Source organism: Pseudomonas kermanshahensis, assembly GCF_014269205.2.
Taxonomy (GTDB): domain Bacteria; phylum Pseudomonadota; class Gammaproteobacteria; order Pseudomonadales; family Pseudomonadaceae; genus Aquipseudomonas; species Aquipseudomonas kermanshahensis.
In genome coordinates this window covers 4,903,950-4,961,620 of record NZ_JABWRY020000001.1, presented here as the reverse complement: position 1 = coordinate 4,961,620, position 57,671 = coordinate 4,903,950, and the positions used below count along the sequence as shown (strand labels likewise).

General features: G+C 61.4%; 43 protein-coding genes, 2 tRNA genes and 3 rRNA genes (2 of these 48 cut by a window edge). 30 read left to right on the top strand and 18 right to left on the bottom strand.

The genetic code is table 11. From position 1 onward, the window contains the following. The 6 genes from infB to HU764_RS22220 form a co-directional block, all read left to right on the top strand. Positions 1–521: the end of a translation initiation factor IF-2 gene (gene infB, locus HU764_RS22245; RefSeq protein ID WP_085274238.1), read on the top strand. 2,008 nt of this gene lie to the left of the window's left edge; only the last 521 of its 2,529 coding nucleotides appear in the window; its start codon lies beyond the left edge, outside the window; the stop codon is at positions 519–521. A gap of 116 nt (positions 522–637) precedes the next feature. After that, a complete protein-coding gene (rbfA, locus tag HU764_RS22240) occupies positions 638–1,036 on the top strand; it encodes a 30S ribosome-binding factor RbfA (RefSeq protein WP_027595022.1) in 399 nt (132 codons plus the stop codon). A gap of 3 nt (positions 1,037–1,039) precedes the next feature. Further along, complete coding sequence (gene truB, locus HU764_RS22235) at positions 1,040–1,957, top strand: tRNA pseudouridine(55) synthase TruB (protein ID WP_027595021.1); 918 nt, start codon at positions 1,040–1,042, stop codon at positions 1,955–1,957. 147 nt (positions 1,958–2,104) lie between these two features. After that, the gene (gene rpsO, locus HU764_RS22230; RefSeq protein WP_012274241.1) at positions 2,105–2,374 is read left to right on the top strand and encodes a 30S ribosomal protein S15; all 270 of its coding nucleotides are present in this window, start codon (positions 2,105–2,107) and stop codon (positions 2,372–2,374) included. A gap of 247 nt (positions 2,375–2,621) precedes the next feature. Further along, on the top strand, positions 2,622–4,727 hold the full coding sequence (gene pnp / locus HU764_RS22225; RefSeq protein ID WP_027595020.1) for a polyribonucleotide nucleotidyltransferase: 2,106 nt from the start codon (positions 2,622–2,624) through the stop codon (positions 4,725–4,727). A 262-nt stretch (positions 4,728–4,989) separates the two neighbouring features. Further along, on the top strand, positions 4,990–5,340 hold the full coding sequence (locus HU764_RS22220; protein WP_012274238.1) for a BON domain-containing protein: 351 nt from the start codon (positions 4,990–4,992) through the stop codon (positions 5,338–5,340). Between the two features lie 79 nt (positions 5,341–5,419). On the opposite strand, the gene HU764_RS22215 is transcribed toward HU764_RS22220, so the two are convergent. Next, positions 5,420–5,722 (bottom strand): heme-binding protein, encoded by a 303-nt coding sequence (locus HU764_RS22215; RefSeq protein ID WP_027595019.1) that lies wholly within the window; start codon positions 5,720–5,722, stop codon positions 5,420–5,422. Between the two features lie 60 nt (positions 5,723–5,782). On the opposite strand from HU764_RS22215, the gene HU764_RS22210 reads away from it, so the two are divergent. Next, a complete protein-coding gene (locus HU764_RS22210) occupies positions 5,783–6,196 on the top strand; it encodes a VOC family protein (RefSeq protein ID WP_186683020.1) in 414 nt (137 codons plus the stop codon). A 129-nt stretch (positions 6,197–6,325) separates the two neighbouring features. On the opposite strand, the gene HU764_RS22205 is transcribed toward HU764_RS22210, so the two are convergent. The 14 genes from HU764_RS22205 to dksA form a co-directional block, all read right to left on the bottom strand. Then, positions 6,326–9,256, bottom strand: a complete 2,931-nt coding sequence (locus HU764_RS22205; protein ID WP_186702313.1) for a DUF748 domain-containing protein — start codon at positions 9,254–9,256, stop codon at positions 6,326–6,328. A 78-nt stretch (positions 9,257–9,334) separates the two neighbouring features. Further along, positions 9,335–10,204: an oxygenase MpaB family protein gene (locus HU764_RS22200; protein ID WP_099455344.1), complete on the bottom strand. Its 870-nt coding sequence runs from the start codon at positions 10,202–10,204 to the stop codon at positions 9,335–9,337. Positions 10,205–10,245: 41 nt separating this feature from the next. After that, positions 10,246–12,180, bottom strand: a complete 1,935-nt coding sequence (gene acs / locus HU764_RS22195) for an acetate--CoA ligase (RefSeq protein WP_186702311.1) — start codon at positions 12,178–12,180, stop codon at positions 10,246–10,248. Positions 12,181–12,311: 131 nt separating this feature from the next. Next, positions 12,312–12,641, bottom strand: a complete 330-nt coding sequence (locus HU764_RS22190) for a hypothetical protein (RefSeq protein ID WP_225935674.1) — start codon at positions 12,639–12,641, stop codon at positions 12,312–12,314. A gap of 164 nt (positions 12,642–12,805) precedes the next feature. Further along, a complete protein-coding gene (gene pgi, locus HU764_RS22185) occupies positions 12,806–14,470 on the bottom strand; it encodes a glucose-6-phosphate isomerase (RefSeq protein WP_217835014.1) in 1,665 nt (554 codons plus the stop codon). Between the two features lie 143 nt (positions 14,471–14,613). Next, positions 14,614–15,477: a pantoate--beta-alanine ligase gene (gene panC / locus HU764_RS22180; protein ID WP_027595013.1), complete on the bottom strand. Its 864-nt coding sequence runs from the start codon at positions 15,475–15,477 to the stop codon at positions 14,614–14,616. Further along, positions 15,474–16,274, bottom strand: a complete 801-nt coding sequence (gene panB / locus HU764_RS22175; RefSeq protein ID WP_027595012.1) for a 3-methyl-2-oxobutanoate hydroxymethyltransferase — start codon at positions 16,272–16,274, stop codon at positions 15,474–15,476. Before panB ends, panC begins: the two co-directional genes overlap by 4 nt. Before the next feature lie 250 nt (positions 16,275–16,524). Continuing rightward, positions 16,525–17,004 (bottom strand): 2-amino-4-hydroxy-6-hydroxymethyldihydropteridine diphosphokinase, encoded by a 480-nt coding sequence (folK, locus tag HU764_RS22170; RefSeq protein ID WP_027595011.1) that lies wholly within the window; start codon positions 17,002–17,004, stop codon positions 16,525–16,527. After that, positions 17,001–18,389, bottom strand: a complete 1,389-nt coding sequence (locus tag HU764_RS22165; RefSeq protein WP_027595010.1) for a polynucleotide adenylyltransferase PcnB — start codon at positions 18,387–18,389, stop codon at positions 17,001–17,003. Before HU764_RS22165 ends, folK begins: the two co-directional genes overlap by 4 nt. A gap of 808 nt (positions 18,390–19,197) precedes the next feature. Continuing rightward, positions 19,198–20,637: a sigma-54-dependent transcriptional regulator gene (locus tag HU764_RS22160; RefSeq protein WP_027595009.1), complete on the bottom strand. Its 1,440-nt coding sequence runs from the start codon at positions 20,635–20,637 to the stop codon at positions 19,198–19,200. A 4-nt stretch (positions 20,638–20,641) separates the two neighbouring features. Then, positions 20,642–23,617 carry a sensor histidine kinase gene (locus HU764_RS22155; RefSeq protein ID WP_027595008.1) on the bottom strand — a complete coding sequence of 992 codons (2,976 nt, stop codon included), beginning with the start codon at positions 23,615–23,617 and terminating at the stop codon, positions 20,642–20,644. Further along, positions 23,601–23,777 (bottom strand): hypothetical protein, encoded by a 177-nt coding sequence (locus tag HU764_RS22150; RefSeq protein ID WP_003250005.1) that lies wholly within the window; start codon positions 23,775–23,777, stop codon positions 23,601–23,603. Before HU764_RS22150 ends, HU764_RS22155 begins: the two co-directional genes overlap by 17 nt. A gap of 226 nt (positions 23,778–24,003) precedes the next feature. Beyond that, positions 24,004–24,891: a tRNA glutamyl-Q(34) synthetase GluQRS gene (gene gluQRS, locus HU764_RS22145; protein ID WP_027595007.1), complete on the bottom strand. Its 888-nt coding sequence runs from the start codon at positions 24,889–24,891 to the stop codon at positions 24,004–24,006. A gap of 63 nt (positions 24,892–24,954) precedes the next feature. Next, entirely contained in the window at positions 24,955–25,401 is a 447-nt protein-coding gene (gene dksA, locus HU764_RS22140) for an RNA polymerase-binding protein DksA (protein WP_027595006.1), read from the bottom strand. A 210-nt stretch (positions 25,402–25,611) separates the two neighbouring features. Between dksA and HU764_RS22135 the strand changes: the two genes are divergently transcribed. Together HU764_RS22135 and sfsA are read left to right on the top strand one after the other, a co-directional pair. Beyond that, positions 25,612–26,784: a pyridoxal phosphate-dependent aminotransferase gene (locus tag HU764_RS22135; protein WP_186683307.1), complete on the top strand. Its 1,173-nt coding sequence runs from the start codon at positions 25,612–25,614 to the stop codon at positions 26,782–26,784. Then, positions 26,784–27,497 (top strand): DNA/RNA nuclease SfsA, encoded by a 714-nt coding sequence (gene sfsA, locus HU764_RS22130; protein WP_186683306.1) that lies wholly within the window; start codon positions 26,784–26,786, stop codon positions 27,495–27,497. The genes HU764_RS22135 and sfsA overlap by 1 nt, the downstream gene beginning before the upstream one ends. Here the strand turns inward: sfsA and HU764_RS22125 are convergent. Then, a complete protein-coding gene (locus HU764_RS22125; RefSeq protein ID WP_186683304.1) occupies positions 27,487–27,804 on the bottom strand; it encodes a Rieske (2Fe-2S) protein in 318 nt (105 codons plus the stop codon). The genes sfsA and HU764_RS22125 overlap by 11 nt on opposite strands. A gap of 149 nt (positions 27,805–27,953) precedes the next feature. On the opposite strand from HU764_RS22125, the gene HU764_RS22120 reads away from it, so the two are divergent. The 4 genes from HU764_RS22120 to HU764_RS22105 are packed head-to-tail and all read left to right on the top strand — an operon-like array spanning position 27,954 to position 31,539. Continuing rightward, positions 27,954–28,838: a heme/hemin ABC transporter substrate-binding protein gene (locus HU764_RS22120; protein WP_186683302.1), complete on the top strand. Its 885-nt coding sequence runs from the start codon at positions 27,954–27,956 to the stop codon at positions 28,836–28,838. Positions 28,839–28,888: 50 nt separating this feature from the next. Then, on the top strand, positions 28,889–29,872 hold the full coding sequence (locus HU764_RS22115; RefSeq protein WP_172960433.1) for a FecCD family ABC transporter permease: 984 nt from the start codon (positions 28,889–28,891) through the stop codon (positions 29,870–29,872). Then, positions 29,872–30,639, top strand: coding sequence for a heme ABC transporter ATP-binding protein (locus tag HU764_RS22110; RefSeq protein WP_186683300.1), 768 nt, complete (start codon positions 29,872–29,874; stop codon positions 30,637–30,639). The genes HU764_RS22115 and HU764_RS22110 overlap by 1 nt, the downstream gene beginning before the upstream one ends. A gap of 12 nt (positions 30,640–30,651) precedes the next feature. Then, entirely contained in the window at positions 30,652–31,539 is an 888-nt protein-coding gene (locus tag HU764_RS22105) for a ChaN family lipoprotein (RefSeq protein WP_186704229.1), read from the top strand. Between the two features lie 213 nt (positions 31,540–31,752). Here the strand turns inward: HU764_RS22105 and HU764_RS22100 are convergent, their stop codons facing one another. Both HU764_RS22100 and HU764_RS22095 read right to left on the bottom strand, forming a co-directional pair. After that, the gene (locus HU764_RS22100; protein WP_027594998.1) at positions 31,753–32,031 is read right to left on the bottom strand and encodes a TfoX/Sxy family protein; all 279 of its coding nucleotides are present in this window, start codon (positions 32,029–32,031) and stop codon (positions 31,753–31,755) included. 336 nt (positions 32,032–32,367) lie between these two features. Then, positions 32,368–33,930 carry an AAA family ATPase gene (locus HU764_RS22095; RefSeq protein ID WP_186704228.1) on the bottom strand — a complete coding sequence of 521 codons (1,563 nt, stop codon included), beginning with the start codon at positions 33,928–33,930 and terminating at the stop codon, positions 32,368–32,370. 116 nt (positions 33,931–34,046) lie between these two features. Here HU764_RS22095 and mrcB point away from each other — a divergent pair, with 116 nt between their 5' ends. The 17 genes from mrcB to recD form a co-directional block, all read left to right on the top strand. Next, complete coding sequence (gene mrcB, locus HU764_RS22090) at positions 34,047–36,368, top strand: penicillin-binding protein 1B (protein ID WP_186704227.1); 2,322 nt, start codon at positions 34,047–34,049, stop codon at positions 36,366–36,368. A 15-nt stretch (positions 36,369–36,383) separates the two neighbouring features. Continuing rightward, complete coding sequence (locus tag HU764_RS22085) at positions 36,384–37,172, top strand: tetratricopeptide repeat protein (RefSeq protein WP_186683295.1); 789 nt, start codon at positions 36,384–36,386, stop codon at positions 37,170–37,172. Beyond that, positions 37,172–37,504 (top strand): YqcC family protein, encoded by a 333-nt coding sequence (locus HU764_RS22080; protein ID WP_186683293.1) that lies wholly within the window; start codon positions 37,172–37,174, stop codon positions 37,502–37,504. The genes HU764_RS22085 and HU764_RS22080 overlap by 1 nt, the downstream gene beginning before the upstream one ends. Positions 37,505–37,912: 408 nt before the next feature. After that, the gene (locus HU764_RS22075; protein ID WP_027594993.1) at positions 37,913–39,637 is read left to right on the top strand and encodes an acetolactate synthase 3 large subunit; all 1,725 of its coding nucleotides are present in this window, start codon (positions 37,913–37,915) and stop codon (positions 39,635–39,637) included. 1 nt (position 39,638) lies between these two features. Then, entirely contained in the window at positions 39,639–40,130 is a 492-nt protein-coding gene (gene ilvN, locus HU764_RS22070) for an acetolactate synthase small subunit (RefSeq protein ID WP_003250040.1), read from the top strand. A gap of 55 nt (positions 40,131–40,185) precedes the next feature. Beyond that, positions 40,186–41,202, top strand: coding sequence for a ketol-acid reductoisomerase (ilvC, locus tag HU764_RS22065; RefSeq protein WP_186704226.1), 1,017 nt, complete (start codon positions 40,186–40,188; stop codon positions 41,200–41,202). Between the two features lie 149 nt (positions 41,203–41,351). After that, positions 41,352–42,203, top strand: coding sequence for a CDP-diacylglycerol--serine O-phosphatidyltransferase (gene pssA, locus HU764_RS22060; protein ID WP_027594991.1), 852 nt, complete (start codon positions 41,352–41,354; stop codon positions 42,201–42,203). 79 nt (positions 42,204–42,282) lie between these two features. Then, on the top strand, positions 42,283–43,296 hold the full coding sequence (gene msrP, locus HU764_RS22055; RefSeq protein WP_186704225.1) for a protein-methionine-sulfoxide reductase catalytic subunit MsrP: 1,014 nt from the start codon (positions 42,283–42,285) through the stop codon (positions 43,294–43,296). Then, complete coding sequence (msrQ, locus tag HU764_RS22050) at positions 43,296–43,907, top strand: protein-methionine-sulfoxide reductase heme-binding subunit MsrQ (protein WP_186704224.1); 612 nt, start codon at positions 43,296–43,298, stop codon at positions 43,905–43,907. The genes msrP and msrQ overlap by 1 nt, the downstream gene beginning before the upstream one ends. Positions 43,908–44,407: 500 nt before the next feature. Further along, positions 44,408–45,944 (top strand): 16S ribosomal RNA (locus tag HU764_RS22045). 77 nt (positions 45,945–46,021) lie between these two features. Next, positions 46,022–46,098, top strand: a tRNA-Ile gene (locus tag HU764_RS22040). Positions 46,099–46,104: 6 nt separating this feature from the next. Further along, positions 46,105–46,180, top strand: a tRNA-Ala gene (locus HU764_RS22035). Between the two features lie 229 nt (positions 46,181–46,409). Beyond that, a 23S ribosomal RNA gene (locus tag HU764_RS22030) occupies positions 46,410–49,302 on the top strand. A gap of 128 nt (positions 49,303–49,430) precedes the next feature. Continuing rightward, positions 49,431–49,546, top strand: a 5S ribosomal RNA gene (gene rrf / locus HU764_RS22025). The 16S, 23S and 5S rRNA genes sit together here with 2 tRNA genes alongside, the layout of an rRNA operon. 147 nt (positions 49,547–49,693) lie before the next feature. After that, complete coding sequence (gene recC / locus HU764_RS22020) at positions 49,694–53,176, top strand: exodeoxyribonuclease V subunit gamma (RefSeq protein WP_186702461.1); 3,483 nt, start codon at positions 49,694–49,696, stop codon at positions 53,174–53,176. Further along, a complete protein-coding gene (gene recB, locus HU764_RS22015) occupies positions 53,173–56,850 on the top strand; it encodes an exodeoxyribonuclease V subunit beta (RefSeq protein WP_186702462.1) in 3,678 nt (1,225 codons plus the stop codon). Before recC ends, recB begins: the two co-directional genes overlap by 4 nt. Next, positions 56,847–57,671, top strand: partial view of an exodeoxyribonuclease V subunit alpha gene (gene recD / locus HU764_RS22010; protein WP_186702463.1) — the start only. Its footprint extends 1,251 nt past the window's final position; the window shows 825 of its 2,076 coding nt (coding positions 1–825); it begins with the start codon at positions 56,847–56,849; its stop codon lies off the right edge, out of view. Before recB ends, recD begins: the two co-directional genes overlap by 4 nt.

The following is a 57,671-nucleotide window of genomic DNA, read 5'->3' as shown; positions in this document are numbered from 1 at the left end:
AGGTTCGCGTGATCGGTGGCGGCGTAGGTGGTATCACCGAGAGCGACGCCAACCTGGCGCTGGCGTCCAACGCGGTGCTGTTCGGCTTCAACGTGCGTGCCGATGCCGGTGCGCGCAAGATCGTCGAGCAGGAAGGTCTGGATATGCGTTACTACAACGTGATCTACGACATCATCGAAGACGTCAAGAAAGCCCTGACCGGCATGCTCGGCAGCGATGTTCGCGAGAACATCCTGGGTGTCGCCGAAGTACGTGACGTGTTCCGTTCGCCGAAGTTCGGCGCCATCGCTGGCTGTATGGTCATCGAAGGTACCGTGTACCGCAACCGTCCGATCCGCGTACTGCGCGAAGACGTTGTGATCTTCGAAGGCGAGCTGGAATCGCTGCGTCGCTTCAAGGACGACGCTGCCGAAGTACGTTCGGGCATGGAGTGCGGTATTGGCGTCAAGAGCTACAACGACGTCAAGGTCGGCGACAAGATCGAAGTCTTCGAGAAAGTCCAGGTGGCTCGTACCCTCTAAGGGCGAGCTTGCCGCAAGCCCCCGCTACAGGGCGGTTGGCGGCGCCTTTATAGGTAGCGCCCGGTCAGGCATCAGCCTGACCGGGCGTTTGCCGCTTTAAGTTACAGGTAGCAAGAATGGCCAAAGAATATAGCCGTACCCAACGTATCGGTGATCAGATGCAGCGCGAGCTGGCTGAACTGATCCGCCGCGAAGTCAAGGACCCACGTGTGGGTCTGGTGACCATCACTGCCGTGGACGTCAGCCGCGACCTGGGCCATGCCAAGGTGTACATCACCGTCATGGGCGAGGAAACGCCAGACGCCGTGAAGCAGTCGCTGAAGGCGCTGAACAGCGCTGCCAGCTTCCTGCGTCTGCACCTGGGGCGTTCGATGCAACTGCGCAGCGTCCCCCAGCTGCATTTCCACTTCGATGAAAGCGTCAGCCGCGGTGTACACCTGTCGGCGCTGATCGAGCGTGCAGTGGCCGAAGACCGCCTGCACAAGGATACCGACGAGCTGGACACCAAGGAGTAAGCGGTGGCCCAGGTCAAACGTATTCGCCGCAACGTCAGCGGCATCATCCTGCTCGACAAGCCGCTCGGCTTTACCTCCAACGCGGCACTGCAGAAGGTCCGCTGGTTGCTCAATGCGGAGAAGGCTGGCCACACTGGCAGCCTCGATCCGTTGGCCACCGGCGTGCTGCCACTGTGCTTCGGTGAAGCGACCAAGTTTTCGCAGTACTTGCTCGATTCCGACAAGGGCTACGAAACCGTCATGCAGATGGGGCAGACTACCAATACTGCCGATGCTGAAGGCGAGGTTTTGCAGACCCGTGAGGTGACCGTTGGTCGTGCCGACATCGAGGCCCTGCTGCCACGTTTTCGCGGCCCGATCAGCCAGATACCGCCAATGTACTCGGCACTCAAGCGCGATGGTCAGCCGCTGTACAAACTGGCACGTGCTGGAGAGGTAGTGGAGCGCGAGGCGCGTTCTGTTACTATTAACCGCTTGGAGTTGCTCGAGTGCGAAGGCACCCGTGCACGGCTCAGTGTAGGATGCAGCAAAGGCACCTATATCCGCACCCTGGTGGAGGATATCGGCGAAGCCCTTGGCTGTGGCGCCTATGTCGCAGAGTTGCGCAGGACCCAGGCCGGGCCCTTCGCACTGGCACAGACGGTGACCCTCGAAGCACTCGAACAGGCCCATGCCGAAGGCGGCAACGAAGCGCTTGATCGCTTCCTGATGCCTTCCGACAGCGGGTTGCAGGACTGGCCAATGGTCAGCCTGTCTGAACACAGTGCGTTCTACTGGCTGCATGGGCAGGCAGTACGCGCGCCGGATGCGCCGCAGTTTGGCATGGTCCGGGTACAAGATCACAACGCGCGCTTCATCGGTATCGGTGAAGTGAGTGAAGACGGGCGCATTGCGCCACGTCGGTTGATTCGGTCGGAATGACCGAAACCGCAGGGCGAGGCTTCGGCTGAACCCTACGGAATCAAGGGTGGCTGTCAGTAGGCACGGTCACACCTTTCTTATTAATACAGGGATTTGTCCCTGGCCTATTGGACCCCGTTCGCGGGATCCGTTATCAGGAGAAGCCAAATGGCCCTCAGCGTTGAAGAAAAAGCTCAAATCGTTACCGACTTCCAGCAAGCAGCTGGCGACACTGGTAGCCCGGAAGTTCAGGTTGCTCTGCTGACCGCGAACATCAACAAGCTGCAAGGCCACTTCAAGGCCAACGGTAAAGACCACCACTCGCGTCGTGGCCTGATCCGTATGGTTAACCAGCGTCGTAAGCTGCTGGACTACCTGAAGGGCAAAGACACCACTCGTTACAGCGCCCTGATCGGTCGCCTGGGCCTGCGTCGCTAATAGCGGCCTGGTCAGTGGTGTGCATGGCGTCTCATGCATTGGCAACGCTGCCTGGCAGCGTTGTCTTTGGGCGCGCCATGCGTATCTCCGAGGCTGGCAGCCTGGTTACGTTGTGCGGTTTTCCGCGCTTCGGCCAGGCTCCCAGCCTCGTGTTGTATCTGGACGGTCAATGGGGCCGATTCCCCGTTCTGCCCAAGAATTCGCAAGAAACCAGTTCCCCCAAGAGCCACTGAAAAGGTAGGAAACCGTGAACCCGGTAATCAAGACATTCCAGTTCGGTCAATCGACCGTTACTCTCGAAACGGGCCGTATTGCCCGTCAGGCCACCGGCGCAGTGCTGGTCACTGTAGACAACGACGTCACCGTGCTGGTGACCGTGGTCGGTGCCAAGCAAGCCGATCCAGGCAAGGGTTTCTTCCCTCTGTCGGTCCACTACCAGGAAAAGACCTACGCCGCCGGCAAGATCCCAGGTGGTTTCTTCAAGCGTGAAGGCCGTCCTTCCGAGAAAGAGACCCTGACCTCGCGCCTGATCGACCGTCCGATCCGTCCGCTGTTCCCTGAAGGCTTCATGAACGAAGTCCAGGTCGTCTGCACCGTGGTTTCCACCAGCAAGAAGACCGATCCGGACATCGCTGCGATGATCGGTACCTCGGCTGCCCTGGCAATCTCCGGCATTCCGTTCGAAGGCCCGATCGGCGCCGCCCGCGTTGCTTTCCACGAAAGCACCGGCTACCTGCTGAACCCGACCTACGAGCAACTGGCTGCCTCGAGCCTGGACATGGTCGTTGCCGGTACCTCCGACGCCGTTCTGATGGTTGAATCGGAAGCCCAAGAGCTGACCGAAGACCAGATGCTGGGCGCTGTTCTGTTCGCCCACGACGAATTCCAGGCTGTTATCCAGGCTGTCAAAGAGCTGGCCGCCGAAGCTGCCAAGCCGACCTGGGACTGGAAACCTGCCGTTGCCAACACCGAGCTGTTCAACGCCATCCGCGCTGAATTCGGCGAGGCTGTTTCGCAGGGCTACACCATCACCGTCAAGGCCGACCGCTACGCGCGCCTGGGCGAGCTGCGCGATCAGGCGATCGCCAAGTTCTCCGGTGAAGAAGGCCAGCCATCGGCTTCCGAAGTCAAAGAAATCTTCGGCGAAATCGAATACCGCACCGTTCGCGAGAACATCGTCAACGGCAAGCCGCGTATCGATGGCCGTGACACCAAGACCGTTCGCCCGCTGAACATCGAAGTCGGCGTCCTGCCGAAGACTCACGGTTCGGCGCTCTTCACCCGTGGCGAAACCCAGGCCCTGGTCGTTGCGACCCTGGGTACTGCCCGTGACGCCCAGCTGTTGGACACCCTCGAAGGCGAGAAGAAAGACCCCTTCATGCTGCACTACAACTTCCCGCCGTTCTCGGTTGGCGAGTGTGGTCGTATGGGCGGTGCTGGCCGTCGCGAAATCGGCCACGGCCGTCTGGCCCGTCGCTCGGTCCAGGCCATGCTGCCTGCCGCTGACGTGTTCCCGTACACCATCCGTGTGGTTTCGGAAATCACCGAGTCCAACGGTTCGAGCTCGATGGCTTCGGTCTGCGGTGCTTCCCTGGCACTGATGGACGCGGGTGTGCCGATGAAGGCGCCGGTTGCCGGTATCGCCATGGGCCTGGTCAAGGAAGGCGAGAAATTCGCGGTCCTGACCGACATCCTGGGTGACGAAGACCACCTGGGCGACATGGACTTCAAGGTTGCCGGTACCGCCAAAGGCGTTACTGCACTGCAGATGGACATCAAGATCAACGGCATCACCGAAGAGATCATGGAAATCGCCCTGGGCCAAGCCCTGGAAGCGCGCCTGAACATCCTCGGTCAGATGAACCAGATCATCGGCCAGTCGCGTACCGAGCTGTCGGCCAACGCTCCGACCATGATCGCGATGAAGATTGACACCGACAAGATCCGTGACGTCATCGGCAAAGGCGGCGCCACCATTCGCGCCATCTGCGAAGAGACCAAGGCTTCGATCGACATCGAAGACGACGGCTCGATCAAGATCTTCGGCGAAACCAAGGAAGCAGCTGAAGCAGCCCGTCAGCGCATCCTGGGCATCACTGCCGAGGCCGAAATCGGCAAGATCTATGTAGGTAAGGTCGAGCGCATCGTTGACTTCGGTGCCTTCGTCAACATCCTGCCTGGCAAAGATGGCCTGGTGCACATCTCCATGCTGAGCGATGCTCGCGTCGAGAAAGTCACCGACATTCTGAAAGAAGGTCAGGAAGTCGAAGTGCTGGTACTGGACGTGGACAACCGCGGCCGTATCAAGCTGTCGATCAAAGACGTTGCCGCGGCCAAGGCCTCCGGCGTCTAAGCGACTGACGCGCAATAGAAAAAGAGCCCTTCGGGGCTCTTTTTTTTCGCCTGACGGGAACCTTTTGTACAGTTGCATCTTGCACGCAGGTTTACCTCGCAGGTTGCAAAATGCACGACTCATGCAACTGGATGAAAATGCTAACTCATTGATTTGTAAGCGTTTAAGCGAAGCGGAAAAGCTGGCACAGCACATGCAACTACCTTCATACCTGCAGCCAGGAACAACGGCGCAGACCTTTCGAAAAACAGGAGTGACTCACATGAAGAAGTTCGCCATTGCTGCCGCTACTGCTACCGCTCTGACCCTGACCATGGCTAATGCGGCATTTGCCCAACAGTCCACCCAGGCCCCTATGACGCTGGCGGCCGGTGAGGTGACCAAAGCCAAGGAAGCTACTTCCGATACTTGGATCACCACCAAGGTGAAGGCTGACCTGATGACCGAGAAAGGTGTACCTGGCAGCGACATCAAGGTTGAAACCAACAAAGGTGTCGTATCGCTGTCCTCTGATGTGGCAGTGACTGACGCGCAGAAAGAGATGGCAGTTGCCATCGCCAAGAAGATCAAAGGTGTTCAGGCCGTTTCGGCTGATGGCCTGAAGTCCGAATAAGGGACGTCCCTCGGCCAAAAGGATTTGGCCACCAACACAAAAAGCCCCGGCAACCTGCCGGGGCTTTTCTTTGGCTGCTTCAAAAGCCCGGGTTGCGGGCGATTACATCGCTTTCGAAGCAGTCCTGCTCGGCGATCAGCGGCTCAACCAGTGGGCGGCTGTCGCGAAAGTGTGCCGTCTGGGTGTGTGCTTCATAGGCGGCGTCGTCCTGGTAGATCTCGTAGAGGTAGATGACCTCGGGGTCTAGGCGGTCCTGGGAGACGTCGAACACCAGGCACCCTGGCTCGTTGGCCACTGATGCAGCGGCATTGACCTTGATGGCCGTCAGAAAAGCCTCGGCGCAACCGGGCTTCACGCGTGTCTTGATAAACAGGCTATACACATGGCACTCCTTTTGTTTTACATTCTTATGTGAATTGTATACAAAATTGGAGTCGCGCCAATGTCTGAATTGCCTGAACGCCCTGGTCGCTTTAACGGCTTGCGCCACATTGCCTTATTGGTACCCAACCTTGAGGAGTGCGAGCGCTTTTACGTCGACGTGCTGGGCATGGAGGTGCTCAACCGCGCCAATGAAGACCTGGTCTACCTGACCTGCGGTAACGACAACCTGTCATTGGGGCGCGGCGCCGGGGCCGCTAATGGCTTGCAGACGCTCGATCACTACGGCTTCATCGTCGACAGTGTGGAGGAGCTGGAGGCTTGGTATCAGTACTTCAAGGCGCACGGGGTGACCCTGCTGGACCGCCCGTTCAACCACGGTGACGGGGCGCGCAGCTTCCATTTGCTGGACCCGGCGGGGAACAAGGTGCAACCGCTGTATCACCCGGCAGTGTCGGGGCAGCGGCTGGTTTGAATGCATGGCCTTGCGGTGACTGTACTGGCCTCGTCGCGGGTGAACCCGCTCCCACCCGAACTGTGTAGCCTCCAAATCTAGCGCTGCACCTGTGGGAGCGGGTTTACCCGCGAAGGGGCGAGCACTGGCTCATTCGGCATCCAGGTGCATCGGTGTAATTACCCGGCCATCACTCTCGGCCTTGCCCAGGGTCGTGTCGATGAAGTACACCCGGTCATCTTCCAGCTTGCCTTTGTCCACCAGGTAGTCCTTGATGCTGCTGGCCCGCTCCTGGCCCAGCGTGCGTAGCAACGCGGCACTTTCGGCCCAGGACTTGATCACCGCCTCGCGCAGCTTGGCAGTGCGCTCGTCGCGGCCAAGTTGTTCCCATTCGGCCGGTGGTTGCTGCTTCAGGCGGGTGCGGTAGATGCCTTCGAGCATCGCCGGCTTGTCGCTGTCGTCGACCACCAGCATCGAAGCATTGGCAGGCACCTTGTCGCCACGACGTTGCAGGATCTTGTACCAGGTGGCCTGGTATTCGCGGTCCAGGCGCTGCTGGGCGATCAGCGGGCCGTCGCTGGTCTGCGCACTGGTGCCTTCGATTTCCAGACGCAGTTCCGGGCGCTCTTTGAGCGCCGAGGCCAGTTTGTCCAGGGAGGACTGAGCATCGCCCGTGAGCTCACTCGAGCCCGGGGCGAACGCGACAGTGCCAAGGTCTTCGGAATCCCCGCCAGCAATCAGCCCGCCGATAAACTTGAAGGGTGCCTGGGCCGCGCGCAGCACCAGGTTGCGCAGGGTTTGCCAGACGATCGGCATGACGCTGAACTGCGGGTTGTTGAGGTCACCGGTCACCGGCAACTCGATGGAAATCTTGCCCTCGGTGTCCTTGAGCAGCGCGACCGCCAGGCGGATCGGCAGGTCCACGGCATCTGGGCTGTCGACCTTCTCGCCCAACTGCAGTTGCTCGACCACCACTTTGTTCTCGGCCTTGAGCTGGCCGTTGGTGATCAAGTAATGCAGGTCGAGGTTGAGCCGCCCCTTGCGGATACGGAAGCCCGCGAACTTGCCGGAGTAGGGCGTCAGCGTGGTCAGTTCGACCCGCTTGAAGCTGGTGGCGATATCCAGGCTGGCCAGCGGGTTGAACGGGTTGAGCGCGCCTTTGATGGTGACCGGCGCATAGCGGTCGACCTTGCCCTTGATGTCCACCTTGGCCGGGTTCGGCTTGCGGTTGTCGATGGTGCCGATCTGGCCGTTGAGCTGCTGCACGGCGGTGGCGAAGTTGGGCGTAAGGGACAGGTCGGCGAAGTTGGCCGAGCCGTCATTGATGTCGATCTGGCCAATATGGATGCCCAACGGCTTGTCGCTGCTGGCCGGTTTCGCGGCCTTGGCTGCCGGCGCATCGGCCGGCTGCGGTATTAGCAGGTCGTTGACGTTGGTGGTGCGGTCTTCGTTGATGATGAAGCGAGCATAGGGCTGCAGCAAGGTCACCTTGTCGATCGACAGGGCATCACCGTGCACATAGGACAGGCCATCGACGTTCACCTGCTGCCATTTCACGAAGTCGCGGCTCTTGATCGTGTCGAGGGTATGCAACTGGTTGACCTGGGCCTTGCCGGTGACGTTGAAGGCCAGTGGCTCGGTGCTTTTCAGGTCGACCTTGAGGTCGCTGGCAAGCATGCCGCTGCGCAGCTCCAGCAGAATGAACGGGCTGATGTAGGCCTGGGCCACACGCAGGTCGATGTCGCGTGTGCTGACATCCAGCTTGGCCCAGACAGGCGCCAGATTCACTTGGCCGGCAGCCTGCAATTTGCCTTGTTTGCCCACGCCGGTGTCGAGTTTGAGCGTGAAAGGCGACTGGTTGAGGCTGTCGAAGCCTTGCAGGTCGACATTGAGCGGGCCGACATCCAGTGCCACCGGTTCTTTCTGGCTACGGTCTGCCAGGTGCACGTTGTAGTTGCGCAGCTGGACGTCCTTGAGCAGCACTTGCCACGGCTTGCTCGGCGCTTGGGCGGCTTTTTCTGCAGGCGTAGGTTCGGCGGCGGCGGGCTCGGCCTTTTCTTTCGGCGTGGCCTTGGCCGGTTGGCTGGCGAACAGCTTCTGCCAGTCGAGCTGGCCGTCTTTTTCCAACGCGGCCCAGGTTTCGAGCTTGTCGCTGCGAATCTTGCCGACGATGACTTTTTGCTTGGCCAGGTCGATAGAGGTGTCGCTGACTTCGAGGTTGGCCAGGCGTACCAGTTGGCGGCCATCCGGAGCCTTGATGGCGAACGGCGCCACTTTTACCGAGGTGTTGTCCAGCAGCAGCTCGGTCTCTTTGGACAGGTTGAAGGTGTAATGAGTGTCGAGGCTGATGACGCCTTCTTCCAGCACCAGTGGTACGGCGTCACGCACATACGGCCAGAACGCCTTCATCTTGCCGTCGGTGACCTTCAGGGTGCCTTCGGAAGCAATGGGCGAAAGGCTGATTGTGCCACTCCAGTCGATCTGCCCGCCGTACGGGCCCTTCGCTACCAGGGTCATGTCGGCATTGTCGTCCGGGAGCGTGCTGAGGTTTTTCAGCTCCAGGTTCATGTTGTCGTACAGAAACTCGATCGGCTCGCTCGGGCGCTCGTCCTGGAAGTGCAGGTAACCTTCTTTGAGCTTGATGCTGCCGATGCGCAGCGGGAATGGGTCGCTGGGCGGCTGCTCGGGCTTGGCTTCGCTGGGGGGCAGCTTGAACAACTGGGTCAGGTTGAGCTGCCCGCCCTTGGCGAACAGCACTTCGCTGCGCGGTTTGTCGAGCTCTACCGCCGTCAGGTGCAAGGCGCCATTCCACACGCTGTCGAGCGCAAGGTTGGCATAAAGCCGCTCGAAGCCGACCTGTTCCTTGCCAGGTTCGCCAATTTGCAGGCCCCACAGGGTCAGTTCGAGGCTGAAGGGGTTGAGCTCGATGCGCTGCAGGTGAGCAGGCACGGTGGCATATTGCGCCAATTGCTGATTGGCAATGCGCAGTGCGACACCGGGGAGAATGAGGAAGCCGAGCAGGCTGTAGAGGGCTACGAGAGCCACCATGGCGCCGAGGGCGCGAATCAATCCTTTGTACATGTGTCGCTTCGTCTGTCTAAGCAGGAGTGCTTGGAGTATGGCAGGTTAAATCAGTTCCGCTGAGGCGACCGATTCGCCTCATTCGATGCCCATTCGCCGTTTCGCTCGGTGCGCCGAACCATCGCGCATGGCCCAGCGCAAAACCGGTGCAGTGCGTTGCAGGCCGAGGCGGATCAGGCGCCGCTGCAATGGCCCGTGCTGCAGCCCGAGCATGGCTTGGGCCCAGTCGGGCAGCAGGTCGATGCCGGCGTTCAGCATGAGCTTGCCGACAGGTTGTGCCAGGCGGCTGGGCGCCGGGGCGGCAAGCAGGATGTCGACCACCTCATGGCTACGGGCATCGCACTGCAGCTGCGGGCGCATGTGCCTGAGGTAGTCCTCGACCTGCTGGCAGGAGCGCGGCACATCGCGCGCGCCCAGGCGTTCGGCGATCAGGGCAATCTCGTTGTAGTAGGCATCCTGCTCGGCGCGGGGCAGGTGCGGGTTGCGGTAACGCAGGTGGGCCGCGAGGAAGCTGCTGACTTCGGCCACATGCACCCAGGTCAGCAAGCCAGGATCACTGGCGGCATACGGGCGGCCATCGGCGGCGGTGCCGGTGACTTGCAGGTGGATGGTGCGGACTTTTTCGATCAGCCACTCGGCGTCGCGGGTCGAGCCAAAGGTGGTGCCGGAGATGAACTGGCTGGTGCGACGCAAGCGGCCGAGCAGGTCTTGGCGAAAGTTCGAATGGTCCCACACGCCGGCCAACGCCAGCGGGTGCAGCAGTTGCAGCATGAGGGCACTGATACCGCCGACCAGCATGCTTGGGAAATCGCCGTGCACTTGCCAGCTGATGCTCTGCGGGCCAAACAGCCCAGGGTCGCCCTTGGGCGATTCCAGGTCGAGCTGGCCGAGGGCCAGCCCGGTAAGGCTCATGACCTGGGTTTCGATGCGGCGGCGAAGGGCTTCCATGGCGACCTGTCGTTCAGGGCGGCCATGAAAGGGGCCGCCAGCTAATGGTTGAGACGTGTGTCGATCAAGCCCTGAACCACACTCGGGTCGGCCAGGGTCGAGGTATCGCCCAGGTTTTCCAGCTCGTTGCAGGCGATTTTGCGCAGTATACGCCGCATGATCTTGCCCGAGCGGGTTTTGGGCAGCGCCGGTGCCCACTGGATCAGTTCCGGTTTGGCGAAGCTGCCGATTTCTTTGCTGACCAAGGCCAGCAGTTCGGCCTTGAGCGCGTCGCTTGGGTCGACGCCGTTCATGGGGGTGACAAAGGCATACACGCCCTGGCCCTTGAGGTCATGGGGGTAGCCGACCACTGCGGCTTCGGCGACGCTGTCGTGCAACACCAGCGCGCTTTCCACTTCAGCGGTGCCGATGCGGTGGCCGGAGACGTTGATCACGTCGTCGATGCGCCCGGTGATCCAGTAGTCGCCGTCGGCATCGCGGCGTGCGCCGTCGCCGGTGAAGTAGTAGCCGGGCATGGGTTTGAAGTAGGTTTCGACCATGCGCTGGTGGTCACCATAAACGCTGCGAATCTGCCCGGGCCAGCTGGCTTTGATGGCCAGCACGCCAGCGCCAGGGCCTTCAATGGGGGTGCCTTTTTCATCCAGCAGCACCGGCTGTACGCCGAACATCGGTTGGGTCGCGCAACCCGGTTTGAGCCGTTGCGTGCTGGGCAGGGGCGTGAGCATGATGCCGCCGGTTTCGGTCTGCCACCAGGTATCGACGATCGGGCAGCGCTTTTGGCCGACTTCCTCGAAGTACCATTCCCACGCTTCCGGGTTGATCGGTTCGCCGACGCTGCCGAGCAGGCGCAGGCTTTTGCGTGAGGTGCTCTGGAGGGGCTCGGAGCCTTCGCGCATCAGGGCGCGCAAGGCCGTTGGCGCGGTGTAGAAGATGTTGACCTGATGCTTGTCGACCACCTGCCAGAAGCGCGAGGTGTCGGGGTAGTTGGGTACGCCTTCGAACATCAGCGAAATCGCGCCATTGGCCAGCGGGCCATAGACGATATAGCTGTGGCCGGTGACCCAGCCTACATCGGCAGTGCACCAGAACACTTCGCCCTCGCGGTAATCGAACACCACCTTGAAGGTCATGGTGGCCTGCAGCAGGTAGCCGGCAGTGGTGTGCAGAACGCCTTTGGGTTTGCCGGTGCTGCCGGAGGTGTAGAGGATGAACAGTGGGTCTTCGGCCGCCATCGGTTCAGGTGGGCAGTCGTCGCCAGCGTGTTCCGTCACTTGGTGATACCAGAGGTCGCGGCCCTCGCTCCAGGCCACATCACCCCCCGTGCGTCGGACGACGAATACGCTGCTGACATTCGGGCAGTTGGCCAGGGCCTTGTCGACGTTCACCTTCAGTGGAATACGCTTGCCACCGCGGATGCCTTCATCGGCGGTGATCACGGTACGGCAGTCGGCATCGAGGATGCGGTCACGCAGGGCATCGGGCGAGAAGCCGCCGAACACCACCGAGTGCACGGCGCCCAGCCGGGTGCAGGCGAGCATGGCGAAGGCGGCCTCGGGAATCATCGGCATGTAGATACACACCCGGTCGCCTTTTTTCACGCCGCGTGCCTTCAGGGCGTTGGCCAAGCGGCAGACCTGGCGGTGCAGTTCGCGGTAGGTGATGGCTTTGGCGTCTTGCGGGTCATCGCCCTCCCAGAGCAGGGCGGTCTGTTCACCACGCTTGGCCAGATGGCGATCGATGCAGTTGTAGCTCACGTTCAACTGGCCACCGTCGAACCAGCGTGCCTGGCCGGTTTTCAGGTCGCACTGTTGCACGCTCGACCAGGGTTTGATCCAGTCCAGGCGTTTGGCCTGTTCGGCCCAGAAGGTGTCGGGGTCTTCCACCGATTGGCGGTAGAGGCGGCGGTAATCGTCGTCAGTGAGGGCGGCGGACTGGCTGACGGCCAGGGCCTGGGGGTAGTCGCGGATATCGAACATGGCGGGTGGTCCTTGCGCTTGTCGGGGGCGATGGACTGCAACGGCTATTCGATGGACAAGTGTAGTCAGGCGGGGTTCGTCTGGATGAGAAAGACAAAGGGCCCACCATGACGGTGAGCCCTTTGTGGGGGTCAGTTGGCGGACGGGCGACCGACCTTCCAATAAATGTAACCGAGCCCGATTGGCGCGATGAAGATGGCCAAGAACCAGCACATGAACATGGTGATGACCTTGACCAGCAGCATAAGCAGCGCGGGCACGACGAACAGGTTGTTGCCCATGATGAAGCCGACGATGCTTTCGTAAACGAAGCGCGCGTAGGGATACAGCAGCGTGCTGATCACCGCCATGCTGATTTCGCCAACGGGCAGATCGGGCGAGGCGTTGACTTTGCCGCTGATGAAAATCGCGCCGATGATGGCGCCGAACACCAGTTGACGGAAGTAATAGCCTGATTTCATGCTGCCAAATATCGTGGCCTTCAGCCTGTCCATAAGATCCCTCTCATACTCGGATTTGTTGAAGTGGCGCACCTTAGCAAGATGTAACCGTATGTGCCAGGCCGTGAATGAGAAGGCGTGATGGGTTTCTGTGGGGTAAGGGCCGCTGAGCGGCCCCTGTGTCATCAACCGCGGTGACGGCCGCGGAAGTAGTTGATCAGGCCCTGGGTAGAGCCATCTTCGGCGCTGTCTTCCTGGCTGCCGACAAGGCGCTGGTAGACACCTTTGCCCAGCTCTTTGCCCAGCTCCACGCCCCATTGGTCGAAGGCGTTGATGCCCCAGATCACGCTCTGCACGAAGACCTTGTGCTCATACATCGCCACCAGTGCGCCCAGGCGGCGTGGGCTGATGCGCTCTACCACCAGGGTGTTGCTCGGGCGGTTGCCCGGGATCACCTTGTGCGGGGCCAGCTTTTCGATGTCGGCTTCGTTCAGGCCTTTGGCGCGCAACTCGGTCTCGGCTTCATCGCGGGTTTTGCCGAGCATCAGCGCCTGGCTCTGCGACAGGCAGTTGGCGTACAGCCACTGATGGTGGTCGGCCACCGGGTTGAAGCTCACCACCGGCACGATGAAGTCAGCAGGAATAAGGTGGGTACCCTGGTGCAGCAACTGGTGGTAGGCGTGCTGGCCGTTACAGCCCACGCCACCCCAGATCACCGGGCCGGTTTCGGTATGCACCGGCGAGCCGTCCTGCAGCACGCTCTTGCCGTTGGACTCCATGTCCAGCTGTTGCAGGTGCTTGGTGATGTTGCGCAGGTAGTGGTCGTACGGCAGGATCGCGTGGCTGCGGGCGCCCCAGAAGTTTCCATACCAGACGCCCAGCAGGGCCAGCAGCACCGGCATGTTCTTGTCGAACGGCGCGGTCTGGAAGTGCTGGTCCATGGTGTAGGCACCCGACAGCAGCTCCTTGAAGTTGGCGGTGCCGATGGCCAAGGCGATCGGCAGGCCGATGGCCGACCACAGCGAATAGCGCCCACCCACCCAGTCCCACATCGGGAAGATGTTCTCTTCACGGATACCGAAGGCGACGGCGGCGGCCTTGTTGCTGGAGACGGCGATGAAGTGGCGATACAGCTCTGCTTCCGAGCCGCCCTGGGCCAGGTACCAGGTGCGCGCGGCCATGGCGTTCTTCAGTGTTTCGAGGGTGTTGAACGATTTCGACGACACAATGAACAGGGTGGTTTCGGCGCGCAGGTTGGCCGACAGTTCGTGGAACTCACTGCCGTCGATGTTCGCCAGGTAATGGCAGCGTACGCCGCGTTGTGCGTAGGGCAGCAGCGCTTCGGAGACCAGTTCCGGGCCGAGGAACGAGCCGCCGATGCCGATGTTGACCACGTCGGTGATCGGCTTTTCGCTGTAACCGCGCCACAGGCCATCGTGGATGCGCCCGACCAGCTCGGTGATCTGGTTGAGCACCTTGTGCACTTCCGGCATCACGTTGACGCCGTTGACACTGAGCTTGTCGCCCACCGGGCGGCGCAGGGCGGTGTGCAGCACCGGACGGCCTTCGGAGGCGTTGATGATCTCGCCGCTGAACATCGACTTGATCGCATCCTGCAGGCCGACTTCGTTGGCCAGGTTCACCAGCAGGTCACGGCTTTGCTCGGTGATCAGGTTTTTCGAGTAGTCGAGGAACAGGCCGCAGCTGCTCAGGGAGAACTGATCAAAACGCTTGGCATCGGCGGCGAAGGCTTCACGCATGCTGAAGTCTTGCATGGCGTCGCGGTGTTGCTGAAGCGCCTGCCAGGCGGGCAGGGCCGTCACATCATGGGGAGTACGGTAATACGCCATTGCTCAGGGTTCCTTGGTGCGTTGTGAGGCCTTGGACATTGGCCACGGCTGTCAGTTGCAGGCAGTCATTATAGGCATTGGCGGCGCGGGGGGAATGGGGGCGTGAGCGGTTATGAAGGGGCCGCGAGGCAGCCCCCGAAGGTTTACGCGGTCTTGTCTTCCACGTGCAGGTACAGGTTGTCGATCAACCGGGTGTTACCCAGGTAAGCGGCGGCAATCACCACCAGGTCGCGATCATCGATCATGGCCGGGCGCAGGCTCACGGCATGGCGCACTTCCAGGTAGTCCGGGCGGAACCCGGCGGCGGTCAGTTGCGCCTGGCCGTCGGCGACCAGCGCGGCAAAATCACGCTGGCCACGGCCAATGGCCGCCCCGATGTGCTGCAGGGTGCGGTACAGCGCAGGTGCGGTAACACGCTGCTCGGGGGTGAGGTAACCATTGCGTGACGACAGCGCCAGGCCATCGTCGGCGCGCACGGTCGGCTCACCGATGATCTGGATGGGCATGTTCAGGTCGCGCACCATGGCGCGGATTACCGCCAGCTGCTGGAAGTCTTTTTCGCCGAACACGGCCAAGTCTGGCTGGACCATGTTGAACAGCTTGCTGACCACTGTCGCCACACCCTCGAAATGCCCTGGCCGGCTGGCGCCGCACAGGCCTTCGGAAAGGTGGGGGACGCTGACCCGGGTTTGCACGCTCATGCCGTCGGGGTACATCTCTTCGACGGTTGGCGCGAACAGCAGGTTGCAGCCGGCCTGGAGCAAGCGCTCCTGGTCGGCTGCAAGGGTACGTGGGTAGGTGGCGAGGTCTTCGTTAGCGCCGAACTGCAGCGGGTTGACGAAGATACTGGCAACGACAAAGTCGGCCCGCTGGGCGGCCTTGGTCACCAGCGCGGCATGGCCGCTGTGCAGGTTGCCCATGGTCGGCACGAACGCGATGCGCTTGCCTTCGCCACGCGCGCGGCCAACGGCGGCGCGCAGTTCACGGACAGTCTTGACTGTGTTCATGCGCTGAACCCGTGTTCGCTGGCAGGGAAGCTTACGTCCTTGACCGCCGTCACGTAGGCGGCGAGGGCGCTTTCGATGTCCGGCTGGCCGGCCATGAAGTTTTTCACGAACTTCGGCACCCGGCCGCTCAGCGACAGGCCAAGCATGTCGTGCAGGACCAGCACCTGGCCGTCGGTCGCGCTACCGGCGCCAATGCCGATGACCGGAATGCTCACGGCCTGGGTGATTTCTGCCGCCAGTTCGCTCGGTACGCACTCCAGCAGCAGCATGGCCGCGCCGGCCTGTTCCAGGGCAATGGCGTCGGCACGCATCTGCCGCGCCTGGGCTTCCTGACGGCCCTGCACCTTGTAACCGCCCAGTACATTGACGGTTTGTGGGGTCAGGCCCATGTGCGCGCACACCGGCACGCCACGTTCAGCCAGCAGACGAATGGTCTCGGCCAGCCAGGCAGCGCCTTCGAGCTTGATCATGTGGGCGCCGGCCTGCATCAGCGTGGCGCAGTTGGCAAAGGCCTGTTCGGGGGTGGCGTGGGCCATGAACGGCAGGTCGGCCAGAATCAGCGCGCCATCGTTGCCACGCTTGACGCAGGCAGTGTGGTAGGCCATTTCCTGGGTGGTGACAGGCAGCGTGCTGTCATGGCCCTGCAGGACCATCCCCAGCGAGTCGCCCACCAGCAACACTTCGACACCGGCCTGGCTGGCAACCTTGGCGAAGGTCGCGTCGTAGCAGGTCAGCATGGTGATTTTTTCACCCTTGGCCTTCAGGCCATGCAGGGTGGTCAGGGTTACTTCAGGCATGTAGGAAAATCCTCGTTCAGGCGCTGTTAAAACGACTGCATACAACGCGTGTAGTCATCTTCCGGAGCGGCACATCATCGCGCGTGATGTTCGGGCACAGGTCCGTCCGGGCCTAAATACGGGTATGCGGCACTTGGGTGCCACACGGGACGCCTATAGTCGTGAGCGAGGTGGGGGAAGTCAATCACCCTGTTACCGCATTGTTACGATCAGGGTGTTACTGGCGTTACCGCCGCCTGCAGCGCCCGAATTACAGGCGCTCGAGGCCGACGAACGGGCAGGCGCTGATGAGTTGGGCGAGGTCGCGGCCATCGGGCAGGCAGAAGCCTGCGGGCACCAGTTCGGCCAATGGGTAGAGCACGAAGGCGCGGGCGTGCATATGGTAGTGCGGCACCTGCAGGCGCGGCACGTCGATCAGGTGGTCGCCGAACAGCAGGATATCCAGGTCGAGCGTGCGCGGGCCCCAACGCTCTTTGCGCACACGGCCCTGGTCGTTTTCGATGGCCTGCAAGGCATCGAGCAGCGCCAGCGGCTCGAGCGAGGTGTCGAGCGCAGCCACAGCATTGGTGTAGCGCGGCTGGCCAGGCAGCAGCGAGTCACTGGTGAACAGGCTCGAGGTGGCCACTAGGCGGGTGCCGGTGGCCTGGTCGAGCGCCTGGAAAGCGTTCTGCAGTTGTTCTGCAGGCTCGTCCAGGTTGCTGCCCAGGCCGATGTAGGCGCGCGTGGTCACTCGAACGCCTCTTCGCCACCACGCTTACGCTTGCTGGCGCTACGTTTGCGCTTGCGCGGGCCAGCGCCAGTGCCTTCGTCACGGCTGCCCAGCTCGCGAATCATCTCGCGGCGCTCGCTGTCATTGGCATCCTGGTAGTCAGTCCACCATTGGCCGAGGTCGTCGGTTTCTTCACCCGCGCTTTCACGCAGCAGCAGGAAGTCGTAACCGGCACGGAAGCGCGGGTTGTCGAGCAACTGGTCGGCACGTTTGCCGCTGCGGCGTGGCAGGCGTTCCTGCATGTCCCAGATTTCGCGGATCGGCAGGGTGAAACGCTTCGGGATGGCAATGCGTGCGCATTGTTCGGCGATCAGGTCGTGAGCCGCGCCGTTCATGGCCGGGATCGGTGGCACACCTTGGTTTTGCAGGTGCAGCACACGGGCCGGCAGGGCGGGCCAGAGCAGCGCAGCGAAGAGGAAGGCCGGGGTCACCGGCTTGCCCTGCTTCACACGCAGATCGGTGTTGTTCAGCGCCTGGCTGATCAGGGTGTGGGTGTAGGTGGGGCGCTCGTCCAGGGCATGCGCGCTGGCCGGGAACAACGGCTCGAACAGCTGCAGGTCGACCAGCATTTCGAAGGCCATCGCACCTTGGCCGGAGAGGAACAGCTTGAGGCTTTCCTCGAACAGGCGTGCAGGGGGGATTTCGCGCAGCATCGGGGCCAGTTCGCGGATCGGCTGGACCGTGTGCTTTTCGATGCCGAAGTCGAGCTTGGCAGCGAACCGCACGGCCCGCAGCATGCGCACCGGGTCTTCCTGGTAGCGATGGGTCGGGTCACCGATCAGGCGCAGCAGGCGGTTACGCACATCGTGCACCCCGTTGGCGTAATCGAGGATGCGTTCGCTGACCGGATCGTAGTAGAGGGCATTGATGGTGAAGTCGCGGCGTTGCGCGTCTTCTTCCAAGGTGCCGTACACGTTGTCACGCAGGATGCGACCACTGGCGTTGTGCGACGAACGGTGGGTATCACCTTGATCGTCTTCCGAGTGGTGGGCGCGGAAGGTGGCGACTTCGATGATCTCACGGCCGAAATGCACGTGGACCAACTTGAAGCGGCGACCAATGATACGCGCGTTACGGAACTCGGCACGGACCTGTTCAGGGGTGGCGCTGGTGGCGACGTCGAAGTCTTTTGGGGTGATGCCAAGCATCAGGTCGCGGACACAGCCACCGACCAGGTAAGCCTGGTAGCCCGCACTCTGCAGGCGCTCTACGATGTTCACCGCGTGGCGGCTGAACTGGTGGCGTTGCAGCGAGTGTTGGCTCTTGTTGATCACCTCAGGCGTGGTGCGCCTGTGGTGCTGGCCCGGTACGGGAGGGCGGAACGACTGGAACAGCTTCTTCAGCATGGGATGCACTGTTTGAAGGAATGTTCGGCCAAGAATAGGAGAATGGCCGCATGATGGGCGGGGATTCTAGCATTTACTCAAGGAATGGTGTAGGCGGGTAGCAGGATGCCTGCCAGAAGGGAGAAACGACAAGGGGAGCCTAAGCTCCCCAAGAAGTCGTTGCGTGCTCTTATTATTTTTTTGCTGGGCTTCTTGTTTTTGTTGAGTGCCCTGTCCACAAATCGCAAAGCTTGTGGACGACCCCTAATCCAGGGGTAAAGAGCAAACGGATTGCTTTGGCCGCTGATGTCACGTTGATCTGTCGATCCAACCAGTTCAGGCGCTGCTTTTTAGTGCAGTTTTTGTTGTTCTCTGCCTGGTCGTGGGGCAAGCCCCAAACACGCATCCTCTCCAAAAGAATCAGTTAGCTGCGCCTCCGCCGTCTTGTTTTTATTGTGCGTGAGCCGTTTCGTCTTGTTCTTATTCTGAGTTGCAGTGCTTGTTATTGTTTTTGTACTAAGCATATAGCAGGTGCCGTGCCAACTTTTCGAAACCCAATGAAATCAAGGGCTTGGAGGTTTTCGCGGGTTTTTGGCAGGCCGAAAATGGCGGGGTTTCGTTACCGTACACCTCGGGAACTGTTACGCCTGAAAGCTTGGGTAACAGATTTTCGCGGGTACTGATGTGTTACCTGGGGTGTGCGTAGTGGTTTTTGCCGGCCCTTTCGCGGGCAAGCCCGCTCCCACAGGTTCTTTACCGTTCTCAAAGGCGGTGAAGAATCTGTGGGAGCGGGCTTGCCCGCGAAAGGGCCGGTCAGGCCCAAAGCGTGTTACTCGCTGGTGGCGTTGCTCTTGCGCCGCGGGATACCCAGGCGCTGGCGGCGTTCCCACAGGCATTTGCGGCTGACGCCAAGCTTGCGGGCAAGCTCGGTCTCGGTCATGTGGTCCTGGTGCTCGAGCACGAAGTGCTGGAAGTAATCCTCCAGCGACAAGTCCTCGGTAGGCTCATGGCTGGCATTGCCCGCACTGGCCACGGCCAGGGCGTTGTCGAGGATGTCGTCGTCTTCCAGGTCGCTCAGCTCGATGTCGATACCCAGCAGGTCGGCGGAAATTTCTGCGCTCTCGCTCAGAATCACCGCACGCTCCACGGCGTTTTCCAGCTCGCGCACGTTACCCGGCCAGCTGTAATGACGAATCGCTTGCTCGGCATCGGCGGAAAAATGCAGGTCATCCCGGCCAATCCGTGCGCTCTGGCGGGCCAGGAAGGCACTGGCGATTTCGTTGACGTCGCTGCCACGCTCGCGCAGGGCAGGTAACTTCAGGGCGATCACGTGCAGGCGGTAATAAAGGTCTTCACGGAACTGGCCGGCCTTGGCCAGGTTTTTCAGGTCGCGGTGGGTGGCCGCGATCAGGCGCACATCAACCTTCTGCGATTGCACCGAGCCCACCCGGCGGATTTCGCCTTCCTGCAACACGCGCAACAGGCGCGCCTGGGCTTCGAGGGGCAATTCGCCGATTTCGTCGAGGAACAAGGTGCCGCCGTCCGCCGCTTCGACCAGCCCGGCGCGCCCTGCGCTGGCGCCGGTGAAGGCGCCTTTTTCGTGGCCGAACAGCTCGGACTCGATCAGGGTCTCGGGGATGGCCGCGCAGTTCACTGAGATCATCGGTGCCTTGGCCCGGCGTGACAGGTTGTGCAGGGCACGGGCGACCAGCTCTTTACCGGTACCCGATTCGCCCTGGATCAGGACATTGGAATCGGTCGGTGCGACCTTGCGGATCTTGCTGTACATGTCCTGCATGGGCGGGCACGAGCCGATGATGCCGATCTCGCCGTTGGCAGACGCGCTATTACCTTTGTCGGCCGCGGCCGCCTTGCCGTTGCCCCGCGGTTCTGCAGCCGGTGCGGCAGCAGGCGCGTTTTGCCGGTCGCGCAGGATGCGCGCCACGGCCTGGAGCATCTCGTCGTGGTCGAAGGGCTTGGCGATGTAGTCCACCGCGCCCATTTTCATCGAGTCCACCGCCGAGCGCAGGCTGGCGTAGCTGGTCATGATCAGCACTGGGGTGCCTTGGCCAAGCTTGATCAGCTCGGTGCCAGGCGCGCCTGGCAGGCGCAGGTCGCTGACGATCAGGTCGAAGGTGGCAATGCTGAAGCGTTCCTGGGCTTCCTGCACCGAGCCGGCTTCGCTGACCTGGTACTGGTTCCGCTCGAGCAGGCGACGCAGGGCCGAGCGGATGATGGTTTCGTCTTCGACGATCAGAATATGCGGCATTGATTCAATTCTCTCGACGGTCTCGAATTTCAGGGGACGTCGCTACGACATGCCGGGGCAGGGTCACGCGGATCCGGGTGCCACGTTGCCGTTCGATGTCGGCAGGGCTGTCGATGGTGATTTGCCCATAATGCTCTTCCACGATGGAATAGACCAGAGCGAGCCCCAGTCCGGTTCCTTCGCCCGGGTCTTTGGTGGTGAAGAAGGGCTCGAACAGGCGGTCCATGATGCTCTTCGGGATCCCGCTGCCTTCGTCTTCGACAATCAAGTCGACGGTGTGCTCGAAGACGGAGCTGCGCACACGCACGGCACTGCCGGGCGGTGAGGCGTCGCGGGCGTTGGAGAGCAGGTTGATCAGCACCTGGGCCAGGCGCTGCGGGTCACCTTCGGCCCAGTGTTCCGGGTCGCAGAGGTTGAAGAACTGGACTTCGAAATTGCGCCGGTTCAGCGCCAGCAGCCCAATGGCATCCTGCGCCACTTCGGCCAGGCACACCGGCTCTTCGCTGTTCTGATGGCTGCCACCGGCATGGGCGAAGCTCATCAACGACTGGACGATGCGCGACACCCGTTTGGTCTGTTCAAGAATCTGGCTCGACAGCTCGGTGATCTCGCCATCGCCCTCGCGTTCCTCGCGCAGGTTCTGCGCCAGGCAGGCGATGCCGGTGATCGGGTTGCCGATTTCGTGGGCCACGCCGGCCGCCAGGCGGCCAATGCTGGCCAGGCGCTCGGAGTGCACCAGCTTGTCTTCCAGGGCCTGGGTTTCGGTCAGGTCCTCGACCAGCAGCACCAGGCCACTGTTACCCGGCGCCAAGGGCTCGTCGATGGCGGCCTTGTGCAGGTTCAGCCAGCGAGGCTGCCCGTCGAGGGCCAGGCGTTGCTTGTGCAGGTGTTCGTCGGGCACGTCGATGAAGCCCTGCAGCAGGCCGCGCCAAGGTTCGCCGATGGTCACCAGGCGCGAGCCGACCACGTGCTTGGCGGCGATGCCGGTCAGCTCTTCCATGGCCTTGTTCCACATCAAGATCTCTTGGTCCTTGGCCAGGGAGCAGACGCCCATGGGCAGTTCCTGCAGGGTCTGGCGGTGGTAGCGGCGCAGGGCGTCGAGTTCGGCGGCAAGGCCGGTCAGGCGCGAGTGATAGTCTTCCAGGCGGCTTTCGATGAAGTGGATGTCTTCAGTGACATAGTTTTCGTTGCCGGATTTGTAGGGCAGGAAGGTCTCGACCATGTCCTGGGCCACGCTCGGCCCCATCAGGCCCGACAGGTTGGCCTCGATGCGGTCGCGCAGGCGGCGCAACGCATAGGGGCGGCGCTCGTCGAAGGGCAGGTAGAGGTCGCGCAGGGCCTGTTCGACTTCTTTCTGCGCAGCCTTGGCGCCCAGTGGCTTGGCCAGCTGGGTGGCAAATTCCTGTGGCGAAGCCGCGTGCAGCTCGCGGCGCTGCGGGCGGCGCACGTTGTCCACCGCGCACGCTTCGGCGGCGCTGGCTTCTTCACTGCTGGCATTGGTGAACAGCGAAATCAGGGTGAACAGCAAGACGTTTGCCGCCAGCGAGGCGATGGCCGCCATGTGCCAGCTGGTGTCGTCGAGGACGTAGATCATGTCCAGCAGCGGAATGTAGAAGCCCTGCAGGTTGCCCAGTAGCGGCAGCAGCATGGTCACCAGCCACACCAGGGTGCCGGCCAGCAGGCCTGCGATGAAACCGCGGCGATTGGCGGTAGGCCAGTACAGCACCGACAACACGCCCGGCAGGAACTGCAAGGTGGCGACGAAAGCGACGATGCCCAGGTTGGCCAGGCTCTGGTGGTTGTTCTGGGTCAGGTAGAACATGAAGCCGGCGGTGATGATGGCGACGATCAGCGCGCGGCGGGTCCATTTCAGCCAGCGGTAGATGTTGCCTTCGGCCGGCGGCTGGTAAAGCGGCAGCACCAGGTGGTTGAGGGCCATGCCCGACAGCGCCAGGGTAGTGACGATGATCAGCCCGCTGGCCGCTGACAGCCCGCCGATATAGGCCAGCAGCGCCAGTGCTTTATTGTTGGCAGCAATGCCCAACCCCAGCGTGAAGTATTCCGGGTTGGTGCTGGCGCCCAGGCGCAGACCGGCCCACAGCACCAGCGGCACGGCCAGGCTCATCAGCAGCAGGAACAGCGGCAGGCCCCAGCTGGCGCTGACCAACGAGCGCGGGTTGAGGTTTTCGGTGAAGGCCATGTGATACATGTGCGGCATGACGATGGCCGAGGCGAAGAACACCAGCAGCAGGGTGCGCCATGGCCCTTCCTGCAGCGGTGTGTGCAGCGCGGCCAGGGCGGTCTGGTTCTGCAGCAGCCACACTTCCAGCCCATGCGGGCCGCCAAACACACCGTACAAGGCGTACAGGCCGATGCCGCCCAGCGCCAGCAGCTTGATCACCGATTCGAAGGCAATGGCGAATACCAACCCTTCATGCTTCTCGCGCGTGGCGATGTGCCGCGAGCCGAAGAAGATGGTGAACAGAATGATCAGCGCACAGAAGGCGAATGCCACCCTGGCCTTGACCGGCTCGCCGGTCAGGATGCTGATCGAGTCGGCCACCGCCTGGATTTGCAGGGCCAGCAATGGCAGTACCCCGATCAGCATGATCAGGGTGGTCAGCGCGCCGGCCCAGGTGCTGCGGAAACGAAACGCCAGCAGGTCGGCCAGCGACGACAGCTGATAGGTGCGGGTGATCTTGAGGATCGGGTAAAGCAGCACCGGCGCCAGCAGGAAGGCCCCGGAGACCCCCAGGTAGCAGGCCAGGAAGCCATACCCGTACTGGTAGGCCAGGCCGACCGAGCCATAGAAGGCCCAGGCACTGGCATACACGCCCAGCGACAGGGTGTAGGTCAGCGGGTGGCGAATAATTGAGCGGGGTATCAGCCCACGCTCGCTGATCCAGGCCACGCCGAACAGCACCATGAGGTACGCGGCACTGATCAGGATCATCTGGGTCAGGCTAAAGCTCATCGGCATCTCGTTGGCTCTGCAGGATGAAGGTGACGACGATCAGGATCAGCCAGAGCAGGTAGGGGCGGTACCAGGCTCCGGTCGGTTCGATCCACCAGTCCATGATGGCCGGGGAGAACAGGTAGATCCCCACGACCAGAAGCAGGACCAAACGATAGATGTACATGCTGGCCTCGATGGTTGGGCGCTGCGGGCTTGGACTTATTATTGGCGCAAAAGAGTGGGCGGATGCTAGCGGGAATCGGTAGGGTTAGCCAAGGGTTTGAAATTATTGGGCTTTTGATTTTGAGGGGAAGTTGCCTGTTCCGGCCTCTTCGCGGGCAAGCCCGCTCCCACAGAAACGGTGCGGAACCTGTGGGAGCGGGCTTGCCCGCGAAGAGGCCGGACCTGCGTCAGTGCAAATCAGCCTCTGGAACAGAGGCCTGCCGGGCAATCGCCTCTGGCCGCCACTGCTTGCGGGCTACTGCCAGTACTTCAGCCGGCGTTGCCAGCAGCAACTCCGGCTCCGTTTCCTGCCCCAATGCCCGCAATGCGCGCAGCAGCAAAGGCGTCGCATGTTCCGGCTGCAGCGGCGGCGAGCGGTACGACTTGCCCAGCTTGTGCCCATCTGGCTGCACGATCAGCGGAATATGCAGGTAACGCGGCTGTGAGAACCCCAGCAGCTCTTGCAGGTAGAGCTGGCGCGGTGTGTTGTCGAGCAGGTCGGCCCCACGCACGATATCGGTAACACCTTGCCAGGCATCATCCAGCACCACTGCCAGCTGATATGCATACAGCCCGTCACGGCGCTGGATGACGAAATCACCCACCTCGCGCCCCAGGTGTTGCTGGAACTCACCCTGGACCCGGTCGGTGAACCGGTAGATCAACTCTGGCACCCGCAGACGGATCGCCGCGCCCTCGCGTGCATGCCCGGCGTTGCGGCACAAGCCTGGGTAAATGCCGTTGTGCCCTTCCAGCTGTTTGCGCGAGCAGGTGCAGGCGTAGGCCAGGCCCATGTTGAACAGGCGGTCGACCACTGCTGCATAAGCCTCATGGCGCTGGCTCTGGAACACCACCTCGCCATCCCACTCCAGGCCGTAACGCTCCAGGGTCTGCAAGATAGCGTCGCGGGCCCCGGGCATTTCCCGCGGCGGGTCGGTGTCTTCCATGCGCAGCAGCCAGCGGCCGTTGACGGCGCGGGCGTCGAGCCAGGAGGCGAGGGCGGCGACCAGCGAGCCGAAATGCAGAAAGCCGCTGGGGGTAGGGGCGAAGCGCCCGATGTAGCTGGAGTCGTTCATGGCGGTCGTGCGTCTGAAAATGAAACGGGGCGCAAGATGCGCCCCGTTTGGGTGGGAAAAGGATCAGCCTTTGCCGACTGTTTTTTCCTTTTTCTCCGCGATTTCCTTGCAGTCGAAGCACAGGTCGGCGGTTGGGCGGGCTTCGAGGCGACGCAGGCCGATCTCGATGCCGCAGGACTCACACCAGCCGTACTCTTCGTCCTGGATCTTCTGCAGGGTCTTGTCGATCTTCTTGATCAGCTTGCGCTCGCGATCGCGGTTACGCAGCTCCAGGGCGAACTCTTCTTCCTGGCTGGCACGGTCGGCCGGGTCTGGGAAGTTGGCCGCTTCGTCCTTCATGTGGGTCACGGTCTGATCCACGCTCGTCATCAACTCAAGCTTCCAGGCACCCAGAAGTTTGGTGAAATGCTTGCGCATGGGCTCCCCCATGTACTCCTCGCCCTTGCTTTCTTTATAGGGCTCTACACCGTACATGGACTGACTGGTTTTTTGCTTTTCTACGGTGGACATGAATAGACCGCCTCTCACTCATCTGATCCAATGCGCAGGATGCTCCATCTCCGGCACCCGCCGGCCCTGCGACTGCGAGCCGCCGAACTTACCAGATAGATCGGGGGTGCGCTACCCCGCCCGATCCTGCTAATGGACAGCGGCGCGAGCCACACGTTCGGTAGCGTGCAGAGGTAGAATCTCCAGTTTAGACGCAATTGAGAGAAGGTCATGGCCCACCCTTACAGTGCGCGCAGCCGCGCCATCGAACCCTTTCACGTCATGGCGTTGCTGGCGCGGGCCAACGAGCTGCAGGCGGCCGGCCATGATGTGATCCACCTGGAAATCGGCGAACCGGACTTCACCACGGCCGCGCCGATCGTCGAGGCCGGCCAGGCCGCATTGGCCGCGGGCCACACCCGCTATACCGCCGCCCGTGGCCTGCCGGCGCTGCGCGATGCGATCGCCGGCTTCTATGGGCAGCGGTACGGCGTAAATGTCGATCCTGAGCGCATTCTGATTACGCCGGGCGGTTCTGGCGCACTGTTGTTGGCCAGCAGCCTGTTGGTAGACCCAGGCAAGCACTGGTTGCTGGCTGACCCGGGCTACCCCTGCAATCGCCACTTCCTGCGCCTGGTCGAAGGCGGCGCGCAGCTGGTGCCGGTGGGGCCTGAGGTCAACTACCAACTCACCGCCGACCTGGTTGACCGCTATTGGGACAAAGACACGGTCGGGGCCCTGGTCGCCTCGCCAGCCAACCCGACCGGGACGGTACTGAACCGTGACGAGTTGGCCAGCCTGTCGCGCGCTACCCGTGAACGCCATGGCCACCTGGTGGTGGACGAGATTTACCACGGGCTGACCTACGGCATGGACGCGCCCAGCGTGCTGGAAGTGGACGATGGGGCGTTTGTCCTGAATAGTTTTTCGAAGTATTTCGGCATGACCGGCTGGCGCCTGGGATGGCTGGTCGCGCCGCCCGGCGCGGTGGCAGACCTGGAGAAGCTTGCACAGAACCTGTACATCAGCGCCCCCAGCATGGCCCAGCATGCTGCGCTGGCGTGCTTCCAGCCGCAAACCCTGGCGATTCTGGAAGAGCGACGCGCCGAGTTCGCCCGTCGCCGCGACTACCTGTTGCCAGCCCTGCGCGAGCTGGGCTTTGGCATCGCCGTCGAGCCCGAGGGGGCTTTCTACTTGTACGCCGACATCAGCGCCTTCGGCGGCGATGCCTTTGCGTTCTGCCGGCACTTCCTCGAAACCGAGCACGTGGCCTTTACCCCCGGCCTGGATTTTGGTCGCCACCTGGCGGGGCATCATGTGCGTTTTGCCTACACCCAGAGCCTGCCGCGCCTGGAACAGGCCGTGCAGCGTATCGCCCGCGGCCTACGGAGCTGGCAAGGCTGATGGCGTTTTTTCCTCCACTCGAGCAGGGGCGCCTACTGCGGCGCTACAAACGGTTTTTGGCGGACATCGAGCTGGCCAATGGCGAGCAAATGACCATCCATTGCCCGAACACTGGGTCCATGCTCAATTGCATGCGCGAAGGCGGGCAGGTGTGGTTCAGCCGCTCCAACGACCCCAAGCGCAAGCTGCCAGGCACCTGGGAGATCAGTGAAACGCCCCAGGGCCGCCTGGCCTGCGTGAACACCGGGCGCGCCAACGCATTGGTTGAAGAGGCGCTGCGTGCCGGGGTTATCAGCGAGCTGGCCGGTTTCACCGCACTCAGGCGTGAAGTGGCGTATGGCGAAGAGGGCAGCCGCATCGATTTTCGCCTGGAGTTCGACACCGGCCCGGCCTATGTCGAAGTCAAGAGCGTGACCCTGGGCTACCCCGAAACCGCCGTCGCGGCCTTCCCCGACGCTGTTACCCAGCGCGGTGCCAAGCACCTGCGTGAGCTGGCGACGTTGGCTCGCCAAGGTGTGCGTGCGGTGCAGTTGTACTGCGTGAACCTGACCGGCGTCGACGCCGTGCGCCCGGCCGAGGAAATCGACGCGGGCTACGCCCAGGCCTTGCGCGCCGCCGTGGCTGAAGGCGTGGAGGTGCTGGCGTACGGCACTTACCTGGATGCCGAACGTATCGTCATCGACCGCCCCTTACCTGTACTGCTCAACCCTTGAGCCAGATGCCCTGACTGTCTTCATGGCAGCCCAGGGCCTGCAGGCTGTCGCCCTCGCACGGCCCGGCCACGCATTCGCCGCTTTCTATCAGGAACAAAGCGCCATGATGGGCGCAGTGAATCAGGCTGGCGCTGTCATCGAGAAAGGCATCTGCAGCCCAGTTCAGTGGGATGCTGCGGTGTGGGCAGCGGTTGCGATAGAGGTACACCTGGCCCTGGCGGCGCACGCCGAACAGGTCGACGCCGTCTACGCTGAAGGCGCGGCTGTGGCCCTCGGCCAATGAGCTGGAGGTACAAAGGAAGTGCATGGCAAGGACGACTCGTGAAACACGTGATGGCTTGACGCTTCAATGCGAATAATTATCAAATTGCCCGCATTCTATGCGCCCGGCTGTCTATGGTGCGCAGTTCCGCCGCCCGCCACAAGGCGCGCGGCCCGCCTTCAGAAGGAAATCCGATGATGCGCCGTCCCGCTGCCCTGATCGTCCTGTGCGCAGGCCTTGTGCTGTCCACCCAGGCCTTGGCTGCCGAACTGCCGCAGCGATGGGTCAGCGCCGGTGGTGCGCTGAGCGAGTGGGTCACTGCGCTGGGCGGCGAATCACGCCTGGTCGGTGTCGATACCACCAGCCAGCACCCCGCATCGCTGAAGGCGCTGCCGAGCGTCGGCTATCAGCGCCAGTTGTCCGCCGAAGGCATTCTCAGCCTGCGCCCAGATGTGTTGGTGGGCACCGAAGAAATGGGCCCGCCGCCGGTGTTGGCGCAGATTCGCAAGGCGGGTGTGCGGGTAGAGTTGTTCTCCAGCAAGGCCGAACTGGATGCGGTCGATCAGAACCTCAAGCACCTGGGCCAGTTGCTGGGTGCCGAGCCACAAGCCACCGCGTTGGCGGCGGGCTATCGTCAGCAGTTGGATGCGTTGCAGGCTCAGGTCAAACACGCCCAGGCAGGCCAGAAGGCGCCCGGGGTGTTGCTGCTTGTGGGCCATGCCGGTGCCAAGCCGCTGATCGCAGGGCAAGGCACTGCCGGTGATTGGCTGCTACGCCAGGCCGGGGCGCACAACCTGGCCGAGCATCAGGGCTACAAGAACTTCTCCAATGAGGCACTGGCGGCGCTGGACCCGGATGTAGTGGTGTTCTCCGACCGTGCGTTGGCCGACGAGCAGGCGCTGCAAGCGCTGCTGAAGGAAAACCCAGCGCTGGCGGCCTCTCGCGCCGTGCTTGAACAGCGCCTGGTGTCGCTCGACCCGACGCTGCTGGTTGGCGGCCTTGGGCCACGCCTGCCAGCGACCCTGCGCTCGTTGGCCGCCACCTTCTACCCGGCAGCCAAGGGCAGTTTCGCTCAATGAGACAACGCGTTCAGCCACGCACATTGATCATCTGCCTGAGCGTGCTGTGCCTGTTGGCGGTGTGGCTGTCCCTGGCCCTGGGGCCGGTCAGCCTGCCGCTGTTCGATACCTTGCGCGCTGGGCTGCGCTTGTTGGGGCTGCCGATCGCCGGTGATGGCCTGCAGCAAGCGGAAATGATCCTCGGCCAGATTCGCCTGCCGCGCACCTTGCTGGGGCTGGCGGTGGGGGCGGTGCTGGCGCTGTCCGGCGTGGCCATGCAGGGGCTGTTCCGCAACCCGTTGGCCGACCCAGGGCTGGTAGGCGTCGCCGCCGGGGCGGCAATGGGCGCTGCAGTGGCTATTGTCGGCGGCAGTTGGTTTGGCGGAATGCCGGAGGTGCTGGCGCCTTATCTGCTGTCACTGTGCGCCTTCATTGGCGGGCTTGGGGTGACCGCGCTGGTCTATCGCCTGGGGCGGCGCGACGGCCAGACCAATGTCGCCACGATGCTGCTGGCCGGCGTGGCCATGACCGCGCTGGGCGGCGCGGCGGTGGGGCTGTTCTCCTACCTGGCCGATGACGCCACCTTGCGCACCCTGACGTTCTGGAACCTGGGCAGCCTCAACGGTGCCAGTTACGAGCGGCTGTGGCCGCTGTTGATGGTGGCTACCGGCGTGGCGCTGTGGTTGCCGCGGCGCGCCCGGGCGCTGAATGCCTTGCTGCTGGGGGAGTCGGAGGCGCGGCACCTGGGTATCGAGGTAGAGCGGCTCAAGCGCGAATTGGTGTTCTGTACCGCGCTGGGTGTCGGCGCGGCGGTGGCGGCGGCGGGGCTGATCGGCTTCATCGGGCTGGTGGTGCCGCACCTGGTGCGCTTGCTGGCAGGGCCTGATCACCGTGTGGTGTTGCCGGCCTCGCTGTTGGCGGGCGGCGTACTGATGCTGTTTGCCGACCTGGCGGCCCGGCTGGTGCTGGCGCCAGCCGAACTGCCGATCGGCATTGTCACTGCGTTTATCGGTGCGCCGTTTTTCCTGTTTCTGCTGATGCGAGGGCGCAGCTGATGTTGCAAGTCGAGGGCCTGCACCTGCGGCGGGGAAGCAACGAGGTACTCCACGACATCCACCTGCAATTGACCCCGGGGCAGGTGGTGGGCGTGCTCGGCCCCAACGGCGCGGGCAAGAGCAGCTTGCTGGGGGTGCTGTGTGGCGAGCTGGCGCCCGGCCAAGGGCATGTGACCTTGCAGGGCCGGCCGTTGGCCGATTGGGCAGGGCAGGAGCGGGCCAGGCGCCTGGCGGTGTTGCCGCAAGTGTCCAGCCTGGGCTTCTCGTTCAGGGTCGAGGAAGTGGTGGGCATGGGGCGGATGCCGCATGGCAGTGGCCAGGTGCGCGACGCCGAGATCGTCGAAGCAGCCTTGCGTGCAGCGGACGCCTGGCACCTGCAGGGGCGCAGCTACCTGGCGCTGTCGGGCGGTGAGCGGCAGCGGGTACACCTGGCGCGCGTGCTGGCCCAGCTGTGGCCAGGTGAGCAGGGGACTACGCTGTTGCTTGATGAGCCGACGTCGATGCTCGACCCACTGCATCAGCACACGACCCTGCAAGCGGTGCGGCGCTTTGCCGACCGAGGCGCTGCGGTGCTGGTGATCCTGCATGACCTGAACCTGGCGGCACGCTACTGTGACCGTATTTTGTTGCTTGAGCAGGGCCGCTGCCATGCCTTGGCATCCCCCGACGAAGTGCTGACGCCTGGGGCATTGAAGGCGGTGTTCGGTATCGATGTGCTGGTACAGGCTCATCCGGAGCGCGGCCACCCGCTGATCATCACCCGCTAGGAGGCATTGCCGATGCGCCATCCACTGCTGTCCGGTTTATCGCTGTGCCTTGTGCTGGCGCTGGGCGGATGCCAGGCCAGCCTGCCGCCATTGCCTGGCTGGCAGAGTACTGAAGGGCGCGAACACGCGCAGTTGGGGCAAATCAAGGACCTGGCCAGCGGGCAGCTCATCAGCCCGGAACAACTGGTCACGCGCCTGGTCGCTGCCCCGCGTGTGCTGGTAGGGGAGAAGCATGACAACCCCGACCACCACGCACTGCAGTTGTGGTTGTTGCAGGCCCTGCAGGGCCGGCGCGCTCAGGGCAGCCTGTTGATGGAGATGCTGCAGCCTGAGCAGCAGCCGCTGGTCGACAAACTTGAAGCACAGCCACAGTTGCCCGCAGACGTGCCCAAGGCGTTAGCGTGGGAAGAAGGTTGGGACTGGCAGATGTACGGCCCGTTGGTCACGCAGGCCTTGCAGCACGGCATCCCGCTGCTGGCCGCCAACCTTTCACCTGGGCAAATGCGCCACGCCTACCGGCACCCGGCGTCGTTACCGGGCGCACAGTCCAATGCGCCTAGGGTCAAGGCCGCGTTGCTTGAACAGGTACGTGCCGGGCACTGCGGCTTGCTGCCGGAAAGCCAGTTGCCGGCCATGCTTGCCGTTCAACAGCAGCGCGACCGGCAAATGGCAGAGCAGTTGCTGAAGGCGCCGCAGCCGGCCCTGCTATTGGCTGGCGCATACCACGTACGCAAGGACCTGGGGGTGCCGTTGCACTTGGCTGACCTGGGCGCGCAGGGCCGTAGCGTGGTCGTGTTGTTGGCCGAGGTCGGCGAGGAAGCCGAGGCGGGCATGGCCGATTATGTGTGGTACACGGCGGCGATGCCGGAGCAGGACTACTGCGCTCAACTGCGCAAGTAACGTTACGGGTATCGGCGTTGTCACCGCGCACGCGGTGCAAAACCGTCAGGCAAAAAAAGACCCGGCAAAGAGCCGGGTCAATAACCGTGATTAGCCTGATGAGGAGATAATCTGAGAGTCCGAACCAGGGGCTTTCAGGTTATCCAACCAGTCTCGCGACCAGTTGTGATAATCATAACGATTCTCATTTCGGAGTCAATCCCCTTCGTCGGTTTATTTCGCGTTTTTTTGCGCAGGGTTCTTCGCGTCCAACTGTTGATTGAGCGCTTCCTTGCGTTCGGTCGGCAAATCGTTCCAGTGCATGTCGAGCAAGGCGCCTTCAATCGCGTACAACAGCACTTTGGAGGCCCGGAACCCTCGCGTTTTCACAGCTTGGTACGCACCCACCGCACCGAGCCGGCGCAGATCCGACGCGCTGTGGATGCCGGCTGCATGCAACCACTGCGCAGAAGTCTTGCCAAGATTCTTCAGATGCTGCAATTCATCGTTCATCGAGCCTCCTTGCGATGGCTGAACGGGTGTTGGGGGATAAATCGCGAGCAGGTCAGAGAGGAGTGTAGCGGGGGTTGGAAAATGCGCGGCCTTTTGCCATCGGGTGCGACGATTGGGGAGAGGAGCCGCCTTTTACGGCCCTATCGCCGGCAAGCCGGCTCCCACCCGAACTATGAGCCTTCAAGTCTAGCGCCGCACCTGTGGGAGCTGGCTTGCCAGCGATGAGGCCGGAACAAGCACCACAAGACAGTTGCTCCCACAGGGACACCACTGCCCTTGAGGCCTGTGGAACTCCTGTGGGAGCCGGCTTGCCGGCGATAAGCTGCAATGCTGACCTTACAGGCCCGGCAAGCGCTGGCGGATCTGGTCGATCACCTGGTCCATGCTGGCGCTTTCCTGCGTATCGACACGGGTGGCGTGCTGCAGTTCTGTGGCATCCAGCGGCTCACGGCTGGCCTGCTGAGCCTTGACCACCTCTAGGGTAGCGTCCGACGGGTCGGTTTTTTCCGCCTGGCGCTGCGCCAGCCAGCTGGCGATCACCGCCTCCGGGGCTTGGCAGTCGAGGACCAGGAACGGCACGCCGGTCGAGCTGGCGACCTCTGCCGCCGCTTGGCGTTGAGCATGTTTCAGGTAGGTGGCATCTAGCACCACCGGGAAACCGGCGCGCAGGATGGTGCCGGCCAGATCGTGCAGGCGCTGATAGGTCGCGGCGCTGGCATCCTGGTCATAGATGCCGGCATCTTGCTGCCCAGATAGCGTTGCCTGCTGCTCGCCGAACAGGCGCTTGCGCTCCACGTCCGAACGCACACGCACGGCGCCCAGGGCTTCGACCAGGCGCATCGCCACGTGGCTCTTGCCCACCGCCGAGACGCCGTGGGTGATGGCCAGAAGACGCGAAGGGATGGCGCTGTAGCTTTCCGCCAGGTTGGCATAGTTGCGGTAGGTGCGCAGGGTGGTGGCGCGCTGCACGCCATCGGCATTGGCGGGCATGCTGAACAGGGCGACCTTGGCGCGCACCAGGGCGCGGTAGGCCTTGTAGAAGTTGAGCACTTCCAGGCCCTCGTAGTCGCCGGTCAGCTCCAAGTACTGGCTGACGAAGCGGTGCGCCAGGCACTTGAGGCCGCGGTCTTCCAGGTCCATGGCCAGGAAGCCGGTATCGGCCCAGACATCGGTCATGCGGAACGGCTCGTTGAACTCGATGCAGTCGAAGATCACCACCTTGCCGTCGATCAGGGTGGCGTTGCCCAGGTGAATGTCACCGTGGCATTCGCGGGTGAAACCGTTGGCCTTGCGCGCTTCGAACAGGCCTTTGAGGCGCTCGAAGCTGCTGCGTGCCCATGCCTGGAGGTTGTCCAGTTGCAGCAGGTCGGCCTTGTCGCTGAGGAACGGGCGGATCTGCTCGAAGTTCTGCTCGACCGGGGCCATCACGCTTTCAGGCGAGCCGTAAGGTTGCGCTGCCGGGACCTTGGGGGTCTGCAGATGGAATTCGGCGATCTGCCGGGCCATCTGGTCGATGTGCTCGGCGTTGAGCTCGCCGTTGGCTTGCAGGGTGCTGAGCATCTGCCCCTGGGGGAACTGGCGCATTTTCAGGGCGTATTCGATTGCTACACCCTCACCGCCGATTTGCGGCGCTTCGGCGCTACCGGTGATCGGCAACACGTCGAGGTACAGGCCGTCGGTCAGGCGCTGGTTCAGGCGCAATTCTTCGTTACAGAAATGCTCGCGCTGATCCAGCTGGGTGAAGTCGAGGAAGCCGAAGTTCATCGGTTTCTTGACCTTGTAGGCGTACTCGCCAGTGAGCAGGACCCAGGAGATATGCGTCTCGATGAGTTGGAACCCATCTACGGGGTGAGGGTAGAGGGCTGGGTTCTGCAACGCAGTGATAAGAGCTTGGCTCACGGGAAATCCTTCCGGGGGCAGGGAATTCGAATGCGCCATTATGGTCAATGGTGCCGTCCCTGCATACCGCCGAGGGCGCCTGCCCAGCCTTTACAAAGTGCGTATAATCCGCCGCCATGACTCGAACTCGAAACGCTCGTACCCCTCAGAAACGCCCGACTGGCCGCTCTCGCGCCTGGCTGGGCTGGGCTTTGAAGCTCAGCCTGGTCGGCCTGGTGATCCTCGCCGGCTTCGCGGTTTACCTCGATGCTGTCGTCCAAGAGAAGTTCTCTGGCAAGCGTTGGACCATCCCGGCCAAGGTATACGCCCGGCCACTGGAGCTGTTCGTCGGCCAGAAGCTGAGCAAGAACGACTTCCTCACCGAACTCGATGCCCTGGGCTATCGCCGTGAAAGCGCGGCCAATGGCCCGGGTGCGGCCGCGGTCAACGGTAATACCGTCGACCTCAATACCCGTGGCTTCCAGTTCTACGAGGGTATGGAACCCGCGCAGTTCGTCCGCGTGCGCTTCTCTGGCGATTACGTGGCGGGGCTGGCCGGTGCCAATGGCGGCAAGCTCGACGTGGTGCGCCTGGAGCCGCTGATGATCGGCGGTATCTACCCGAAGAACCTCGAGGACCGGATCCTGATCAAGATCGATCAGGTGCCACCGTACCTGCTCGAGACCCTGGTCGCGACCGAAGACCGCGATTTCTATAGCCACTTTGGCGTGTCGCCCAAGTCCATCGCCCGTGCCGTGTGGGTCAACACCTCGGCCGGCTCCATGCGCCAAGGCGGCAGTACCCTGACCCAGCAGTTGGTGAAAAACTTCTACCTCACCAGCGAACGCAGCCTCAGCCGCAAGCTGACCGAGGCCATGATGGCCGTGTTGCTGGAGCTGCATTACGACAAGCGTGAAATCCTCGAGGCCTACCTCAACGAGGTGTTCGTCGGCCAGGACGGCCAACGCGCGGTGCATGGCTTCGGCCTGGCCAGCCAGTTCTTCTTCAGCCAGCCGCTGTCGGAGCTCAAGCTGCACCAGATCGCCTTGCTGGTGGGCATGGTCAAGGGGCCGTCCTACTACAACCCGCGGCGTTATCCTGACCGCGCCCTGGCCCGCCGTAACCTGGTGCTCGACCTGCTGGCCGAGCAGGGCGTGGCGAGCAAGGACGTGATCGAGGCGGCGAAGAAGATGCCATTGGGTGTGACCAAGCGCGGCAGCCTGGCGGACAGCTCGTTCCCAGCCTTCCTCGACTTGGTCAAACGCCAGCTGCGCCAAGACTACCGCGACGAAGACTTGACCGAAGAAGGCCTGCGCATCTTCACCAGTTTCGACCCGATCCTGCAGATGAAGGCCGAAACCTCCATGAACGAGACGTTCAAGCGCCTGGCCGGGCGCAAGGGCGCTGACGAGGTCGAGTCGGCGATGGTCGTGACCAACCCGGAAACCGGCGAGGTGCAAGCGCTGATCGGCAGCCGCCAGTCGGGCTTTGCCGGCTTCAACCGCGCCATCGACGCGGTGCGGCCGATTGGCTCGCTGGTCAAGCCGGCGGTGTACCTGACCGCGCTGGAACAGTCGAGCAAGTACACCCTGACCAGCTGGGTGCAGGACGAGCCGTTCTCGGTCAAAGGCGCCAACGGCCAGATCTGGCGCCCGCAGAACTACGACCGTCGTCCGCATGGCACCATCTACCTGTATCAAGGCCTGGCCAACTCCTACAACCTGTCGACCGCCAAGCTCGGCCTGGAAGTGGGTGTGCCCAACGTGATCAAGACCATCGGTCGGCTGGGGGTGAATGTCGACTGGCCAGCCTTCCCAGCGATGCTGCTGGGGGCAGGTGGCATGTCGCCGATGCAGGTCGCGACCATGTACCAGACCATTGCCAATGGTGGCTTCAACACGCCGATGCGCGGTATCCGCAGCGTGTTGACGGCCGAGGGTGAGCCGCTCAAGCGCTACCCGTTCCAGATCCAGCAGACCTTCGACCCAGGGTCCATCTACCTGGTGCAGAACGCCATGCAGCGGGTGATGCGCGAAGGTACCGGCCGTTCGGTGTACAACGTGTTGCCACGTTCGCTGACCCTGGCCGGCAAGACCGGTACCAGTAACGACTCGCGCGACAGCTGGTTCTCCGGCTTTAGCCAGGACCTGCTGGCCGTGGTGTGGATGGGCCGCGACGATAACGGTAAAACGCCGTTCACCGGTGCCACTGGCGCCTTGCAGGTCTGGACCAGCTTCATGAAGAAGGCCGACCCGCTGCCGCTGGACATGCCGCAACCGGACAACGTCGTGCAAGCCTGGATCGACCCGTACAGCGGCCAAGGCTCTGACGGTAGCTGTCCGGGGGCCGTGCAGATGCCGTATATTCGCGGAAGCGAACCGCCCGCCGGCGCAGCCTGTGGCGGTGAGCAGAATCCGGCAGAATCGGTCATGGACTGGGTCAAAGGCTGGATGAATTAAGCACGAGCTGCATTGATGAGGTGTGAAGTGAATAAGTGGCTGTTTCCTGCCTTGACGGCGTTGGTTGTGCTCCAGGGGTGCTCCAGCGTCCAGCGAGGCAATATCCCGGTGGTCGATTCGAGCACCCGCGTGTCCAACAGTGAACGCGTAACGGCCAACCGCTCGGCGGCTGGCATGAACAGCGGCACCTCACAAGCGCAGTCGCTGCCTGAGGATTCGGGCGTGACGGTGATGATCCCGCAGGGCGCCGGTGCTTCGAGCATCCAGACGTTCCCAGCCGGTAATGGGGCGGCGCCGATCAGTACCGCACCGATTACCCCGGGCCCGATCTCGACCGGGCCGATCACCACCAACCCGAATCCGATCGCCGACGAGCCGTTCGATATCGCCTCGATGAACAGCACGCCAAAAGCCAGCAGTGCGCCGACCGGCATCCCGCGCAGCGGTGGCGCATCTGGCGGCCTGTCGGCCGACGAGCAGCTTGATGGGCCTGTACTGGCGCTGTTGACGACTGCCCAGCAACAGCAGGTCAGTGGTGATTTCAACGGTGCCTCGTCTAGCCTGGAGCGTGCCCAGCGTATCGCCCCGCGCGAGCCGCAGGTGCTGTTCCGCCTGGCGCAGGTGCGCTTGTCCCAGGGCGATGCAGCGCAGGCCGAGCAGTTGGCTCGCCGCGCCCTGACCTACGCCAATGGCCGCCCCGACCTGCAGGCCGAACTGTGGAACACCATTGCCCAGTGCCGTGAAAAACAAGGTGACAGTGCCGGTGCGGCGCTGGCGCGGCAGAAGGCCCGAGTGAATTCCTGATGATCGAGCAACGCATTCTGGACATCGCCGACCACCTACTGCTGATCGAGCGTGAGTTGAAGGTGCAAGGCTGGTGGGACGATGAGCCGCCCAGCGATGAAGCGCTGGAAAGCACCGTGCCCTTCGCGGTCGATACGATGACCCTGGAGCAGTGGCTGCAATGGATCTTCCTGCCCCGCATGAAGATCATCATCGAGCTTGGCCACCCGCTGCCCAGTGCCTCGGGCATCCTGATGATGGCTGAAACGGTGTTCACCGATCGCCCGGAGCAGAGTCGCGAGCTACGGCGCCTGCTAGCAGAGTTCGATCAATTGATCGCTTCTGGAGCCTGATTTCTTCTCTTTTTCCTTCAAGGGCCGCAGATTGTGGCCCTTTTTTATGGAAATCTTCTTAATTCTGCTGCTGCTATCCTTTTTAGTGGTGGCAGGAATTCATCTTGAGGAAAAATTGGCAATAATTTTTCTTGACTTGTAGCCGCCAAATCACAAGAATCCAACTTCCGCTGTAGAGGGACTGCCAGAAGCAGACCCGCTAAGCAGATCATGAGGCGCACACCCGCGCCGACCTGTTACACCCCGCAACGCGTTACCTCGCGCTGGGTGGGAAAACCCCGCAACACTCTGGGGCGCTCCCAATACTTGCTCAGTCAGTGCTGACGTTCGCTCATGCTCTGCTTGGCAGTAAACCTATTAAGACCCGTCCACTAGGGACGGTATTCTGGCGTTTTAGAGGTGAACAACGTGGAGCTTTTATCTGGCGCTGAGATGGTCGTCCGCTTCTTGCGTGACGAAGGCGTTAAGCACATCTACGGGTACCCTGGCGGTGCTCTCCTTCATGTTTACGATGCCCTGTTCAAGGAACCGGAAGTCGAACACATCCTGGTTCGTCACGAACAGGCTGCAACCCATATGGCGGACGGCTACGCCCGTGCCACCGGCAAGGCCGGTGTGGTGCTGGTAACCTCCGGCCCGGGTGCGACCAATGCCATTACCGGCATTGCCACCGCCTACATGGATTCGATTCCGATGGTCATTCTGTCCGGCCAGGTGCCTAGCACCATGGTGGGTACCGATGCCTTCCAGGAAACCGACATGATTGGCATCTCGCGGCCGATCGTGAAGCACAGCTTCATGATCAAAAACGCCACCGAGATCCCAGAAGTTCTGAAAAAAGCCTTCTACCTGGCGCAATCCGGCCGTCCTGGGCCGGTCGTGGTCGACATTCCAAAAGATATGACCAACCCGGCCGAGAAGTTCGAATACGTCTACCCGAAGAAGGTCAAGCTGCGCTCCTACAGCCCGGCGGTCCGTGGCCACTCCGGCCAGATCCGCAAGGCCGCCGAGATGCTGCTGGCTGCCAAGCGCCCGATCGTTTACGCCGGCGGCGGCGTGATTCTGGGTGGCGGCTCCGAAGCCCTGACCGAAATCGCCAAGTCGCTGAACCTGCCGGTTACCAACACCCTCATGGGTCTGGGTGGCTTCCCGGGTACTGACCGTCAGTTCCTCGGCATGCTCGGCATGCACGGCAGCTTCACGGCCAACATGGCCATGCACAATGCTGACGTCATCTTTGCCGTCGGTGCGCGTTTCGATGACCGTGTGGTCAATGGCCCGGCCAAGTTCTGCCCGAATGCCAAGATCATCCACATCGACATCGACCCGGCGTCGATTTCCAAGATGATCAAGGCCGACGTGCCTATCGTTGGCCCAGTCGACAGCGTCTTGACCGAGATGCTCGGCATCCTCAAGGAAATCGGCGAGCAGCCTGACAAGGCCGCCGCAGAGGCCTGGTGGAAGCAGATCGATGAATGGCGTGGCGACGGCGACCTGTTCCCTTACAACAAGGGTGATGGCAGCGTCATCAAGCCGCAGACCGTGATCGAAACCCTGTGCGAAGTGACCAAAGGCGATGCCTTTGTTACCTCCGACGTGGGCCAGCACCAGATGTTCGCGGCGCAGTACTACCGCTTCAACAAGCCGAACCGCTGGATCAACTCCGGTGGCCTGGGCACCATGGGCTTCGGTTTCCCGGCGGCGATGGGCGTCAAGCTCAACTTCCCGGACCAGGACGTGGCGTGCGTGACCGGCGAAGGCAGTATCCAGATGAACATCCAGGAACTGTCCACCTGCATGCAGTACGGCCTGCCGGTGAAAATCGTCAACCTGAACAACGGCGTGCTGGGCATGGTCCGCCAGTGGCAGGACATGGCGTACAACGGCCGTCACTCGCACTCCTATGTCGAGTCGCTGCCTGACTTCATCAAGCTGGCCGAGGCCTATGGTCATGTGGGTATCCGCATCACCAGCCTGAAAGACCTCAAGCCGAAGCTGGAAGAGGCATTCGCGATGAAAGACCGTCTGGTGTTCATCGACATCGCGGTTGACCGTACCGAGCACGTCTATCCGATGCAGATCAAGGATGGCTCGATGCGTGACATGTGGCTGAGCAAGACGGAGCGTACCTGATATGCGGCACATCATTTCCTTGCTGCTGGAAAACGAACCCGGTGCCTTGTCTCGCGTCGTTGGCCTGTTCTCCCAGCGTAACTACAACATTGAAAGCCTGACCGTGGCGCCGACCGAAGACCCGACCTTGTCGCGTCTGACGCTGACCACCGTTGGCCATGACGAAGTGATCGAACAGATCACCAAGAACCTGAACAAGCTTGTCGAAGTGGTAAAGCTTGTCGACCTGTCGGAAAGTGCTCACATCGAGCGTGAACTGATGCTGGTCAAGGTCAAGGCCACCGGAGCCCAGCGGGCCGAGATCAAGCGCACCACGGACATTTTCCGTGGCCAGATCGTCGATGTGACCGCCAGTGTGTACACCGTGCAACTGAGCGGCACCAGCGACAAACTGGACAGCTTCATCCAAGCCATCGGCACCGCATCGATTCTCGAAACCGTGCGCAGTGGCGTCACCGGCATTGCCCGTGGCGACAAAGTGCTCAGCATCTAAATTCAAAAATTAGCGATGGCTCCGCAGGGGCCGAGATATAACCAGGGGTATTTTCATGAAAGTTTTCTACGATAAAGAATGCGACCTTTCCATCATCCAGGGTAAGAAAGTCGCCATCATCGGTTACGGTTCCCAAGGCCACGCCCAGGCGTGCAACCTGAAAGACTCCGGTGTAGACGTTACCGTCGGTCTGCGTAAAGGCTCGGCCACCGTTGCCAAGGCAGAAGCCCACGGCCTGAAAGTGGCCGACGTGGCTACCGCTGTCGCTGCTGCCGACCTGGTCATGATCCTGACTCCGGACGAGTTCCAAGGCGCTCTGTACAAGAACGAGATCGAGCCGAACATCAAGAAAGGCGCAACCCTGGCCTTCTCCCACGGCTTCTCGATCCACTACAACCAAGTCGTGCCACGTGCCGACCTCGACGTGATCATGATCGCGCCGAAAGCCCCGGGCCACACCGTGCGCTCCGAGTTCGTCAAAGGCGGCGGCATCCCTGACCTGATCGCTATCTACCAGGACGCTTCGGGCAACGCCAAAAACGTTGCGCTGTCCTACGCCGCAGGCGTGGGTGGCGGCCGTACCGGCATCATCGAAACCACCTTCAAGGACGAGACTGAAACCGACCTGTTCGGCGAGCAGGCTGTTCTGTGCGGCGGTACCGTCGAGCTGGTCAAAGCCGGTTTCGAAACCCTGGTTGAAGCGGGCTACGCGCCAGAAATGGCCTACTTCGAGTGCCTACACGAGCTGAAGTTGATCGTTGACCTCATGTACGAAGGCGGTATCGCCAACATGAACTACTCGATCTCCAACAACGCCGAGTACGGTGAGTACGTCACTGGCCCAGAAGTCATCAACGAAGAATCCCGCAAGGCCATGCGCAACGCTCTGAAGCGCATCCAGGACGGCGAGTACGCGAAGATGTTCATCTCCGAAGGTGCTACCAACTACCCATCGATGACCGCCAAGCGTCGTAACAACGCTGCCCACGGCATTGAAATCATCGGCGAGCAACTGCGTTCGATGATGCCTTGGATCTCGGCGAACAAGATCGTCGACAAAGCCAAGAACTAAGTTTCTTGCAACATGAAAAACGCGGCTTCGGCCGCGTTTTTTCGTTTAGGCAGCCGGCATCTGGTATAAAGCAGACCAGTGGCCTGCCGTCAGAACCTGTTTCGCAGGCCCGTGTCGAACATATTCCACCCTGTTGCAAGGTACCCTACATGAGCGAACGTCCCGAAGAGCCGAACAAGCCCTCCGACGCCGAAAGCCTGCTACCTGTCGATGAGCACATTGAAGAGGGCCATGACGCCGAAGGGCGCAAGGTCCGGCATCGCGGCATCTATCTGCTTCCTAACCTGTTCACCACCGCCAACCTGTTCGCCGGCTTCTACTCCATCATCAACTCGATGAGCGCGCAGAGCGCGTTGAGTGCTGGCGACCCGCGCGAGGCAAGCAAGTACTTCGCCTTTGCCGCCATCGCCATCTTCGTCGCCATGGTGCTCGATGGCCTGGATGGCCGTGTGGCTCGCATGACCAATACCCAAAGCGCCTTCGGGGCCGAGTACGACTCGCTGTCGGACATGGTCGCCTTTGGTGTTGCCCCGGCGTTGCTGGCCTTTGGCTGGGCGTTGGGTGACATGGGCAAGGTCGGCTGGATGGTTGCCTTCATCTATGTGGCGGGCGCTGCCTTGCGCCTGGCGCGCTTCAATACCCAGGTGGGCACCGCCGACAAGCGTTACTTCATCGGCCTGGCCAGCCCGGCGGCAGCTGGTGTGGTTGCGGGCACCGTGTGGGCCTTCAGTGACTACGGTATCCAGGGCTCCAAGCTGTCGTTCCTGGTGGCGCTGCTGGTAGCGGCGGCTGGCATGTTGATGGTCAGCAACATCAAGTACAACAGCTTCAAGGAACTCGACCTCAAAGGGCGTGTGCCGTTCGTGGCAATCCTGGCGGTGGTCCTGGTGTTCGCGGTGGTATTCAGCGACCCGCCCCGCATCCTGCTGCTGATCTTCCTTGCCTACGCGGCTTCGGGGCCGATTCAGTTCTTGCTGCGGTCTCGCCGTCGCAAGTCGTGACAATGATTTAATGATGGAATAACCCTCCGGCTCCATAGTCTTACTGGTACATCCGTTATCCAGTGCTATGGAGCCGTCCATGCTCATCAAGCTTCCCAGGTCATCCGAGTGCAAGGCGTCGGAGATCACGCCCGAAGGTCTCTATCTTTCTCGTCGCACCGTGCTCGGTGGCTCGCTGGCGGGCCTTGCCCTGGGCGCGCTACCGAGCCTGGGGCATGCCGCCGAGGCCAGCCGCTACGCCGATGTCGAGGCGGGTGCTGCACCCGCCTGGTTCAGTGAAAAGCTTGCGGCGACGCAATGGCAGGCGGTAACGGTCAAGGATGAGGCGATTACGCCCTTCAAGGACGCGACCCACTACAACAACTTCTATGAGTTCGGGCCCGACAAGGGGGACCCGGCTGCCAATGGCGGCAGCTTGCAGACTGAGCCTTGGTCTGTAGTGATCGATGGCGAGGTCGGCAAACCCGGGCGCTATGCCCTGGAAGACTTCGTTAAACCTTATCAGCTCGAAGAGCGCATCTACCGGCTGCGCTGTGTCGAGGCGTGGTCGATGGTCATCCCCTGGCTTGGCTTCCCGCTGGCGAAAGTACTCAAGCAAGTGGAGCCGACATCCAACGCGCGCTACGTGCGCTTCGAAACATTGAAAGACCCACAGCATATGCCAGGGCAACGCTCAGGCTTCGCCTTGATCGACTGGCCCTATAGAGAAGGGCTGCGCTTAGATGAGGCCATGCACCCGTTGGCGATTCTGGCGGTGGGTATGTATGGCCGCGAGCTGGCCAACCAGAATGGCGCGCCGTTGCGCTTGGTGGTGCCATGGAAGTACGGGTTCAAGAGCATCAAGTCGATCGTGCGGATCAGTCTGGTGGCCGAGCGCCCGCAAACAACCTGGGAGGGGCTGGCGCCAGATGAGTATGGCTTCTATGCCAACGTGAACCCCGAGGTCGATCACCCGCGCTGGACCCAAGCGCGTGAGCGGCGCCTGCCAAGTGGCCTGTTCAGCCCCAACGTACGCCCAACGCAAATGTTCAACGGCTACGCCGACGAAGTGGCTTCGCTGTATGCCGGCCTCGACCTGCGGAAGAACTATTGATGCGCTATCCCTGGTTGCGCCTGGCCATCTTTATAGTGGGGTGTGTGCTGCCACTCTGGTGGTTGTATGAAGCTGCGATGAACCTGCTGGGGCCGGACCCAGGGAAGATCCTGATGGACCGGCTGGGGTTGGGTGCGCTTACATTCCTGCTGGTGACCTTGAGCATGACGCCGCTGCAGCGGCTGACAGGGTGGTCGGGCTGGATCGTCGTGCGCCGCCAGCTAGGGTTGTGGTGTTTTGCCTACATCGTGCTGCACATCCTCTGTTACCTGTTCTTCATTCTAGGGCTGGACTGGGGGCAGTTTGCTGTCGAGCTGCGCAAGCGGCCCTACATTATTGTGGGGGTGCTTGGCTTCCTCGGGTTGTTGGCGCTGGCGGTAACCTCCAACCGGTATAGCCAGCGCCGGCTGGGTGCGCGGTGGAAGAAGCTGCATAAGCTGGTGTATGTGATTCTCGGCTTGGGGCTGCTGCATTTCCTGTGGATCGTGCGCTCGGACCTGCGTGAGTGGGCTATCTATGCCGGCATTGGTGCCGTGTTGATGGCGCTGCGTATTCCTGCAGTCGCACGGCGTGTTCCTCGGGTGATCAGCAAGCAGGGGAGGGTGGTTTGAAACATTGTTGAAATAAAGGGTTGACGGGGTTTCGAATCCCCTTATAATGCGCCCCACTTCCAGCGTGATTGGAACGAGAAACTCCTTGAGTATCAACGAGTTAATCGATTCAGGCAGTGTTGTAAGGGCTTCGATCGAAAGATCGTCAGCGGTTGAAATGGTGGTTGACAGCGCTTCTAAACGCTGTATGATTCGCCTCCCGCTACGAGAGATCGCAGCGAGTCAAGTGTTTGAAGCTAAACGAGTTTCTCGCGAAAAACTTCAAAATAAACGCTTGACAGCAAATGAGGAAAGCGTAGAATGCGCGCCTCGGTTGAGATGAAAGGCTCTTAACCAAACGCTCTTTAACAAATTGAATCAAGCAATTCGTGTGGGTGCTTGTGAGTATGGACTGATAGTCACAAAGATTATCAGCATCACAAGTGACCATGCGAGAAATCACATAGTCATTTGAGATTGCTGAGCCAAGTTTAGGGTTTCTTAAAAACCCAAGCAGTATTGAACTGAAGAGTTTGATCATGGCTCAGATTGAACGCTGGCGGCAGGCCTAACACATGCAAGTCGAGCGGATGAGAAGAGCTTGCTCTTCGATTCAGCGGCGGACGGGTGAGTAATGCCTAGGAATCTGCCTGGTAGTGGGGGACAACGTTTCGAAAGGAACGCTAATACCGCATACGTCCTACGGGAGAAAGCAGGGGACCTTCGGGCCTTGCGCTATCAGATGAGCCTAGGTCGGATTAGCTAGTTGGTGGGGTAATGGCTCACCAAGGCGACGATCCGTAACTGGTCTGAGAGGATGATCAGTCACACTGGAACTGAGACACGGTCCAGACTCCTACGGGAGGCAGCAGTGGGGAATATTGGACAATGGGCGAAAGCCTGATCCAGCCATGCCGCGTGTGTGAAGAAGGTCTTCGGATTGTAAAGCACTTTAAGTTGGGAGGAAGGGCAGTAAGCGAATACCTTGCTGTTTTGACGTTACCGACAGAATAAGCACCGGCTAACTCTGTGCCAGCAGCCGCGGTAATACAGAGGGTGCAAGCGTTAATCGGAATTACTGGGCGTAAAGCGCGCGTAGGTGGTTTGTTAAGTTGGATGTGAAAGCCCCGGGCTCAACCTGGGAACTGCATCCAAAACTGGCAAGCTAGAGTACGGTAGAGGGTGGTGGAATTTCCTGTGTAGCGGTGAAATGCGTAGATATAGGAAGGAACACCAGTGGCGAAGGCGACCACCTGGACTGATACTGACACTGAGGTGCGAAAGCGTGGGGAGCAAACAGGATTAGATACCCTGGTAGTCCACGCCGTAAACGATGTCAACTAGCCGTTGGAATCCTTGAGATTTTAGTGGCGCAGCTAACGCATTAAGTTGACCGCCTGGGGAGTACGGCCGCAAGGTTAAAACTCAAATGAATTGACGGGGGCCCGCACAAGCGGTGGAGCATGTGGTTTAATTCGAAGCAACGCGAAGAACCTTACCAGGCCTTGACATGCAGAGAACTTTCCAGAGATGGATTGGTGCCTTCGGGAACTCTGACACAGGTGCTGCATGGCTGTCGTCAGCTCGTGTCGTGAGATGTTGGGTTAAGTCCCGTAACGAGCGCAACCCTTGTCCTTAGTTACCAGCACGTTATGGTGGGCACTCTAAGGAGACTGCCGGTGACAAACCGGAGGAAGGTGGGGATGACGTCAAGTCATCATGGCCCTTACGGCCTGGGCTACACACGTGCTACAATGGTCGGTACAGAGGGTTGCCAAGCCGCGAGGTGGAGCTAATCTCACAAAACCGATCGTAGTCCGGATCGCAGTCTGCAACTCGACTGCGTGAAGTCGGAATCGCTAGTAATCGCGAATCAGAATGTCGCGGTGAATACGTTCCCGGGCCTTGTACACACCGCCCGTCACACCATGGGAGTGGGTTGCACCAGAAGTAGCTAGTCTAACCTTCGGGAGGACGGTTACCACGGTGTGATTCATGACTGGGGTGAAGTCGTAACAAGGTAGCCGTAGGGGAACCTGCGGCTGGATCACCTCCTTAATCGACGACATCAGCCTGCTGATGAGCTCCCACACGAATTGCTTGATTCATTGTCGAAGACGATCAAGACCCTATATAGGTCTGTAGCTCAGTTGGTTAGAGCGCACCCCTGATAAGGGTGAGGTCGGCAGTTCAAATCTGCCCAGACCTACCAGTATTTGGGGCCATAGCTCAGCTGGGAGAGCGCCTGCCTTGCACGCAGGAGGTCAGCGGTTCGATCCCGCTTGGCTCCACCACTCTTGCAGTACTTTGATCAAACTCAGAAATGAGCATTCGCCTCGAATGTTGATTTCTGGCTTTTGTCAGATCGTCCTTTAAAAATTCGGATATGTGATAGAAATAGACTGAACACTACTTTCACTGGTAGTGGATCAGGCTAAGGTAAAATTTGTGGGCTCGAAAGAGCAAAACGAATTTTCGGCGAATGTCGTCTTCACAGTATAACCAGATTGCTTGGGGTTATATGGTCAAGTGAAGAAGCGCATACGGTGGATGCCTTGGCAGTCAGAGGCGATGAAAGACGTGGTAGCCTGCGATAAGCTTTGGGGAGTCGGCAAACAGACTGTGATCCAGAGATCTCTGAATGGGGGAACCCACTCAGCATAAGCTGAGTATCTTGTACTGAATACATAGGTGCAAGAGGCGAACCAGGGGAACTGAAACATCTAAGTACCCTGAGGAAAAGAAATCAACCGAGATTCCCTTAGTAGTGGCGAGCGAACGGGGACCAGCCCTTAAGTTGGTTTGAGATTAGTGGAACGCTCTGGAAAGTGCGGCCATAGTGGGTGATAGCCCCGTACACGAAAATCTCTTATCAATGAAATCGAGTAGGACGGAGCACGAGAAACTTTGTCTGAATATGGGGGGACCATCCTCCAAGGCTAAATACTACTGACTGACCGATAGTGAACTAGTACCGTGAGGGAAAGGCGAAAAGAACCCCGGAGAGGGGAGTGAAATAGATCCTGAAACCGTATGCGTACAAGCAGTGGGAGCCTACTTTGTTAGGTGACTGCGTACCTTTTGTATAATGGGTCAGCGACTTATATTCAGTGGCGAGCTTAACCGAATAGGGGAGGCGTAGCGAAAGCGAGTCTTAATAGGGCGTTTAGTCGCTGGGTATAGACCCGAAACCGGGCGATCTATCCATGGGCAGGTTGAAGGTTAGGTAACACTGACTGGAGGACCGAACCGACTACCGTTGAAAAGTTAGCGGATGACCTGTGGATCGGAGTGAAAGGCTAATCAAGCTCGGAGATAGCTGGTTCTCCTCGAAAGCTATTTAGGTAGCGCCTCATGTATCACTGTAGGGGGTAGAGCACTGTTTCGGCTAGGGGGTCATCCCGACTTACCAAACCGATGCAAACTCCGAATACCTACAAGTGCCGAGCATGGGAGACACACGGCGGGTGCTAACGTCCGTCGTGAAAAGGGAAACAACCCAGACCGTCAGCTAAGGTCCCAAAGTCATGGTTAAGTGGGAAACGATGTGGGAAGGCTTAGACAGCTAGGAGGTTGGCTTAGAAGCAGCCACCCTTTAAAGAAAGCGTAATAGCTCACTAGTCGAGTCGGCCTGCGCGGAAGATGTAACGGGGCTCAAACCATGCACCGAAGCTACGGGTATCACCTTTTGGTGATGCGGTAGAGGAGCGTTCTGTAAGCCTGTGAAGGTGAGTTGAGAAGCTTGCTGGAGGTATCAGAAGTGCGAATGCTGACATGAGTAACGACAATGGGAGTGAAAAACTCCCACGCCGAAAGACCAAGGTTTCCTGCGCAACGTTAATCGACGCAGGGTTAGTCGGTCCCTAAGGCGAGGCTGAAAAGCGTAGTCGATGGAAAACAGGTTAATATTCCTGTACTTCCAGTTATTGCGATGGAGGGACGGAGAAGGCTAGGCCAGCTTGGCGTTGGTTGTCCAAGTTTAAGGTGGTAGGCTGAGATCTTAGGCAAATCCGGGATCTCAAGGCCGAGAGCTGATGACGAGTTGCCTTTAGGCGACGAAGTGGTTGATGCCATGCTTCCAAGAAAAGCTCCTAAGCTTCAGATAACTGGGAACCGTACCCCAAACCGACACAGGTGGTTAGGTAGAGAATACCAAGGCGCTTGAGAGAACTCGGGTGAAGGAACTAGGCAAAATGGCACCGTAACTTCGGGAGAAGGTGCGCCGGCGAGGGTTAAGGACTTGCTCCGTAAGCCCATGCCGGTCGAAGATACCAGGCCGCTGCGACTGTTTATTAAAAACACAGCACTCTGCAAACACGAAAGTGGACGTATAGGGTGTGACGCCTGCCCGGTGCCGGAAGGTTAATTGATGGGGTTAGCGCAAGCGAAGCTCTTGATCGAAGCCCCGGTAAACGGCGGCCGTAACTATAACGGTCCTAAGGTAGCGAAATTCCTTGTCGGGTAAGTTCCGACCTGCACGAATGGCGTAACGATGGCGGCGCTGTCTCCACCCGAGACTCAGTGAAATTGAAATCGCTGTGAAGATGCAGTGTATCCGCGGCTAGACGGAAAGACCCCGTGAACCTTTACTATAGCTTTGCACTGGACTTTGAATTTGCTTGTGTAGGATAGGTGGGAGGCTTTGAAGTGGGGACGCCAGTTCTCATGGAGCCATCCTTGAAATACCACCCTGGCAACTTTGAGGTTCTAACTCAGGTCCGTTATCCGGATCGAGGACAGTGTATGGTGGGTAGTTTGACTGGGGCGGTCTCCTCCCAAAGAGTAACGGAGGAGTACGAAGGTGCGCTCAGACCGGTCGGAAATCGGTCGTAGAGTATAAAGGCAAAAGCGCGCTTGACTGCGAGACAAACACGTCGAGCAGGTACGAAAGTAGGTCTTAGTGATCCGGTGGTTCTGTATGGAAGGGCCATCGCTCAACGGATAAAAGGTACTCCGGGGATAACAGGCTGATACCGCCCAAGAGTTCATATCGACGGCGGTGTTTGGCACCTCGATGTCGGCTCATCACATCCTGGGGCTGAAGCCGGTCCCAAGGGTATGGCTGTTCGCCATTTAAAGTGGTACGCGAGCTGGGTTTAGAACGTCGTGAGACAGTTCGGTCCCTATCTGCCGTGGACGTTTGAGATTTGAGAGGGGCTGCTCCTAGTACGAGAGGACCGGAGTGGACGAACCTCTGGTGTTCCGGTTGTCACGCCAGTGGCATTGCCGGGTAGCTATGTTCGGAAGAGATAACCGCTGAAAGCATCTAAGCGGGAAACTTGCCTCAAGATGAGATCTCACTGGGATCTTGAATCCCCTAAAGGGCCGTCGAAGACTACGACGTTGATAGGTTGGGTGTGTAAGCGCTGTGAGGCGTTGAGCTAACCAATACTAATTGCCCGTGAGGCTTGACCATATAACACCCAAGCAATTTGCTAGCGCGAATTGCGGTGGTGAAGACGAAACAACCGAAAGTTCGTAACCACAAAATCGCATATCCGAATTCGCTGGGCTGTCCATCTGGACATTCTGGCTACAGAATTTCTTGACGACCATAGAGCATTGGAACCACCTGATCCCATCCCGAACTCAGTAGTGAAACGATGCATCGCCGATGGTAGTGTGGGGTTTCCCCATGTGAGAGTAGGTCATCGTCAAGATTCATTTCGCAAAACCCCTATCTGCGCAAGCAGGTAGGGGTTTTGTCTTTTGGGCTGGAAAAGATTTGTCGCCATGCCCGCCATAACCCCGGGCATGCCCCGTGATATGGTTCCGCATCACAACCCACCGCTTCCAGGGAATGCTCAATGGTCAACACCACCGCCCTCCATCCCGGCTTCATGATCGTACATGGCAACCGCCTCGACGATTTGCGCAGCTTGGTGGTGAGCTGGATGCGCCGTTACCCGTTAGCGCCACTGGAAAACGAAATCGCCCTGGTGCAGAGCAACGGCATCGCCCAGTGGCTAAAACTGGCGCTGGCTGAAGACCCTGAAGAAGGGGACCTAGGCGGCTGTGGTATTGCCGCCGCGATCGATGTGCAGCTACCTGGTAGCTTCATGTGGCAGCTTTACCGGCGAGTGCTGGGCCGCGATGAGATCCCCGAAGTTTCCCTGCTCGACAAAGCACCGTTGACCTGGCGCCTCATGCGCTTGCTTCCGGCGTTGATCGAGCGCCCGCATTTCGAGCCCCTGCGCCGTTTTCTCATCGACGATAGCGACCTGCGCAAGCGTTACCAGCTTGCCGAGCGCCTGGCCGACCTGTTCGACCAGTACCAAGTCTACCGAGCCGATTGGCTCAAGGACTGGGCTGCCGGCGAGCACATCCTTAATACCGCCCGTGGCGAGCGTAAACCTTTGCCCCCTGGCAATCGCTGGCAGGCCGAATTGTGGCGGGCGCTGCTGGACGATGTCGGCGAGCAGGGCATGGCGCAAAGCCGTGCAGGTGTGCATCAACGGTTCATCGAGCGTATCAACAGCCTGGAGCAGGCACCTGTCGGCCTGCCATCGCGCGTGATCGTGTTCGGTATCTCCTCCCTGCCAGCGCAAGCATTGGAGGCTTTGGCGGGGCTTGCCCGGTTCAGCCAGGTACTGCTTTGCGTTCACAACCCGTGTCGCCATCACTGGGCCGATATCGTCGCCGACAAAGACCTGCTGCGGCATCAGTACAAACGTCAACAACGCAAGCAAGGCATGCCGCTTCTGCTGGATGACCAATCGCTACACCAGCATGCCCATCCGCTGCTGGCCGCCTGGGGCAAGCAGGGTCGTGATTACATCAACCTGCTCGACAGCTATGACGACCCCGGCAGCTACCGCGGCGTGTTCAGCGAAGGGCGCATCGACCTGTTCAGCGAAGCTTCGCCGACCACGCTGCTCAACCAACTGCAAGATGACATCCTCGAACTGCGCCCACTGGCCGAAACCCGCGAACGCTGGCCGCAAGTCGACCTGGCGCAGGACCGTTCGATGCGCTTCCATGTCGCGCACAGCCCGCAACGCGAGGTGGAAATTCTCCACGACCAGTTACTGGCCCGCTTCAGCGCCGACCCTACGCTGCGCCCGCGCGATGTGATCGTGATGCTGCCGGCAATCGACACTTATGCACCCCATATCCGCGCCGTGTTCGGCCAATTGCAGCGCAACGACCCGCGCTACATCCCATTCACCCTAACCGACCAAGGCCAGCGCGGTCGCGAGCCCTTGCTGATTGCCCTGGAGCACCTGCTCAAGCTGCCAGACAGCCGTTTTGCGGTCAGTGAAGTGCTCGACCTGCTCGACGTGCCAGCAGTACGGGCCCGCTTCGGTATCCGTGAAAGCGATTTGCCCACGCTTCATCGCTGGATTGAAGGTGCCGGTATCCGCTGGGGCCTGAACGCCGAGCAACGGGCCAGCCTCGGCCTGCCTGAAGGCCTGGAACAGAACAGCTGGCGTTTCGGCCTGCGGCGCATGTTGTTGGGTTATGCCGTAGGTGTGGGGGAGGGGTGTGATGGCATTGAACCCTATGACGAAATCGGTGGCCTCGATGCGGCACTGATCGGCCCCTTGGTAGCCCTGCTGGACGCCCTTGAGGTGGCCTGCCAGGCACTGGCACAGCCGGCGACCGTCACCGAGTGGGGCGAGCGCTTGAATGCCTTGCTGCAGGTGTTTTTCCTGGCCGAAGGTGAGCACGACGAGTTTCTGCTGATGCAGTTGCAGGACCTGCGCGACGCCTGGCAGGAAGTGTGCGAAACCGTCGGCCTGCAAGATGCGCTACCGCTGACGGTGGTCCGAGAAGCGTGGTTGTCGGGGCTTGACCAAGGCAAGCTGTCACAGCGTTTTCTGGCGGGTTCGGTGAACTTCTGCACCCTCATGCCCATGCGCGCCATCCCGTTCCGCGTGGTCTGCCTGCTGGGCATGAACGATGGCGACTACCCCCGCGCCCAGCAGCCGCTGGACTTCGACCTGATGGCCAGCGACTACCGCCCCGGTGATCGCTCGCGCCGTGAAGATGACCGTTACCTGTTGCTTGAAGCGCTGCTGTCGGCACGGGATCAGCTTTATGTCAGTTGGGTCGGGCGCAGCATCCGCGACAACAGCGAGCGCCCCGCCTCGGTGCTGATCGGCCAGTTGCGTGATCATGTGGCTGCCGGCTGGCGTTTGGCCGGTGCAGATGACGCGCCAGGCCAAGGGCCGGATGAGCGCTTGCTGCACGCCTTGACCCAGGAGCACCCGCTGCAGCCGTTCAGCCCGCGCTACTTCCAGAAGGGCAGCCCGTTGTTCAGCTTCGCCCATGAATGGCAGCTGCTGCATCGGCAAGGGCAGGACGCCACCCAGGTCGAGCCGGCTTTGCCTCCTTACGTCGACGACGAAGCACTGAGCCTGACGCAGCTGAACGATTTTCTTCGCCACCCGGTGCGGCACTTCTTCAGCCAGCGCCTGAAGGTGTTCTTCGAGGCCCTGGAGGCGCCGACGCCGGATGAAGAGCCGTTCGTCCTCGACACCCTGCAACGCTACAGCGCCAGTGAAACCCTATTGAATGCCGCGCTGGCCGACCCGGCGAATGCCGAGCAGGCCTTGCAGGTGCAGGCGCGCCGCCTGCAAGCGTGTGGCGTGTTGCCGCTTGCCGGTTTTGGCGCACTGTTGCAGGCCGATCTGATTCAGCCGCTGCCAGACCTGCTGCAACGTCATCGTCAGTTGTTGCAGCGTTGGCCACACCTGGTCGAAGGCGCATTGCCTGTGCATTACGAACAGGGCACGCACCGGCTGGAAGGCTGGCTAGGCCGGGTGTACCAGGCTGATGATCAAAGCCTGCTAAGCATCACCACCGTCCCGAACACCATCAGTGCCGGGCGCAACAACTATAAATGGCACCGGTTGATCGCACCCTGGGTCATGCACCTGGCTGCCTGCGCTGCGGGTTATCCGCTGAACAGTGCGCTGGTGGCCAGTGACCTGACCTTGCTCCTCGCACCTTTACCGCAAGACCAGGCGGCGCAATTGCTCGGCGACCTGTTGGTTGCACGCCAGGCCGCCATGAATGCGCCGCTGCCGGTGGCCGCCAAAACGGCCTTCGCCTGGCTGGCCCAGGACGATGCCGACAAAGCGCTGGCCGCGGCTGCTCGCGCCTATGAAGGCGATGAGCGCAACAGTTTTGGCGAGCGCAGCGAGAGCATCGCCCTGGCGCGGCAGTTCCGTGACTTCGCCGCGCTCACCGCCGACGAAACCTTTGAAGGTTGGTGCGAAACCCTGTACCGCCCCTTGTTCAACGCACCCTGGCAGACCCTGGGCAACCCGGAGAGTGGCGCATGACCCAGGACCGTCCCCTGGCACTGAGTTTCCCCTTGCACGGCAGCCAGCTGATTGAAGCAAGTGCCGGTACCGGCAAAACCTTTACCATCTCGGCGCTGTACCTGCGGCTCATCCTCGGGCACGGGGGCGAACAGGCCTTCGGCCGTGAACTGCTGCCCCCGCAGATTCTGGTGGTGACCTTTACCGACGCGGCCACCAAAGAGCTGCGCGAACGTATCCGCGCCCGCTTGGCCGAGGCGGCGCGGTTCTTCCGTGGCGAGCTTGACGCTGCCGACCCACTGCTGCACCAGTTGCGCGACGATTACCCGCAAGAGGCTTGGCCACGTTGTGCCAGCCGCCTGGAAATCGCCGTGCAATGGATGGACGAAGCCGCAGTGTCGACCATCCACGGTTGGTGCCAGCGCATGCTCCGCGAGCACGCGTTCGACAGCGGCAGCCTGTTCACCCAAACACTCGAGACCGATCACAGCGATTTGCTGGGCCAGGTCATGCGCGATTACTGGCGCCGGTTCTGCTATGGCATGCAAGGTGAGGCTCTGGCCTGGGTGCGTGGGCATTGGGGCAGCCCCGACGCGCTGTTGCCGCGGATTCGCCCGCTGTTCGGCCGGGTACGGGCACAGCAGGACGGGCAAGCGCCCGAAGCGTTGATTCAAAACGCGCTTGGGCAACGTACCGAGCAGTTGGCTGCGCTCAAGGCGCCCTGGGCACAATGGGCCGAGGAACTGCGGCAGATCTGCCGCGATGCCGTGGCCGCCAAGCAGGCCGACGGGCGCAAGATGCAGGCACGCTATTTTGAACCCTGGTTCGACAAGCTGTGCGCCTGGGCCGGCGACGAGCAGGCCGTGGAGCTCGATCTTGGCACCGGCTTCACCCGCCTGACGCCAGCGGGCATGGCCGAGGCCTGGAAGTCTGGCGAGCCACCCGATCACCCCGGGCTGCACGCCATGCAAACGCTGCAGCAACAGTTGCAGGCCCTCGCCAGCCCGGATGCGCAGTTGCTTGAACACGCTGCTGGCTGGGTGTCGGCGCGCTTCGAAGTGGAAAAGCGCCGGCGCGCCGAGATGGGCTTCGACGACATGCTGCTGCGGCTGCAACATGCCTTGGCCAGTGAGGCCGGCGAGCGCCTAGCCGGGTTGATTCGTGAGCAGTTCCCGGTAGCGCTGATCGACGAATTCCAGGACACCGACCCGGTCCAGTACGGGATTTTCGAGCGGATCTACCAGATCAGCGAGAACCGCCCTGAAACCGGGCTGTTCATGATTGGCGACCCCAAGCAGGCGATCTATGCCTTCCGCGGTGCCGACATCTATACCTACCTCGCTGCCCGGCGCGCCACCACCGGGCGTCTGCACAGCCTGGACACCAACTACCGTTCGAGCCAGGCCATGGTCGCGGCGGTCAACCAGGTGTTTCTCCAGGCCGAGGCCAGAGGCGAGGGGCGAGGGGCGTTTCTGTTCCGTGAAGCGCAAGACAACCCGTTGCCCTTCATCGAGGTCCGCGCCAAAGGCCGTAGCGAGCACCTGCTGGTGGACGGCCAGCCAAGCGCAGCCCTGCAATGCTGGCACCTGCAGAGCGAAGAGCCGGTATCGAGTAGCGTTTACCGCCAGCACCTGGCTGCCAGCTGCGCCAGCCATATTGTCGCCTTGCTCAACGGTGGGCAGCAGGGTACGGCGGGTTTCCGCAACGGCGAAGGTGAACTGCGCCCCTGCCTGCCTTCGGATATCGCCATTCTCGTGCGCGACGGCCACGAGGCACAGATGATCCGTGCCGAACTGGCCGCGCGTGATGTGCGCAGCGTGTACCTGTCCGACAAGGACTCGGTGTTCGCCGCCCAAGAGGCGCATGACCTGCTGGCCTGGCTCAAGGCCTGCGCCGAGCCGGATTCGGAGCGCCTGCTCAAGGCCGCGCTGGCCAGCCTTACCCTCGACCTGTCACTGGCGGCGCTGGACAAGCTGAACCAGGACGAACGGGTGTGGGAAGACTGGGTCATGCGTTTTCGGCGCTATCGCGATACCTGGCAGCGCCAAGGCGTGCTGCCGATGCTGCGCCACTTGCTGCACGACTTCCAGCTGCCGCGCACGCTCATCGCCCGCAGTGACGGCGAGCGTGTGCTGACCAACCTGCTACACCTGGCCGAGCTGCTGCAACAGGCGGCGGGCGAGCTCGATGGCGAGCAAGCGTTGATCCGTCATCTGGCCGAACACCTGGCCAGTTCCGGTCAGGCCGGTGAAGAACAGATCCTGCGGCTGGAGAGCGACGAGCAACTGGTCAAAGTGGTGACCATCCACAAGTCCAAGGGCCTCGAATACCCCTTGGTCTACTTGCCGTTCATCTGCACCAGCAAGCCCGTGGACGGTACCCGTCTGCCCTTGGCCTGGCATGACAGCCAAGGCAACGCGCACCTGACGTTAACCCCTGATCAGGAGCAGATCGCACGCGCCGACGACGAGCGCCTGGCCGAGGACCTGCGTCTGCTCTACGTGGCCCTGACCCGCGCCCAGCATGCGTGCTGGCTTGGCGTCGCCGACCTCAAGCGCGGCAACCAGAAGAGCTCGCAACTGCACCGCTCAGCCCTCGGTTACCTGCTTGGCGGTGGCCTTGCGTTGACGGGGTCCGGGCAATTGGCGGACTGGCTGCAGGCGTTGGCATCAAGCTGCCCGTACATTGAGTGCCCACCGCTGCCGCTGGCCGACGATCAGCTGTACCGCACGCCGCACGCCGAACGTGAGCTGCTGCCTGCGCGCAAGCCCCGGCGAGCGGCCGCCGAGCACTGGTGGATTGCGTCCTATAGTGCCTTGCGCGTCGGGGACCAGACCCTCGGTGCCGACAGCTCACAGGCTCAGCAGCTGCTGGATGACGAAGTCCTCGATGCGCAGCTGCTGCGTGAGGTGCCGGCTGAAGGGGGGGATATCCACCGCTTCCCACGAGGGCCAAACCCCGGCACCTTCCTGCATGGCCTGCTGGAATGGGCCGGCCGAGAAGGCTTCGCGGAGGTCAGCGGCAACCCCGAGCTGATCGAGCGCACGGTCGGCCAGCGCTGCAACCGCCGTGACTGGACCGGCTGGATCCCGACGCTGACGCCGTGGCTGCGCCAGTTGCTGAACGAACCGCTGCCTGTACTGGCCCACGACGTAAGCCTCACCCTGGCGGACCTGCGTCACTACCAGATCGAAATGGAGTTCTGGTTCGCCAGCCATCAGGTCGACGCCGAACAGCTCGATCAACTGGTGGCGCGTTATACGCACCCAGGCCAGGCGCGGCCGGCGGCACAGCCGACGCTGCTCAACGGCATGTTCAAGGGCTTCATCGACCTGGCCTTCGAGCTGGACGGGCGCTATTACGTGGCCGATTACAAATCCAACTGGCTGGGCCCGGACATCCAGTCCTACGACAGCCAGGCCATGGAAAAGGCCATCCTCGAGCATCGTTACGACCTGCAGTACGTGCTCTACCTGCTGGCCCTGCACCGCCAACTGCGCGCCCGCCTGCCTGACTACGATTACGACCGCCATGTCGGCGGCGCCCTGTTCATCTTCCTGCGCGGTGCCAACAGCAGCGGTCATGGCGTGTACTTCGTCAAGCCGCCGCGGGCACTGATCGAAGCCCTCGATGCGCTGTTCCGTGGCGAGCATGCACCCGCACAGCAGGACCTGTTTGCCGGAGCCGCACCATGAGCCGAACCCTCACCGACCTGCTGCCCACGCCGCTGCACGCCGAACACCTGCTGGCCCTGGCGCCGCAGCGTGTCAGCGCTGACCTGCTGCAACTGCTGGACCGTTGGGTCGAGCGTGGCTGGCTGCGAGCCCTCGACCGCGCGTTCGTGTCGTTTCTCGAAGAACGCGCCCCGGGCAGCGACCCCTTGCTGTTGCTGGCGGCTGCCCTGGCGAGCCATCAGCTGGGCCACGGCCATGTCTGCCTGGACTTGCAGCAAACCCTGGCCGAACCGGACTTTGCACTGTCGCTGCCGCCTGAAGGCGACGCCTTGATCGGCCCCTTGCTGCTGCCTTCGCAACTGCTTGCAGACCTGGAACTTCAGGCCTGGCGCCAGCGCATCGCTGCCAGCCCACTGGTGGCCGCCGGCGACACCCCAGGCCAGCAGGCACGGCCGCTGGTGCTCAGTGGCGAGCGCCTGTACCTGCGCCGCTATTGGAACTACGAACGGCGCATCGACCAGAACTTGCGCCAGCGCCTGAGCCAGGACGAAGCCGCACCGGCTGACTTGCCGGCGCGCCTGGCACAGCTGTTCGACGCGGGTGCCCTGGCCGGTCAGGTTGATTGGCAAAAGCTGGCGTGCGCCCTGGCGACCCGCGCCGGCTTCAGCATCATCACCGGCGGCCCTGGCACCGGCAAGACCACCACGGTGGTGCGCCTGCTGGCCTTGCTGCAGGCCCCAGCAGTGGAGCAGGGCAGACCTCTGCGTATTCGCCTGGCCGCGCCGACCGGCAAGGCCGCTGCGCGCTTGACCGAATCCATTGGCCAGCAGGTCGAGCGCCTG

Bases quoted from the DNA above. Each gene is read 5' to 3' on its own strand.
- rbfA (WP_027595022.1), top strand. From the start codon at position 638: ATGGCCAAAGAATATAGCCGTACCCAACGTATCGGTGATCAGATGCAG.
- rpsO (WP_012274241.1), top strand. From the start codon at position 2,105: ATGGCCCTCAGCGTTGAAGAAAAAGCTCAAATCGTTACCGACTTCCAG.
- HU764_RS22220 (WP_012274238.1), top strand. From the start codon at position 4,990: ATGAAGAAGTTCGCCATTGCTGCCGCTACTGCTACCGCTCTGACCCTG.
- HU764_RS22210 (WP_186683020.1), top strand. From the start codon at position 5,783: ATGTCTGAATTGCCTGAACGCCCTGGTCGCTTTAACGGCTTGCGCCAC.
- HU764_RS22205 (WP_186702313.1), bottom strand. From the start codon at position 9,256: ATGTACAAAGGATTGATTCGCGCCCTCGGCGCCATGGTGGCTCTCGTA.
- HU764_RS22200 (WP_099455344.1), bottom strand. From the start codon at position 10,204: ATGGAAGCCCTTCGCCGCCGCATCGAAACCCAGGTCATGAGCCTTACC.
- acs (WP_186702311.1), bottom strand. From the start codon at position 12,180: ATGTTCGATATCCGCGACTACCCCCAGGCCCTGGCCGTCAGCCAGTCC.
- HU764_RS22190 (WP_225935674.1), bottom strand. From the start codon at position 12,641: ATGAAATCAGGCTATTACTTCCGTCAACTGGTGTTCGGCGCCATCATC.
- pgi (WP_217835014.1), bottom strand. From the start codon at position 14,470: ATGGCGTATTACCGTACTCCCCATGATGTGACGGCCCTGCCCGCCTGG.
- panC (WP_027595013.1), bottom strand. From the start codon at position 15,477: ATGAACACAGTCAAGACTGTCCGTGAACTGCGCGCCGCCGTTGGCCGC.
- panB (WP_027595012.1), bottom strand. From the start codon at position 16,274: ATGCCTGAAGTAACCCTGACCACCCTGCATGGCCTGAAGGCCAAGGGT.
- HU764_RS22165 (WP_027595010.1), bottom strand. From the start codon at position 18,389: ATGCTGAAGAAGCTGTTCCAGTCGTTCCGCCCTCCCGTACCGGGCCAG.
- HU764_RS22160 (WP_027595009.1), bottom strand. From the start codon at position 20,637: ATGCCGCATATTCTGATCGTCGAAGACGAAACCATCATCCGCTCGGCC.
- HU764_RS22155 (WP_027595008.1), bottom strand. From the start codon at position 23,617: ATGCCGATGAGCTTTAGCCTGACCCAGATGATCCTGATCAGTGCCGCG.
- HU764_RS22150 (WP_003250005.1), bottom strand. From the start codon at position 23,777: ATGTACATCTATCGTTTGGTCCTGCTTCTGGTCGTGGGGATCTACCTG.
- gluQRS (WP_027595007.1), bottom strand. From the start codon at position 24,891: ATGAACGACTCCAGCTACATCGGGCGCTTCGCCCCTACCCCCAGCGGC.
- dksA (WP_027595006.1), bottom strand. From the start codon at position 25,401: ATGTCCACCGTAGAAAAGCAAAAAACCAGTCAGTCCATGTACGGTGTA.
- HU764_RS22135 (WP_186683307.1), top strand. From the start codon at position 25,612: ATGGCCCACCCTTACAGTGCGCGCAGCCGCGCCATCGAACCCTTTCAC.
- sfsA (WP_186683306.1), top strand. From the start codon at position 26,784: ATGGCGTTTTTTCCTCCACTCGAGCAGGGGCGCCTACTGCGGCGCTAC.
- HU764_RS22125 (WP_186683304.1), bottom strand. From the start codon at position 27,804: ATGCACTTCCTTTGTACCTCCAGCTCATTGGCCGAGGGCCACAGCCGC.
- HU764_RS22120 (WP_186683302.1), top strand. From the start codon at position 27,954: ATGATGCGCCGTCCCGCTGCCCTGATCGTCCTGTGCGCAGGCCTTGTG.
- HU764_RS22110 (WP_186683300.1), top strand. From the start codon at position 29,872: ATGTTGCAAGTCGAGGGCCTGCACCTGCGGCGGGGAAGCAACGAGGTA.
- HU764_RS22105 (WP_186704229.1), top strand. From the start codon at position 30,652: ATGCGCCATCCACTGCTGTCCGGTTTATCGCTGTGCCTTGTGCTGGCG.
- HU764_RS22100 (WP_027594998.1), bottom strand. From the start codon at position 32,031: ATGAACGATGAATTGCAGCATCTGAAGAATCTTGGCAAGACTTCTGCG.
- mrcB (WP_186704227.1), top strand. From the start codon at position 34,047: ATGACTCGAACTCGAAACGCTCGTACCCCTCAGAAACGCCCGACTGGC.
- HU764_RS22085 (WP_186683295.1), top strand. From the start codon at position 36,384: ATGAGGTGTGAAGTGAATAAGTGGCTGTTTCCTGCCTTGACGGCGTTG.
- HU764_RS22080 (WP_186683293.1), top strand. From the start codon at position 37,172: ATGATCGAGCAACGCATTCTGGACATCGCCGACCACCTACTGCTGATC.
- ilvN (WP_003250040.1), top strand. From the start codon at position 39,639: ATGCGGCACATCATTTCCTTGCTGCTGGAAAACGAACCCGGTGCCTTG.
- ilvC (WP_186704226.1), top strand. From the start codon at position 40,186: ATGAAAGTTTTCTACGATAAAGAATGCGACCTTTCCATCATCCAGGGT.
- pssA (WP_027594991.1), top strand. From the start codon at position 41,352: ATGAGCGAACGTCCCGAAGAGCCGAACAAGCCCTCCGACGCCGAAAGC.
- msrP (WP_186704225.1), top strand. From the start codon at position 42,283: ATGCTCATCAAGCTTCCCAGGTCATCCGAGTGCAAGGCGTCGGAGATC.
- msrQ (WP_186704224.1), top strand. From the start codon at position 43,296: ATGCGCTATCCCTGGTTGCGCCTGGCCATCTTTATAGTGGGGTGTGTG.
- recC (WP_186702461.1), top strand. From the start codon at position 49,694: ATGGTCAACACCACCGCCCTCCATCCCGGCTTCATGATCGTACATGGC.
- recB (WP_186702462.1), top strand. From the start codon at position 53,173: ATGACCCAGGACCGTCCCCTGGCACTGAGTTTCCCCTTGCACGGCAGC.